General features: G+C 61.7%; 51 protein-coding genes and 1 tRNA gene (1 of these 52 running past the window's edge). 33 read left to right on the top strand and 19 right to left on the bottom strand.

What is annotated here, in order from left to right; translation table 11 throughout:
* From GH659_RS12470 to GH659_RS12455, 4 genes are all read right to left on the bottom strand, one after another.
* Positions 1-50, bottom strand: the 5' portion of a protein-coding gene (locus tag GH659_RS12470) for a hypothetical protein (protein WP_153111761.1). Its footprint begins 262 nt before the window's first position; the window shows 50 of its 312 coding nt (coding positions 1-50); it begins with the start codon at positions 48-50; its stop codon lies beyond the left edge, outside the window.
* A complete protein-coding gene (locus GH659_RS12465) occupies positions 47-2788 on the bottom strand; it encodes a cation-transporting P-type ATPase (RefSeq protein ID WP_153111760.1) in 2742 nt (913 codons plus the stop codon). Before GH659_RS12465 ends, GH659_RS12470 begins: the two co-directional genes overlap by 4 nt.
* Positions 2789-2806: 18 nt before the next feature.
* On the bottom strand, positions 2807-3706 hold the full coding sequence (locus GH659_RS12460; protein WP_153111759.1) for a universal stress protein: 900 nt from the start codon (positions 3704-3706) through the stop codon (positions 2807-2809).
* Between the two features lie 135 nt (positions 3707-3841).
* Positions 3842-7705, bottom strand: coding sequence for a DUF3683 domain-containing protein (locus GH659_RS12455; protein WP_153111758.1), 3864 nt, complete (start codon positions 7703-7705; stop codon positions 3842-3844).
* Between the two features lie 207 nt (positions 7706-7912).
* Between GH659_RS12455 and ilvA the strand changes: the two genes are divergently transcribed.
* The 3 genes from ilvA (at position 7913) to GH659_RS12440 (ending at position 14256) form a co-directional block, all read left to right on the top strand.
* The gene (gene ilvA, locus GH659_RS12450) at positions 7913-9424 is read left to right on the top strand and encodes a threonine ammonia-lyase, biosynthetic (protein WP_153111757.1); all 1512 of its coding nucleotides are present in this window, start codon (positions 7913-7915) and stop codon (positions 9422-9424) included.
* Between the two features lie 124 nt (positions 9425-9548).
* Positions 9549-10487 carry a cysteine synthase A gene (cysK, locus tag GH659_RS12445; protein WP_281349755.1) on the top strand — a complete coding sequence of 313 codons (939 nt, stop codon included), beginning with the start codon at positions 9549-9551 and terminating at the stop codon, positions 10485-10487.
* Between the two features lie 196 nt (positions 10488-10683).
* Positions 10684-14256 (top strand): EAL domain-containing protein, encoded by a 3573-nt coding sequence (locus tag GH659_RS12440; protein ID WP_170285886.1) that lies wholly within the window; start codon positions 10684-10686, stop codon positions 14254-14256.
* A gap of 37 nt (positions 14257-14293) precedes the next feature.
* Here GH659_RS12440 and coaE read toward each other — a convergent pair whose 3' ends face one another.
* The 8 genes from coaE to glnA form a co-directional block, all read right to left on the bottom strand.
* Entirely contained in the window at positions 14294-14935 is a 642-nt protein-coding gene (gene coaE / locus GH659_RS12435; RefSeq protein ID WP_153111755.1) for a dephospho-CoA kinase, read from the bottom strand.
* Between the two features lie 14 nt (positions 14936-14949).
* A complete protein-coding gene (locus GH659_RS12430) occupies positions 14950-15717 on the bottom strand; it encodes an SPOR domain-containing protein (RefSeq protein ID WP_153111754.1) in 768 nt (255 codons plus the stop codon).
* A gap of 105 nt (positions 15718-15822) precedes the next feature.
* Positions 15823-16536, bottom strand: a complete 714-nt coding sequence (locus GH659_RS12425; RefSeq protein ID WP_153111753.1) for a type III pantothenate kinase — start codon at positions 16534-16536, stop codon at positions 15823-15825.
* On the bottom strand, positions 16530-17336 hold the full coding sequence (locus GH659_RS12420) for a biotin--[acetyl-CoA-carboxylase] ligase (RefSeq protein WP_153111752.1): 807 nt from the start codon (positions 17334-17336) through the stop codon (positions 16530-16532). The genes GH659_RS12425 and GH659_RS12420 overlap by 7 nt, the downstream gene beginning before the upstream one ends.
* A gap of 38 nt (positions 17337-17374) precedes the next feature.
* Entirely contained in the window at positions 17375-18799 is a 1425-nt protein-coding gene (gene ntrC / locus GH659_RS12415; protein ID WP_153111751.1) for a nitrogen regulation protein NR(I), read from the bottom strand.
* Positions 18800-19036: 237 nt separating this feature from the next.
* Positions 19037-20146 carry a nitrogen regulation protein NR(II) gene (gene glnL, locus GH659_RS12410; RefSeq protein ID WP_153111750.1) on the bottom strand — a complete coding sequence of 370 codons (1110 nt, stop codon included), beginning with the start codon at positions 20144-20146 and terminating at the stop codon, positions 19037-19039.
* Between the two features lie 48 nt (positions 20147-20194).
* Positions 20195-20668 (bottom strand): DUF4124 domain-containing protein, encoded by a 474-nt coding sequence (locus GH659_RS12405; protein WP_246167838.1) that lies wholly within the window; start codon positions 20666-20668, stop codon positions 20195-20197.
* A 158-nt stretch (positions 20669-20826) separates the two neighbouring features.
* Positions 20827-22242: a type I glutamate--ammonia ligase gene (glnA, locus tag GH659_RS12400; RefSeq protein ID WP_153111748.1), complete on the bottom strand. Its 1416-nt coding sequence runs from the start codon at positions 22240-22242 to the stop codon at positions 20827-20829.
* Between the two features lie 367 nt (positions 22243-22609).
* On the opposite strand from glnA, the gene GH659_RS12395 reads away from it, so the two are divergent.
* The 3 genes from GH659_RS12395 to GH659_RS12385 are packed head-to-tail and all read left to right on the top strand — an operon-like array spanning position 22610 to position 24990.
* Positions 22610-23059, top strand: coding sequence for a rhodanese-like domain-containing protein (locus GH659_RS12395; protein WP_153111747.1), 450 nt, complete (start codon positions 22610-22612; stop codon positions 23057-23059).
* Between the two features lie 55 nt (positions 23060-23114).
* Positions 23115-24212 carry a quinolinate synthase NadA gene (nadA, locus tag GH659_RS12390; RefSeq protein ID WP_153111746.1) on the top strand — a complete coding sequence of 366 codons (1098 nt, stop codon included), beginning with the start codon at positions 23115-23117 and terminating at the stop codon, positions 24210-24212.
* Positions 24213-24225: 13 nt separating this feature from the next.
* Positions 24226-24990, top strand: a complete 765-nt coding sequence (locus GH659_RS12385) for an endonuclease/exonuclease/phosphatase family protein (protein ID WP_153111745.1) — start codon at positions 24226-24228, stop codon at positions 24988-24990.
* Positions 24991-25000: 10 nt separating this feature from the next.
* Here the strand turns inward: GH659_RS12385 and GH659_RS12380 are convergent, their stop codons facing one another.
* The 4 genes from GH659_RS12380 to ftsY are packed head-to-tail and all read right to left on the bottom strand — an operon-like array spanning position 25001 to position 29090.
* Positions 25001-26488, bottom strand: coding sequence for a glycosyltransferase family 39 protein (locus tag GH659_RS12380; protein ID WP_153111744.1), 1488 nt, complete (start codon positions 26486-26488; stop codon positions 25001-25003).
* A gap of 40 nt (positions 26489-26528) precedes the next feature.
* Positions 26529-27428 (bottom strand): permease-like cell division protein FtsX, encoded by a 900-nt coding sequence (gene ftsX / locus GH659_RS12375; RefSeq protein ID WP_153111743.1) that lies wholly within the window; start codon positions 27426-27428, stop codon positions 26529-26531.
* Positions 27425-28087 (bottom strand): cell division ATP-binding protein FtsE, encoded by a 663-nt coding sequence (locus tag GH659_RS12370; RefSeq protein WP_153111742.1) that lies wholly within the window; start codon positions 28085-28087, stop codon positions 27425-27427. Before GH659_RS12370 ends, ftsX begins: the two co-directional genes overlap by 4 nt.
* Before the next feature lie 7 nt (positions 28088-28094).
* Positions 28095-29090 (bottom strand): signal recognition particle-docking protein FtsY, encoded by a 996-nt coding sequence (ftsY, locus tag GH659_RS12365; RefSeq protein ID WP_153111741.1) that lies wholly within the window; start codon positions 29088-29090, stop codon positions 28095-28097.
* Between the two features lie 135 nt (positions 29091-29225).
* Here ftsY and GH659_RS12360 point away from each other — a divergent pair, with 135 nt between their 5' ends.
* Genes GH659_RS12360 through GH659_RS12340 form a run of 5 tightly spaced genes read left to right on the top strand, consistent with a single transcriptional unit; the run spans position 29226 to position 33335 of the window.
* Entirely contained in the window at positions 29226-30611 is a 1386-nt protein-coding gene (locus tag GH659_RS12360; protein ID WP_246167836.1) for a M16 family metallopeptidase, read from the top strand.
* Positions 30612-30634: 23 nt separating this feature from the next.
* Complete coding sequence (locus tag GH659_RS12355) at positions 30635-31978, top strand: M16 family metallopeptidase (protein WP_153111740.1); 1344 nt, start codon at positions 30635-30637, stop codon at positions 31976-31978.
* Positions 31975-32550: a 16S rRNA (guanine(966)-N(2))-methyltransferase RsmD gene (gene rsmD / locus GH659_RS12350; RefSeq protein ID WP_153111739.1), complete on the top strand. Its 576-nt coding sequence runs from the start codon at positions 31975-31977 to the stop codon at positions 32548-32550. Before GH659_RS12355 ends, rsmD begins: the two co-directional genes overlap by 4 nt.
* Complete coding sequence (gene coaD, locus GH659_RS12345) at positions 32543-33046, top strand: pantetheine-phosphate adenylyltransferase (RefSeq protein WP_211364238.1); 504 nt, start codon at positions 32543-32545, stop codon at positions 33044-33046. The genes rsmD and coaD overlap by 8 nt, the downstream gene beginning before the upstream one ends.
* A 16-nt stretch (positions 33047-33062) precedes the next feature.
* Positions 33063-33335: a YfhL family 4Fe-4S dicluster ferredoxin gene (locus tag GH659_RS12340; protein WP_153111737.1), complete on the top strand. Its 273-nt coding sequence runs from the start codon at positions 33063-33065 to the stop codon at positions 33333-33335.
* 103 nt (positions 33336-33438) lie between these two features.
* Here GH659_RS12340 and GH659_RS12335 read toward each other — a convergent pair whose 3' ends face one another.
* A complete protein-coding gene (locus GH659_RS12335; protein WP_153111736.1) occupies positions 33439-35391 on the bottom strand; it encodes a dynamin family protein in 1953 nt (650 codons plus the stop codon).
* A gap of 84 nt (positions 35392-35475) precedes the next feature.
* Entirely contained in the window at positions 35476-36303 is an 828-nt protein-coding gene (gene mutM, locus GH659_RS12330; protein WP_153111735.1) for a bifunctional DNA-formamidopyrimidine glycosylase/DNA-(apurinic or apyrimidinic site) lyase, read from the bottom strand.
* A 98-nt stretch (positions 36304-36401) separates the two neighbouring features.
* Between mutM and GH659_RS12325 the strand changes: the two genes are divergently transcribed.
* From GH659_RS12325 to GH659_RS12265, 13 genes are all read left to right on the top strand, one after another.
* Positions 36402-38162, top strand: coding sequence for a tetratricopeptide repeat protein (locus GH659_RS12325; protein WP_153111734.1), 1761 nt, complete (start codon positions 36402-36404; stop codon positions 38160-38162).
* A 1-nt stretch (position 38163) separates the two neighbouring features.
* Positions 38164-38769, top strand: coding sequence for a lipoprotein insertase outer membrane protein LolB (gene lolB / locus GH659_RS12320; protein ID WP_153111733.1), 606 nt, complete (start codon positions 38164-38166; stop codon positions 38767-38769).
* A 28-nt stretch (positions 38770-38797) separates the two neighbouring features.
* Positions 38798-39664, top strand: coding sequence for a 4-(cytidine 5'-diphospho)-2-C-methyl-D-erythritol kinase (gene ispE, locus GH659_RS12315; RefSeq protein ID WP_153111732.1), 867 nt, complete (start codon positions 38798-38800; stop codon positions 39662-39664).
* 100 nt (positions 39665-39764) lie between these two features.
* A tRNA-Gln gene (locus tag GH659_RS12310) sits at positions 39765-39841 on the top strand.
* A gap of 94 nt (positions 39842-39935) precedes the next feature.
* Positions 39936-40886 (top strand): ribose-phosphate pyrophosphokinase, encoded by a 951-nt coding sequence (locus GH659_RS12305; protein ID WP_153111731.1) that lies wholly within the window; start codon positions 39936-39938, stop codon positions 40884-40886.
* 52 nt (positions 40887-40938) lie between these two features.
* Positions 40939-41538 (top strand): 50S ribosomal protein L25/general stress protein Ctc, encoded by a 600-nt coding sequence (locus tag GH659_RS12300; protein ID WP_153111730.1) that lies wholly within the window; start codon positions 40939-40941, stop codon positions 41536-41538.
* A 92-nt stretch (positions 41539-41630) separates the two neighbouring features.
* Positions 41631-42200: an aminoacyl-tRNA hydrolase gene (gene pth / locus GH659_RS12295; RefSeq protein ID WP_153111729.1), complete on the top strand. Its 570-nt coding sequence runs from the start codon at positions 41631-41633 to the stop codon at positions 42198-42200.
* A 24-nt stretch (positions 42201-42224) separates the two neighbouring features.
* On the top strand, positions 42225-43316 hold the full coding sequence (gene ychF / locus GH659_RS12290) for a redox-regulated ATPase YchF (RefSeq protein WP_153111728.1): 1092 nt from the start codon (positions 42225-42227) through the stop codon (positions 43314-43316).
* Positions 43317-43533: 217 nt separating this feature from the next.
* Positions 43534-44706, top strand: coding sequence for a tyrosine-type recombinase/integrase (locus GH659_RS12285; RefSeq protein WP_153111727.1), 1173 nt, complete (start codon positions 43534-43536; stop codon positions 44704-44706).
* Entirely contained in the window at positions 44703-45545 is an 843-nt protein-coding gene (locus GH659_RS12280; protein WP_153111726.1) for a hypothetical protein, read from the top strand. Before GH659_RS12285 ends, GH659_RS12280 begins: the two co-directional genes overlap by 4 nt.
* Before the next feature lie 115 nt (positions 45546-45660).
* Positions 45661-45957, top strand: a complete 297-nt coding sequence (locus tag GH659_RS12275) for a helix-turn-helix transcriptional regulator (RefSeq protein WP_153111725.1) — start codon at positions 45661-45663, stop codon at positions 45955-45957.
* Complete coding sequence (locus GH659_RS12270) at positions 45954-46988, top strand: hypothetical protein (RefSeq protein WP_211364235.1); 1035 nt, start codon at positions 45954-45956, stop codon at positions 46986-46988. Before GH659_RS12275 ends, GH659_RS12270 begins: the two co-directional genes overlap by 4 nt.
* Complete coding sequence (locus GH659_RS12265) at positions 46985-48049, top strand: site-specific integrase (RefSeq protein ID WP_153111724.1); 1065 nt, start codon at positions 46985-46987, stop codon at positions 48047-48049. Before GH659_RS12270 ends, GH659_RS12265 begins: the two co-directional genes overlap by 4 nt.
* A gap of 190 nt (positions 48050-48239) precedes the next feature.
* Here GH659_RS12265 and GH659_RS12260 read toward each other — a convergent pair whose 3' ends face one another.
* Positions 48240-48554, bottom strand: a complete 315-nt coding sequence (locus tag GH659_RS12260) for a hypothetical protein (protein ID WP_153111723.1) — start codon at positions 48552-48554, stop codon at positions 48240-48242.
* Between the two features lie 165 nt (positions 48555-48719).
* Here GH659_RS12260 and GH659_RS12255 point away from each other — a divergent pair, with 165 nt between their 5' ends.
* The 9 genes from GH659_RS12255 to GH659_RS12215 all read left to right on the top strand — a co-directional run bounded on the left by GH659_RS12255 (position 48720) and on the right by GH659_RS12215 (position 57553).
* A complete protein-coding gene (locus GH659_RS12255; RefSeq protein ID WP_281349754.1) occupies positions 48720-49637 on the top strand; it encodes a helix-turn-helix transcriptional regulator in 918 nt (305 codons plus the stop codon).
* A 4-nt stretch (positions 49638-49641) separates the two neighbouring features.
* Complete coding sequence (gene brxF, locus GH659_RS12250) at positions 49642-50103, top strand: BREX-3 system P-loop-containing protein BrxF (RefSeq protein WP_153111722.1); 462 nt, start codon at positions 49642-49644, stop codon at positions 50101-50103.
* Positions 50104-50137: 34 nt separating this feature from the next.
* On the top strand, positions 50138-51814 hold the full coding sequence (locus GH659_RS12245; protein WP_211364234.1) for a DUF6079 family protein: 1677 nt from the start codon (positions 50138-50140) through the stop codon (positions 51812-51814).
* A 200-nt stretch (positions 51815-52014) separates the two neighbouring features.
* Positions 52015-53244 carry an AAA family ATPase gene (locus GH659_RS12240; protein ID WP_153111721.1) on the top strand — a complete coding sequence of 410 codons (1230 nt, stop codon included), beginning with the start codon at positions 52015-52017 and terminating at the stop codon, positions 53242-53244.
* A gap of 3 nt (positions 53245-53247) precedes the next feature.
* Positions 53248-53901, top strand: coding sequence for a DUF4276 family protein (locus tag GH659_RS12235; RefSeq protein ID WP_153111720.1), 654 nt, complete (start codon positions 53248-53250; stop codon positions 53899-53901).
* 33 nt (positions 53902-53934) lie between these two features.
* Entirely contained in the window at positions 53935-54348 is a 414-nt protein-coding gene (locus tag GH659_RS14920; RefSeq protein ID WP_211364233.1) for a Fic family protein, read from the top strand.
* Complete coding sequence (locus tag GH659_RS12225; protein ID WP_211364232.1) at positions 54345-54788, top strand: DEAD/DEAH box helicase family protein; 444 nt, start codon at positions 54345-54347, stop codon at positions 54786-54788. The genes GH659_RS14920 and GH659_RS12225 overlap by 4 nt, the downstream gene beginning before the upstream one ends.
* Positions 54789-54966: 178 nt before the next feature.
* Positions 54967-56301, top strand: coding sequence for an AAA family ATPase (locus tag GH659_RS12220; RefSeq protein ID WP_211364231.1), 1335 nt, complete (start codon positions 54967-54969; stop codon positions 56299-56301).
* Between the two features lie 733 nt (positions 56302-57034).
* Positions 57035-57553: a hypothetical protein gene (locus GH659_RS12215; protein ID WP_153111718.1), complete on the top strand. Its 519-nt coding sequence runs from the start codon at positions 57035-57037 to the stop codon at positions 57551-57553.
* Positions 57554-57671 lie beyond the last annotated feature (118 nt).

Genomic DNA, 57671 nt, shown 5'->3' with positions numbered 1-57671 from the left:
AGCAGCAGCGTGCGCTGGCCGATGTCGAAACGGCGCTCGCGGTCGCTCATCGGGCAACATCCGTTCCGGCGCGTGCCGGGCGGGCGTGTTTCTCGAATGCCCGCCAGACGATCTTTTCCGCCTCCACGCAGAGCAGGACGAACAGCCCGCCGAGCACGATGCGGCCCCAGGTGTCCGCGTCGAGCGGCGCGGTGCCGAACAGCGGGTGCAGCAGCGGCACGTAGGTCAGCGCCAGTTGCAGCACGAGCAGGATGGCAATGGCCTGCAGCACGCGCGGATTGCCGGTGAGGCCGTCGCGCGAAAGGACGCTGCCGGTCAGGCGTCGGCAATTGAAGAGGTAGAAAATCTGCCCCATGGCCAGCATGTTGACGGCTGCCGTGCGGGCCTCGTCGAGTGGCTGGCCGGCGTCAAGCTCATGCAGGAAGAGGCCGAACGAGGTGACGACGAGCAGCGTCATCACGAAGAAAATGCGCCACAGCATGAAGCCGTTGATCAGCGAGTCGGCCGGATTGCGCGGCGGGCGCGTCATGAGCCCGGGTTCGGGATGCTCGAAGGCCAGCGCCAGCGACAGCGTCGTTGCCGTCACCATGTTGATCCACAGGATCTGCACCGGCGTGATCGGCAGCGTCATGCCGGCGATGACGGCGACGAGCACCATCGCCGCCTGCCCGAAGCTGGTCGGCAGGACATAGACGATGGCCTTGCGCAGATTGTCATAGATGGTGCGCCCTTCCTCGACGGCGGCGGCGATTGAGGCGAAGTTGTCGTCGGCGAGCACCATCGCGGCGGCTTCCTTGGCCGCTTCGGTGCCCTTGTGGCCCATGGCGACGCCGACGTCGGCCCGTTTCAGCGCCGGCGCGTCATTGACGCCGTCGCCGGTCATGGCCGCGATCTCGCCATTGGCCTGCAGCGCTTCGACGAGCCGCAGCTTGTGTTCCGGGCTGGCGCGGGCGAAGACGTCGATTTCGGCGACGGCGCGGCGCAGGGCGGTGGCGTCCATGGCCTCGATCTCGGCGCCGGTCAGCGTGCGGCCGTCCGGATTGAGTCCCATCGAACGGGCAATCGCGCTGGCGGTCACGCCATGGTCGCCGGTGATCATCTTGATGCGGATGCCGGCGGCGTGGCAGCTGGCGACGGCGCGGATCGCCTCCGGGCGCGGCGGGTCCATGATGCCGACGAGGGCGAGCAGCGTCAGGTCGTTGTCGACATCGCCGAATTTCAGCTCGTGCTTGTCGCGTGGCAAGACGGCGAAGGCGAGCGCCAGCACGCGGAAGCCTTCGCGTGCCAGTGCGTCGATGCCCTGATGCCAGTAGGTCGTTTCGAGCGGACGGTCCTCGCCGTCCTCGCGTTGCCGGGCGCACATCGACAGCAATCGTTCCGGCGCCCCCTTGACGAAGGCGAAGGCGTGGCCCTCGTGGTCGTGATGCAGGGTGGCCATGAAGCGATGCTCGGATTCGAACGGAATGACGTCGGTGCGCGGCAGGGCACCCGTCTCGAAACGCGCGTCGAGGCCGCACTTGAGCGCCAGTGTCAGCAGTGCGCCTTCGGTCGGATCGCCTTCAAGATGCCAGTGGCCACCTTCGGTCGACTCCGCCGGGCCGTGCTCGATGAGGCGGGCGTCGTTGCACAGCAGGGCGGCCCGGGCGATGTCGACGAGTTCCGGCAAATCGGTCGCCTCGACCTCGCGCTCGTCAAGCGAGAAGCTCCCCTGCGGCGCATAGCCGACACCGCTGACACTGATCGTGCGGCGCGCGGTGACGATGCGTTGTACGGTCATCTCGTTCTTGGTCAGCGTGCCCGTCTTGTCGGAGCAGATGGTGGTCACCGAGCCGAGCGTCTCGACGGCCGGCATGCGCCGGATGATGGCGTTGCGTTCGGCCATGCGGCGCACGCCGATGGCCAGCGTGATCGTCATGATGGCCGGCAAACCTTCCGGAATTGCCGCGACGGCGAGGCCGACGGCGGGCAGGAACATCTCGGCCGCCGTCTGCCCGTGCATCCCCATGCCGTAGGCGATGGTGAGGGCGGCGAGCGCCAGGATGCCGACCGTCAGCCAGCGGCCGAAGACCGCCATCTGGCGGAGCAGCGGCGTTTCGACGGCTTCGACGGTGGCCAGCAGGCGGCCGATGCGGCCGATTTCGGTGCTGTCGCCGGTGGCGACGACGACGCCACGCGCTTGCCCGAAGACGACGAGCGTACCGGAGAACGCCATGCTCGTGCGGTCGCCGGTGGGCGCGTCGACGGCGACCGGAGCGGTCGATTTCTCGACCGGCTCCGATTCGCCGGTCAGCGCGGCTTCCTCAATGCGCAGGTTGCGCTGCTCGATCAGGCGCAGGTCGGCCGGCACCTTGTCGCCGGAGGCGAGCAGCACGACGTCGCCGGGTACCAGCTGGTCGGCGTCGATTTCCTGCCGGTGGCCGTCGCGCAGGACGACGGCGTGCAGCGACAGCAGGTTGCGCAAGGCGTCGAGCGATTTTTCCGCCTTGCCTTCCTGGATAAAGCCGATCAGGGCGTTGATGACGGTGACGCCGACGATCACCGCCGTGTCGACGGCGTGGCCGAGCAGCGCCGTGACGGCGGCCGAGCCGAGCAGGACGTAGATGAGGACGTTGTGAAACTGGAGCAGAAAGCGGACAAGCGCGCTGCGTTTCTTCGGCGGCGTCAGCCGGTTCGGGCCGACTTTGGCAAGCCGCCGCCGGGCCTCGTCTTCGCTCAGCCCGGTCGGGCGGCTGGACTGAGCGTCGAGGGCGGCGGGGACGGTGAGGTTGTGCCAGGGTCGGGGGGGCATGGCATCGCCTCGTGATCGTCAGGGAACGAGCAGGACGTCGCAGCTGGCGTGGTAGAGGATGTTTTGCGTGATGCTGCCGAGCAGCCGTTCCTCGACCGCGCTGCCGCCGTGCTTGCCCATGACGATGAGATCGGTGCCTGTTTTTTCCGACAGCTCGAAGATCGCCGTGGCCGGGAAGGCGTGGTAGAGCCGGCTCGGCGGGCGCTCATCGTCGGTGATGCCGAGTCTGCTTCTGAATTCCCGCATGCCTTTTTCGGCAAACTTGCGCTCGTCTTCGCGGTAGCGTTCGATGTCCGCATCGGTCGCCCCGGCCAGCCGCATGCGGCCTTCGAACTGGACGAGATAGGCGTTCAGGAAAGTGTGTTGCGCGTCTGGAAACAAATCCAGGGCGAGCCGCGCGGCGCGCAGGGCGTTGTCCGAATAGTCGGTGGCGATCAGCACATTCGTGTACCCGGCACCGGATGGACGGCGGGCAAGCAGGACCGGGAGGGCGGCCTGTTCGAGCACCTTGAGCGCCGTACCGCCGACGACGGTGTCGCCGATCCAGTTTTCCCCGTGCTCGCCGACGACGAGCAGTTGCGCGTCCTGTTGTTTGACGAATTCGGCAATCTGGGCTGTCGCCCGTCCACTGCGGAATTCGTGGCGGACCGCGATGTCGAAGCGCCGGGCGATGTCGTCGCTGAGCTGGGCGAGCCGCTGCTGGGCGGTCGTGCGCGCCGCTTCGCCGCCCCATTCGCCGGTGTCGTAGATGCTTTGCAGGCTGGCCCACAGGCTGTCGTTGAAGACGTGCAGCAGGCAAAGGTCGGCGTGCCACTGTCGGGCGAGTTGGGCGGCGCTTTCAACGGCCATGTTGGCGCCAGTGGAAAGGTCGGTCGCCGCGACGATGGAGGTGATTTTTTCGTGTGCCGAGTCTGCCATGACGCTCTCCTTGGGGGCTATCCATTTGGATACTAGCAAAGCAGAGAGGTTCTTGCCCGGCGTATCCGGCGCCGTAAAAGGCAACGCCCGCCGGTTGCGGCCGGCGGGCGTTGATGAGAGCGGGGTGCGGGACGGTCAGAGAATGACGCGCTCGATACCGCCGTTGTTGGCCTTCTGCACGTAGTCGGCCATCCAGTTCTCGCCGAGCAGGCGCTGGGCCATTTCGACGACGATGTAGTCGGCGTTGGTGTTGGCGTCGCCGTTGTAGCGCAACAGGCCTTGCAGGCAGGACGGGCAGGAAGTGAGGATCTTCACGTCGCCGTTGAATCCGTCGGCGCGCAGCTTGGCCGCGCCCTTCTCGATTTCCTCCTGCTTGCGGAAGCGCACCTGCGTTGCTACGTCCGGACGGCCCATGGCCAGCGTGCCGGCTTCGCCGCAGCAGCGATCCGACAAATCGACCTGTTGCCCCATCAGCGCGTTGGCGACCTTGATGCCCTGCATCGTCTTCATCGGCGTGTGGCACGGGTCGTGGTACATGTAGCGGGCCCCCTCGACGCCGTCGAGCTTGACGCCCTTCTCGAGCAGGTACTCGTGGATGTCGAGCAGGCGGCAGCCGGGGAAGATCTTCTCGAACTGGTACTTCAAGAGCTGATCCATGCAGGTGCCGCAGGAGACGATCACCGTGTTGATGTCGAGATAGTTCAGCGTGTTGGCGACGCGGTGGAAGAGCACGCGGTTGTCGGTGGTGATCTTCTGGCCGAGGTCGGATTCGCCGGCGGCGATCTGCGGGTAGCCGCAGCACAGGTAGCCCGGCGGCAATACCGTCTGCACGCCGATCTCGTAGAGCATCGCCTGCGTCGCCAGGCCGACCTGCGAGAACAGGCGCTCCGAGCCGCAGCCCGGGAAGTAGAAGACGGCGTCGCCGTTGTAGTCCGGCGCGTTGACCTTCTGCGGGTCGCGGATCACCGGCACGATCTTGTCGTCCTCGATGTCGAGCAGCGCGCGCGAGGTGCGCTTCGGCAGGTTGCCCGGCATCGGCTTGTTGACGAAGTGGATGATCTGCGTGCGCACCGTCGGCTGGCCGAGCGTCGTCGGCGGCTGCTTGGTCTGGCGCTGGATCAGGCCGAGCGCCTTGGCGACCTTGTGCGCGAAGCGCTGGCCCGGATAGGCCACCGTGGCCATCAGCTTGCGGATCAGGCGGATGGTGCCGGCGTCCTTCATGGTCAGGAAAGCCATGGCGAAGGCCTTGCCCGGCACGAACTTCTTCTTGCCCTGTTCGCGCAGGAAGTTGCGCATGGCGATCGACACGTCGCCGAAGTCGATATCGACCGGACACGGCTTGAAGCACTTGTGGCAGACCGTGCAGTGGTCGGCGACGTCGTTGAATTCGTCGAAGTGCTTGAGCGAGATGCCGCGCCGCGTTTGCTCTTCATAGAGGAAGGCTTCGATCAGCAACGAGGTGGCGAGGATCTTATTGCGCGGCGAGTAGAGCAGGTTGGCGCGCGGCACGTGCGTCGAGCACACCGGCTTGCACTTGCCGCAGCGCAGGCAGTCCTTGATCGACGTGGAAATGCGGCCGATCTCGGATTGCTCCATGATCAGCGACTCGGTGCCGAGCAGCGAGAACGACGGCGTATACGCCTTCTCCAGATCGCCGCCGGGCATCAGCTTGCCCTTGTTGAAGTGACCGTTCGGATCGACCTTGGTCTTGTACTCGCGGAACGGGCGGATTTCCTCTTCGCTCAGGAATTCGAGCTTGGTGATGCCGATGCCGTGTTCGCCGGAGATGACGCCATCGAGCGCGCGCGCCAGATGCATGATGCGTTCGACCGCCTTGTTGCCGGTCTGCAGCATCGCGTAGTTGTCCGAGTTAATCGGGATGTTGGTGTGCACGTTGCCGTCGCCGGCGTGCATGTGCAGCGCGACGAAGACGCGGCCGCGCAGCGTTTCCTTGTGGATCGTCTCGATGCGCTCGATGATCTGGCGGTACACCGTGCCGTCGAAGATCGTTTCGAGCTGCGGCTTGAGCTCGGCCTTCCACGACACGCGCACGGAGTAATCCTGCAGGCGGTGGAAGAGGACAGGGGCTTTCGCCTTGTTCGACAGCGGCGCAGCTTCGACGCCGTAGGCCGCGAACTGCAGTTCGGCTTCGACGAGCGGCAGGTCGAGATGGTCGAGCAGCCACTGCCAGCGGGCGCGCACGGCATCGATGGCGTCGAGCGCCGCCTGGCGGCGGTCGCCGATCAGCACGTCCTTGTCGATGTTGCCGTCCTCGGTGCGCAGCGGCAGATCGCCCTTGACGAAGTCGGCGAGGTTGTCGCACAGCGCCAGCTTGTTCTGGATCGACAGTTCGATGTTGATGCGCTCGATGCCGTCGCAGTAGTCGCCCATGCGCGGCAGCGGGATGACCACGTCTTCGTTGAGCTTGAAGGCGTTGGTGTGGCGCGAGATGGCGGCGGTGCGCGAACGGTCGAGCCAGAATTTCTTGCGCGTGTCACCATCGACGGCGATGAAGCCTTCGGCCGAGCGCAGGTTGCACATGCGCACGACTTCGGCGGCGGCGTTCATCACCGCCTTGTCGTCGTGGCCGACGATGTCGCCGATCAGCACCATCTTCGGGCGGCCATGGCGCTTGGCCTTGGTCGCGTAGCCGACGGCTTTCACATAGCGTTCGTCGAGGTGTTCGAGGCCGGCGAGTTGGACGCCGGCGGCATGGCCGGCGCCGCCCGGCTTGAAGTAGTCGGTGATTTCGACGATGGCCGGCACGGCTTCGCGCACCTGGCCGAAGAATTCGAGACAGACGGTGCGTGTGTGCGGCGGCATTTTGTGCAGCACCCAGCGCGCGGCGACGATGATGCCGTCCGTGCCTTCCTTCTGCACGCCGGGCAGGCCGGCGAGGAACTTGTCGGTGACGTCCTTGCCGAGCCCGGCCTTGCGGAAGGTGGCGCCGGGGATGTCGAGCACTTCCGGCGCGCCTTTCGGCGTCTTGCCGTCTTTTTCAAAGCGCTGGATCTCGAAGCGGGCAACGGGCTGTTCGTGAATCTTGCCGAAGTTGTGGTTGACCCGGGTGATCTCCATGAGATGCCCGTCCGGATCGACCATCTTCCACCACGCCAGATTGTCGAGCGCCGTGCCCCACAGCACGGCCTTCTTGCCGCCGGCGTTCATGGCGATGTTGCCGCCGACGCAGGAGGCGGAAGCCGAGGTCGGATCGACGGCGAAGACACGGCCGGCGGCACTGGCCGCATCCGAGACGCGGTCGGTGACGACGCCGACGCCGGTGCGGATCGTCGCGTAGGGCCGGTCGCAGCCCGGCAACATCCGTTCCTCGACCGGGCCGATGTCGATCAGTTTCTCGGTGTTGATGACCACCGACTTCGGCGTCAGCGGCACGGCGCTGCCGGTGTAACCGGTGCCGCCGCCGCGCGGGATGATGGTCAGGCCGAGTTCGATGCAACCGCGCACGAGGGAAGCGATTTCTTCCTCGGTGTCCGGATAAAGGACGACGAACGGATACTCGACGCGCCAGTCGGTGGCGTCGGTGACGTGCGAGACGCGGGCGAGGCCGTCGAACGCGATGTTGTCCTTGCGCGTGTGGCGCGAGAGAGTCTTCAGAACGCGCTGGCGCAATGCCGCCGTGTCGTCGAAGTGACGCGCGAAGGCATCGACGGCGCGTTGTGCGGCCAGGCACAGGTTGTGCACCTTTTCGTTGCCCTGACGGCGCGTGTCGACTTCGTTGAGGCGATGGCGCAATGCCGCGATCAGCGCCGACCGCCGCTGGCGGTTCGACAGCATGTCGTCTTCGAGATACGGATTGCGCTGGACGACCCACATGTCGCCCAGCACCTCGTAAAGCATCCGCGCCGAGCGCCCGGTGACGCGCTGGCTGCGCAGTTCATCAAGGATGGCCCAGTTATCGGCGCCGAGCAGGCGGATGACGATCTCGCGGTCGGAGAACGAGGTGTAGTTGTACGGGATTTCGCGCAGGCGTGCGTTCATGGGAGACCTGAAGGTGCTTTGGCAAAGAGAGGAATTCTAGCTTATTAGGCCAATCTTCCGTACTGGAACGACTTGTCGAGACTATCGGACCCTGCCGTAAAGCGAAAGTTTCCCATTCTGTATCTCTGCTTCTGGAGTTCTTTTCGCGCTACCGCGGGCTATCCATACTGCTAGAATCAATCTTTTGAATGCAAGAATCGAAACTCCATGCACCCGGATTACCTCGAAAAAATTCTCAATGCACAGGTTTACGACGTTGCCGTGGAAACGCCGCTTGATGCGGCGCCGAACTTGTCGGCGCGCATTGGCAATACGGTTTTCCTCAAGCGCGAAGACATGCAGCCGGTGTTCTCGTTCAAGTTGCGCGGCGCCTACAACAAGATCGCCAAGCTTTCCCCCGAGCGCCTCAAGCGCGGCGTGATCTGCGCTTCGGCCGGCAATCACGCGCAGGGCGTGGCCCTGTCGGCGGCGAAGATCGGTTGCCGGGCGGTGATCGTGATGCCGACGACGACGCCGGACATCAAGGTGCAGGCGGTGAAGAACCGTGGCGGTGAGGTGGTGCTGGCCGGCGACTCGTTCGATGAAGCTTATGCGCACGCGCTGGAGCTGGAGAAAAGCGAAAAACTGACCTTTGTTCATCCGTTCGATGACCCCGATGTGATTGCCGGTCAGGGCACCATCGGCATGGAAATCCTGCGTCAGCATCCGAAGCCGATCCATGCCGTGTTCTGTTCCATCGGCGGTGGTGGGCTGGCGGCTGGCGTGGCGGCCTATATCAAGCGCTTGCGTCCGGAAACCAAGATCATCGGCGTCGAGACTTTTGACGCCGACGCGATGGCGCAGTCGCTGGCGGCAGGCAAACGCGTGCGCTTGAAGCAGGTCGGGCTCTTCTCGGACGGGACGGCGGTGAAATACGTCGGCGAGGAAACGTTCCGGCTGTGCCAGCAGTACATCGATGAAATCGTGCTGGTCGATACCGACGCCATCTGCGCGGCGATCAAGGACGTGTTCGAGGACACGCGCGCCGTGCTCGAACCGGCCGGCGCGCTGGCCATCGCCGGCGCCAAGGCGTATGCCAAGCAGCACAAGCTCAAGGACAAGACGCTGGTCGCCGTGGCTTCCGGCGCCAACATGAATTTCGACCGTCTGCGCTTCGTCGCCGAGCGTGCCGAGGTTGGCGAGCAGCGCGAGGCCGTGCTCGCCGTCACGCTGCCGGAGAAGCCCGGCGCGTACAAGAAGTTCGTCGATCTGATCGGCTCGCGCAATATCACCGAGTTCAATTACCGCTACAACGATCCGAAGGAGGCGCAGGTCTTCGTCGGCATCCAGGTTGCCTCGCGCGCCGAGTCGCTCAAGTTTGTCGAACAACTGCACAAGCATGGCTACGACGCACTCGATCTGACCGACGACGAAATGACCAAGCTGCACATCCGGCATCTGGTCGGCGGCCATGCACCTCAGGTCGATAACGAAATTGTCTATCGCTTCGAATTCCCGGAGCGCCCCGGCGCGCTGATGAACTTCCTCAACCAGATGAGCGCCGGCTGGAACATCAGTCTCTTCCACTACCGCAACCACGGCGCCGACTACGGCCGCGTCCTTGTCGGCATGCAGGTGCCGCAGGCGGAAATGAAGCAGTTCAACGAGTTCCTCAAGAACCTCGGTTATGCGCACTGGAACGAAACCGACAATCCGGCCTACAAGCGTTTCCTTGGCTGACAAGGCGGCTGGTTATATGTTCGTAACAAATGATTCTTTGAAGGAATAAGGCAGTCCGGATACATTCTGGTCATTGGCTGTCTATTGAAGCGAGAACATTTCCGGGTGCCTGAGGAGGAAAAGAATGCCACTGAAAATCGCCAACAACGTTACCGAACTGATCGGCAATACGCCGCTCGTCAAACTGAACCGCCTCTCGGTCGGGATCAACGGCACGGTGGTCGTCAAACTCGAATTCTTCAACCCGGCGCATAGCGTCAAGGACCGCATCGCCGCCGCGATGATCGATGCCGCGACAGCGGCCGGCAAGATCAAGGCGGATTCGATCGTGCTCGAACCGACCTCCGGCAACACCGGCATCGGTCTGGCCATGGTCTGCGCGGCGCGCGGCATCAAGTGCTGCTTCGTGATGCCGGAAACGATGAGCCGCGAGCGCCGCCTGCTGCTCAAGGCCTACGGTGCCGAGCTGGTGCTGACGCCGGGCGCCGAAGGCATGGGCGGCGCCATCAAGCGCGCCGAGGAGATGGCGGCGGCTGATGCGCGCTACTTCATCCCGCAGCAGTTCGAGAATCCGGCCAACCCGGAAATTCACCGCGAGACGACGGCCGAGGAGGTCTGGCGCGATACCGACGGCCAGGTCGACATCTTCGTCGCCGGCATCGGCACCGGCGGCACGATCACCGGCGTTGGCGAGGTGCTCAAGGCGAAGAAGCCGGGCGTCCAGGTCATCGCCGTCGAACCCGATGCGTCGCCGGTGCTCTCCGGCGGCGAAAAGGGGCCGCACCCGATCCAGGGCATCGGCGCCGGCTTCGTGCCGAAGGTGCTCAACGTCAAGGTGTACGACGAGGTCGTGCGTGTGACCGCCGACGATGCCTTTACCACGGCGCGGCGCATGGCGACCGAAGAAGGCTTGCTGGTCGGCATCTCTTCCGGCGCGGCCGTCTGGGCGGCGCTGCAGGTGGCGGCGCGGCCGGAAAACGCCGGCAAGCTGACCGTGGTGATCATCCCCTCGTTCGGCGAGCGCTACCTTTCGACCCAGCTTTACGCGCATCTCGACGTCTAAGCCAGAATCTTCCCGAGCCACGCACGGCGGATTCCCTGACAGGAGGTCCGCCGTGTCTGTTTTGTGGTGCCGGAAACGACGGTGGCAGGTGTGAATCGCCGCTGTGGCGCGGATTGGGGCAAGAGCCTGTGACTCGCCGCAGGGGATGCGGTATCGTCCACCCCGCCCAACATTTTACATTTGCGCCGAGAGCCGGATGGCCTTCTCCCGACAATCCTTTTTCCGCCGTCATTTCCGCACCCTCCTGCTGGTCGGGGTTGGTGTATTGGGAGTCTCGTCCACGGCGTGGGTGTGGCGCGAAATGGCGGGCCGCGAACGCGACCGGCTTGAGCAGCTGTTCCGGCGCGAGGCGCAGGAGCGGGGCGAACTGATCGTGCGCGCCTATGAGGCGCCGCAGGAACAGCTGTTGTCCCTGCAGCGCCTTTATCACAGCGTTGGCGACGTCGACTGGCGGGTGTTCACGAAATTCGCCGAGACGATTCCGGAACAGGTCGGGGTCGCCGGGGTGAGTTGGGCGCCGCGCGTCGAGGCGGACGAGCGCGCCGCCTTTGAACGATCCTCCCAGATGCTTTGGGGCCGCGACTACGTGATCCGCGAGCTTGACGAGGAAGGGCGGCTGGTGGCCTCGCGGCCGCAGGCGGTTTACTTCCCGTTGTTTTATCAGCTGCCCGAGGAGCATCGCGCCTTGGCCGGCGGCTTCGATTTGCATGCCTTTGCCAACCGCCAGGCACTGATCGAACGGGCGATCGACAGCGGCCAGGTCGTCTCAAACCCGGTCGGCCCGTCGATCATCAGTCTCTGGCGCAACGGCAAGCTCGTCGTGATGATGGCGCCGGTTTATCGTAGCGGCGCCATACCGTTGCTGCGTGAGGAGCGGCGGATTGCGGCGCACGGCGTGCTGGCGCTGGCGATCGATATCGGGGAGCTGTTCGATCACGCGAATGCCATGTCGCTGCCGAGTGGCCTTGTTGCGCGCCTCTATGACCAGGCGGACCCGGAGCAGGTCGTGCATTCGGCGGGAGCGTCCGGCGATGCGGATCGTGAGCCCCTTGTCGAGAGCGATCTTTCCTATCAGCGGCCGTTCGACCTGGCTGGGCGCCAATGGATCGTACGCATTGATGCCGGCCCGGCGTGGCGGACGGCGAACGGAGCGGGCTCGCTGCTCTACGTGCCGGTCATCGGCGGGCTGCTGACGCTGTGGCTGCTGCTGTACCTGCGCCGACTGGTCGGGCGCAGCGAGCTTGTTGATACGTTGAGTGCGTCGAATGCACAGGCGCGCGACGAGCAACGACGCGCCGAGTTGTGGGCGAAAAAACTGTCGCTGCTGGTCGAGCAGAATCCGGCGACGATCCTGATTACCGATCTCGATGGGCGTGTCGAATACGTCAACGACAAGTTCGTCGAAACGACCGGCTACACGCGCGAGGAAGCGATCGGCCAAGACTCGCGCGTGCTCAATCCGGGCTCCGGCGACGAAAGTGAAAAGCCGGTCTATCGCGCGCTGTGGGCGGCTCTTGAGGCCGGAAAAAGCTGGGAAGGCGAATTGCAAAACCGGCGCCGCGACGGCAGCCTCTACTGGGAGCGCGTTTTCGTTTCGGCGATCAAGGAGCACGACGGAACACCGATCTGCTTCGTTGCAATCAAGGAAGACATCACCGAACTGCGCGCCGTGATGCAACTGCTGCGCGAGAGCGAGGGACGTTTCCGGGCGGCGATGTCGGTGATGATCGAGGGCTTCGCGATCCTGTCGCCGGAGGGGCGCTTCATTTTCGCCAACCGGGCGGCCGAGGAAATTCTCGGGCGTGCTGGACTGGGGCTGCAGGGGCTGTCGCCGGCCGAGATCGAACTGGAGAGGGTGAATCCGGATGGCACCCTGTGTCCGGCCGGGAATTCGCCGGCGATACGTGCGCTGCGCGAGCAGCGCGAGGTGCGCGATGCCTTGCTCGGCTATCGTTCAGAGGCCGGCGGGAGCGTGCGCTGGGTGCAGGTGAATGCCGCACCGCTGCGCGTCGGCGACGGGGCGCGGCAGGGCGTGGTGATGACGCTCGTCGATATCACCGAGCGGCGGCGCGACGAGGAGCAGCTCAAACTCGCCTTCGAGGCGATCCGCCACAGCGGCGAGGGGATCCTGATGACCGACGCCGAACAGCGCATCATCTCGGTCAATCCGGCGTTCGAGATCCTCACCGGCTATGCGGCGGCGGAGATCATCGGTCAGACGCCGCCGATGATCACCTCGCAGCAGCACGACGAATCGTTCTTTGTGGCGATGCAGGACGTGCTGCGCCGGACCGGGCACTGGCAGGGCGAAATCAGCAGCCGCCGCAAGGGCGGTGAAGTCTTCCCGGTCTGGCTCGGCGTGTCGGTCGTGCGCGAGGCCGATGGCCGGCCGAAGTATCAGGTCTATATTTTTTCGGACATGACCGAGCGGCAGGCGGCACAGCAGCGGATTGAATTCCTGGCTCACCACGATCCGCTGACTGAATTGCCGAACCGCCTCCTGTTGCGCGACCGGGCCGAGCTCGGCATGGCGCATGCGCACCGCATGAGCGGCCGCATGGCCTTGCTCTTCCTCGATCTCGACCGCTTCAAGACGATCAACGATTCGCTCGGGCATCCGGTCGGCGACGCATTGCTGAAGGCCGTCGTCGAGCGCCTGAAAAGCTGCGTGCGCGAGACCGATACGATCAGCCGGCAGGGCGGCGATGAGTTCATCATCGTGCTCAACGACGTGCGCGACGGCGATGCGGTTTCGCGCGTCGCCGACAAGATCCATCAATACATGGCCGAGCCGTTCCTGATCGGCGAACATTCGCTGATGACCTCGTTCTCGATCGGCATCGCGCTTTACCCCGACGATGGCGACGATTTCGACGGCCTGCTGCAGAAGGCCGACACGGCGATGTATCACGCCAAGGAGGCCGGCCGGAACAGCCACCGCTTCTTCACCGAGGAGATGAACCTCAAGGTGGTCGAGCACCTGACGCTGGAGAACCAGCTGCGCCGGGCGCTCGATAATGGCGAGTTCGTCCTGCATTACCAGCCGCAGTTCGATCTGGCGGAAGAACGGATCGTCGGCGTCGAGGCGCTGATTCGCTGGAACTGCCCGGAAAAAGGCCTGGTGCCGCCCGGCCGCTTCATCCCGGTGGCCGAGGATTCCGGGCTGATCGTGCCGATCGGCGCCTGGGTGCTCGGTGAGGCGTGCCGGCAGGCGCGGGCCTGGCAGGACGCTGGGTTGCCGCCGTTTACGGTCGCCGTCAATCTGTCGGCGATCCAGTTCCGGCGGCCCGACCTCATCAACAACGTGATCAATGCGCTGGTACTTTCCGACCTTGACGCGCAATGGCTTGAACTCGAACTGACCGAGTCGATCCTGATCCAGGATGCCGAAACCACCCTTGATACGGTGCGCCGGCTGAAGGCGCTGGGCATCAAACTGTCGGTCGACGACTTCGGCACCGGCTATTCGAGCCTGACCTATCTCAAGCGTTTCGCCGTCGACAAGCTGAAGATCGACCAGTCGTTCGTGCGCGAACTGGTCAGCGATCCCGACGATGCCGCCATCGTCCGCGCCATCATCCAGATGGCGCACAGCCTGAAGTTGAAGACGATTGCCGAGGGCGTCGAGAGCCGCGAACTGGCCGATTTGCTGCGCCTGTTTCACTGCGACGAGGCGCAAGGCTATTTGTTTGCCCGCCCGATGCCGGCCGACGAACTGGAAGCGTTCGTGCGGGCCCGCCTGGAACCGCCGCGTCACCCGCTCGCCTGAGCGCGATTGCCGGCGTTTTTTCTCCGTTCGGGAAGATTCAGGCGGGCGAGCGCCCCGCCGCGAGCGCCAGATAACGCTGGTGCAGGCGCTCCACCTGTGCCTGAAGCGCCGCCTTGCCGTCGTTGTTGGTCAGCACGTCATCGGCGGCGGCGAGCCGGTCGGCGCGTGTGGCCTGCGTCGCCATGATGGCCCGCACTTCGTCTGCCGACAGTCCGCTGCGCGCCATGACGCGTTCAATCTGCACCGATTCCTCGCAATCGACGACGACGGTCCGGTCGGTCTGCGCGCGGTAGGCGCCCGATTCGACGAGCAGCGGCACCACCAGCAGCACGTAAGGCGCGTTGTCCGCCGCCTGGCAGCGCGCCGCACTCTCGCGCCGGATCATCGGGTGCAGGATGGCTTCGAGCTGGCGCTTGGCGCCGGGATCGGAAAAACACAGGCGGCGCATGGCGGCGCGGTCGAGGCTGCCGTCGGCCTGCGCGATGCCGGCGCCGAAGGTGCGGATGATCTCCGGCATGGCGGCGCCACCCGCCGCGGTCAGTTCATGGGCAATGCCGTCGGTGTCGACGACCTTGGCGCCAAGCATGGCAAACAGGTCGGCGGCGGTGCTCTTGCCGCTGCCGATGCCGCCGGTCAGTCCGATAATCAATCTCGCGTGAGTGGGGGCGCGGTGACTCATCGTCCGGGGAGTGTTCAGCGATTCTTGCAGGGTGTCAGTTTGGCCGCCGGAACGACGCTGGCGGCCTTGGTCACCGCCTCGCGCTGGGTGTCGACGGTGCGAATCTTGACGATGGCGGTGCCCGGCTTGTCGACGCGCTCGGCGATCCTGGCCGAGCGGACGCCCTTGGCGCGCAGCGATTCAAGCAGGGCGGTCGCGCCATCCTTGTTGGCGAAAAGCCCGAGCGAAATCGCCCGGTTGTTCGGGCCGTTGTCCTGCATGATGAAAAATTCGGTCACGCCGAGCGACCTGAGTTCCTCGGACTTGCTTTCGGCGTCCTTCTTCGTCGCCAGCGGCGGAATATGCACCCAGTAGCTGGAACGCCCGGGCGTCGTCACGGTGCGCTCTATCCTGACGCCGGTGAGGCGGGCCGACAGCCGTTTTTCAAGGCGTTCGGCCTCGGGCTGGCTGATTTCGCCGGTGGTCAGGCAGATGTCGACCGGTTTTTTCTCGGTGGCGGCGGGCGTTGCGGGCTGTTCGCTGGCGGCCGGTTTTTCGGCCACGGCAGCGGAGTCGGGCGTTTCGCTGGTTTCAGGTGCCTTTTTCTCGTCGTCGAGGGGTGTTTCTTTTGTTTGTCTACTGTTTTCGGGTGGCGTGTCGCGCGAAACGATGCGAATCTGGTCGGCCGCGATTTGCTGGTGGAGGCGGGAAGCCTCCTGGTTGGCCGTGCCGCCGAGCAAGCCCTGAGCCCAGGCGAGAAACAGCAGGTTTGCGAGTACAAGTACAAAAACGAGAACGCGCATCGAAAATCCTTGGCAGATGAACAATGGAGCGCGGCGGGCGCTCAATCCCGCCAGTATACGTTGCCGGGAAAAGTCCTGTCTCGCATCAGGCGTTTGCGGCGCGGCTCAGCGACTCAGTGCGAAGCGTCGCAGTCCTTCGAGGATCAGCGTGTCTTTGATCTGGTGCGGGATGGTCAAGGCGTCGGAAATGCGTGCCGCCGCGCCGCCGGTGAGCAGGCACAGGGCGCTGGCCGGCAGTGGTCGGAACATGCGCTCGATGGCGCCGGCCTGGGCATTGAGGCAGCCGCTGACGATGGCGTCCATGGTGTTGCGCGGCGCGGTGCGCAAGGAACCCTCGGCGAGCGGCAACTGCGCTGTGTTGCGGGCCAGCGAGGCGAGCATGAGGTCGATGCCGGGCAGGATCAGTCCGCCCTGAAAGGTCCCCGCCGCATCCAGCCAGTCGACGGTGGTCGCCGTGCCGGCGCAGACGACGAGACAGTCGCCGGACGTCAGGCTGCGTGCGCCGATCAGCGCCGCCCAGCGGTCGGCGCCGAGGCGCTCCGGTTGCTCGTAGGAGTTCCGTACGCCGCAGGCGGTCGCCGACGGGCGGAGCCAGCGTGGCGTCAGGCCGTGGGTGGACAGACTCCGCTTGATGATTGCTTCGATGGTGGTTCCGGCCACATTGCAGGCGACGCAATCCGCCCCGCGCGGCCAGCCGCGCGCGGTTTCGCCGAGGCGGGCGGCATCGCTGGTCGGGAGGGCGCCGTGTTCGATCCACTGCGCGCCGTCGTGGAGCCCCCACTTGAGGCGCGAGTTGCCGGCGTCGAGGGCGATCAGCATGGCGGGCGCAGCGAGAGATCGCCGGACAGGCAGCGTTCGAGGCCGCTGGCGGTTTCGACGAGCAGCGCGCCGTCTTCGTCGGCGCCCCGGCAGACGCCTTCCATTTCGACGCGGCCGTCGCGCAGCAGGCGGACGCGACTGTCCTGCCAGGCGTTGCGCGCCTGCCACTCATGGCGCAGGCCGGCAAAACCGGCGCGATCGAAATCGTCGAAGACGGCGGCCAGTTGAGCGAGCAGGCGGGCGAACAGCGCGTGGCGTTCCGGCGGGGCCTCAAGAATTACTTCGAGTGCCGTGGGCGGCAGCGAGGCGGCGTGCTGCGGGATGGCCTCCGGGCGCTTCAGGTTGAGACCGATGCCGATGACGGCCAGCGCCCCGTCTTCGTCGGCGTGCAGTTCGATCAGGATGCCGCCGAGTTTGGCGCCCTCGTGGAGAATGTCGTTCGGCCATTTGAGGGCGACCCCGGCCGCGCCGAATGTTTCCAGTGCCTGCACGACGGCGACGCCGACGGCCAGCGACAGGCCGGACAGTTTTTCCAGTCCGCCATTAAAGCGCCACAGCACGGAGAAGGTCAGACTCGCTTCCGGTGTGGCGACCCACTGGCGGCCGCGGCTGCCGCGTCCGGCCGTCTGCCGGTCGGTGATGACGACGCGGCCGGAAGGTGCGCCTTCGGCCGCGTGTTGCAGCAACAGGGTATTGGTCGATTCGCACTCGGCGAGCGCGTCGACATCGAACCGACCGCGCGTCGCGCCCAGCAGCGATTGCAGGCGGGCCGGATCAATCAACGAGGAGGGATGGGTCATAAGAGCGGCCGTGTTTCAAAGGCCGCCATTATCGCCGATTATGCGTGGGGCTGATCCGGCTCGTCCGCGCGCGCACCATCGAGGCCGAGCTCCTGAATCTTGCGCGTGATGGTGTTGCGGCCGATGCCCAAGGCCAGGGCGGCTTCGATGCGCCGCCCGCCAGTATGGGCCAGGGCGCGCTGGATCAGGATGCGCTCGAAAACCTGGGTCAGGCTTTCGTGCACGTTGCCTTCGCTGTTGGCCAGCAGGCGGTCGACTTCCATGGCCAGCCCGCTCTCCCAGTTCGACGCCGCCGCGCTCGGCGTGGCTTCGCGCAGCTCGGACGGCAAGTCGGCGACGTCGACCTGCTGCCCCGGCGCCATGACCGTCAGCCAGTGGCAGACGTTTTCCAGCTGGCGAACGTTGCCCGGGAAATCGAGCAGCGCGAGGTACTTGAGCGCGGCTTCCGAGAATCGTTTCGGTTCGACGCCCAGTTCCAGCGCGCTTTTTTGCAGGAAATGCTTGGCGAGGATCGGGATGTCCTCGCGCCGCTCGCGCAGGCTCGGCAGGCGAACGCGGATCACGTTCAGGCGGTGGAACAGGTCCTCGCGGAACAGTCCTTCCTTGACCCGCGCTTCCAGGTTCTGGTGCGTGGCGGCGATGATGCGGACGTTGGCCTTGATCGGCGAGTGGCCTCCGACGCGGTAGTAGTTGCCATCCGAGAGCACGCGCAGCAGGCGGGTCTGCAGTTCGGCCGGCATGTCGCCGATCTCGTCAAGAAACAGCGTGCCGCCTTCGGCCTGCTCGAAGCGGCCGCGCCGCTGGGCGGCGGCGCCGGTGAAGGCGCCCCGTTCATGCCCGAACAGCTCGGATTCGAGCAGGTCTTTCGGGATGGCGGCGGTGTTGATGGCGATGAACGGTTTGTCGGCGCGCGGGCTGTGGCGGTGCACGGCGTGTGCGACGAGTTCCTTGCCGCTTCCCGATTCGCCGGTGATGAGCACCGTCGCCGCCGATTGGCTGAGGCGGCCGATGGCGCGGAAAACTTCCTGCATGGCCGGCGCCTGGCCGAGAATTTCCGGAATGGTGCCGATTTCGCCCGATCCCTCGCCCTGGTGCAGGCTCTCGTCGATGGCGCGACGAATGAGTTCGATGGCCTGATCAACGTCGAACGGTTTGGGCATGTACTCAAACGCGCCACCCTGGAAGGCCGCGACGGCGCTATCGAGATCGGAATAAGCGGTCATGATGATGACCGGCAGCGAGGGAAAGCGGGATTTGACCCGTTTGAGCAGCTCCAGCCCCGAGTCGCCCGGCATGCGGATGTCGGAGACCAGAACTTGCGGCGGTTCGGCGCCGGCATCGAGTTGCGCCAGCGCTTCGGTCGCCGAGGTAAAGCTCTTGAACGGCACCTGCTCGCGCGACAGCGTCCGTTCCAGTACCCAACGGATAGATTTGTCGTCGTCGACGATCCACACGGGTTTCATTTTGTTTTCAGCAATCATGTTTATTCGACGGCCTTTTTAAGCAAATAGCTTGCCATGGTTGCGGAAGTGGCTTTTTCGCGTAGGGCAGAGGGGTTTGATCGGGGCTGCTGGCTAAATAAAAAGCGAACCACCAAGGCACAAAGCACACCAAGAGAGCACCAAGGAAGGATCCTGTTTTTCTTGGTGAAACTTTGTGGCCTTGGTGTCTTGGTGGTGAAATGGCATTGCTGGTGGCGGCTATTGAGAGGCGGTTTTCCCCGTATCGAGCGGCATGCGGATGGTGAAGCAGGTGTAGCCGGGGCGGCTCTCGCATTCGATGGTGCCTTGATGCTGCAGGATGAAGCTCTGCGCCAGCGTCAGGCCGAGGCCGCTGCCGCCGTCGCGCCCGGAGACGAGCGGAAAAAACATGCGGTCGCGGATCGTTGGCGGAATGCCCGGGCCGTTGTCGATGACCTGGAGTTCGAGCGCCAGCGGAAAGCGTTTTTTGGCCAGTGTTACCTGTCGGGTGATGCGCGTGCGCAGGGTGATGGTTCCCTTGTCCTGCCCTTCCACTGCCTGGCCTTCAATGGCCTGGGCGGCGTTGCGCGCGATATTGAGAATGGCCTGGATCAGCTGCTCACGGTCGCCAACCAGGTCCGGCAGGCTGGTGTCGTAATCGCGGCGCACGGTCAGCGTATGCGGGAATTCCGCCGTCAGCAGACTGCGCACGCGCTCGAGGATTTCGTGGATGTTGACCGGCCCCGGCTGCATCGGCCGATGCGGTGAGAGCAGGCGCTTCATCAGGTCCTGCAGGCGGTCGGCCTCCTTGATGATGACTTGGGTGTATTCGCGCAGGCCGGCGTTGTTCAGTTCGTGCTCGAGCAACTGGGCGGCGCCGCGGATGCCGCCGAGCGGGTTCTTGATTTCGTGGGCCAGGTTGCGGATCAGCTCGCGGCTGGCCAGCTGCTGTTCGAGAAGGCGCTCTTCGCGCGTCGCCTTCAGTTGCTGGTCAATCGGCCACAGTTCGATCAGCAGCCGCGCCTCGGAAGCGCCCGGTGCTTCCTGCGGGTGCACCGGATTGACCGTGCAGTTGAGGTGCAGCAACGAGCCGTCGCCGCGGCGCAATTCGATGTTCTGGCCGGTATAGCTCCAGCCGAGTTCGAGGACGTTGCCGAGCACTTTGCGCAGCGATTCCGGGCACTCGATGACGCTGTCGAAGCGCCGTCCGGCAATGGCCTTGCCGCTGATGGCGAGGAGGTTTTCAGCCGCTGAATTGATGAAACGGACGGACTGCGTGCTGTCGAGCAGGACGATCGACGAAGAGAGCAGGTCCAGTCCGCCGAACGGATTGGTAGGGGGGGGCGTCATGTGGGTGGGGTACCTGTTGGCTGGGAGGCAAGCCAAGGCGATGGATGCTTAGCGCAGTTTGCCCAGCTCCTTCTGGATGGCTTCGATATTCCGCTCGTGCAGTGCGATCTTGTCCTTGTAAGGTTGCAGCCGGTCGAGCACTTTCTGGTAATTGCGTTCGTTGCCGCTACGCAGCGATTCCTGCTCGGCCAGTTCCTTCCTGGCTTGTTCGAGGTTTTTCTGCTCGGTCGCCAGCTCGCTTTCGAGGATGTGCCGACGGTCGTTGTCGCGCGCCTTTTGCGTTGTATCGTCAACTTTCGGGAAATTGGCGGGCGTCGGCGTTTTGGGCGCTGCGCCGGATTTCGGGGCCGGTGTCGTAGTGCCCGGATCGCCCAGATTCATGGCCGTGCATTTGACGTTCTTCCCGGCGGGTTTGACGTTCGAAAACGATTTGTGGCCACTCTCGTCGATACACTGGTACATCACATCCGCGTTGGCTGACGTGGCGGCCGCTAGAAGCGCCGCCGGCAGCAAGTGAATCATTCGCAACCTCATCGCGCAATATCCTTTTGTAATAAATCAGGGGCGGGTTGATCGGACTTCAGTGTATTGGATGGCCGTGCGGAGAGCAAACGCCGGGGGGCTTGAGAAACAAAAAAGGACGGGGAATTCCCGTCCTTTTTCAAGCAGTGCCGGGTTGATCAGCAGCTGTAGTAGAGGTCGAATTCGACCGGGTGGGTCGTCATGCGAACCTTGTTGACTTCGTCCATCTTCAGTGCGAGGTAGGCATCGATCCATTCGTTGGAGAAGACGCCGCCACGGGTCAGGAACTCGCGGTCCTTGGCGAGTGCGTCGAGCGCTTCTTCGAGGCTGGCGCAAACGGTCGGGATCTTTGCATCTTCTTCCGGCGGCAGATCGTAGAGGTTCTTGTCAGCGGCATCGCCAGGATGGATCTTGTTCTGGATGCCGTCGAGACCGGCCATCAGCAGGGCGGCGAAGCAGAGGTACGGGTTGGCGATCGGATCCGGGAAGCGGGTTTCGATACGGCGAGCCTTGTCGGACGCAACGTGCGGGATGCGGATCGAAGCGGAACGGTTCTTGGCCGAGTAAGCCAGCTTGACCGGAGCTTCGAAGTGCGGAACCAGACGCTTGTACGAGTTGGTGCCCGGGTTGGTGATGGCGTTCAGTGCCTTGGCGTGCTTGATGATGCCGCCGATGTAGAAGAGGGCGGTTTCGGACAGGCCGGCGTAGCCGTTGCCAGCAAACAGGTTCTTGCCGTCTTTCCAGATCGACTGGTGAACGTGCATGCCGGAACCGTTGTCGCCAACGATGGGCTTCGGCATGAAGGTGGCGGTCTTGCCGTACTGGTGCGCCGTGTTATGCACGACGTACTTGAGTGTTTGCGTCCAGTCAGCGCGGCGAACCAGCGTGCTGAACACAGTGCCGATTTCGCATTGGCCGGCGTTGGCCACTTCGTGGTGATGCACTTCGACCGGGATGCCCAGAGATTCGAGCGTCAGCACCATGGCCGAACGGATGTCGTGCAGGCTGTCGACTGGCGGAACTGGGAAGTAGCCGCCCTTGACGCCCGGCCGGTGACCCGTGCCACCAGCGCCTTCGGTTTGCTCGCCCGACTTCCAGGCGGCTTCGCTCGAGTAGATCTTGAGCGAGCAGCCAGACATGTCGGCGCTCCACTCGACGGAGTCAAAGATGAAAAATTCGGGTTCCGGGCCGAAGTAGGCGGTGTCGCCAATGCCCGAGGACTTCAGGTAGGCTTCAGCGCGCTTGGCGATGGAGCGCGGATCGCGGTCGTAGCCGCGGCCGTCAGCCGGGTCGACGACGTCGCAGGCCAGTACCAGCGTCACTTCGTCGTAGAAGGGGTCGATGTAAGCCGTGGTAGGGTCCGGCATCAGCAGCATGTCGGAGGCTTGAATGCCTTTCCAGCCGGCGATCGAGGAGCCATCGAATGCGTGGCCGCTCTCGAACTTGTCTTCGTCGAACGCGCTGACCGGAACCGTAACGTGCTGTTCTTTGCCGCGGGTGTCGGTGAAGCGGAAGTCAACGAACTTGACATCGTTTTCCTGGATCATCTTGATTACTTCTTGCGGGCTTGCCATGTGCAAAGTCTCCTCAGCGGATGCCGGTCATCCCGGCGACAATTAAAAAAACGTGCTTCGATGGTTAGCAGAAAACATGCCAACTTCCCTGCCTCGAATTTGCCATTGTGCCATAAGGCAAAATCTGGTGGAGGCCTTTGGTTGATGGCACAAGTTTGGTGCGTGCGGAGCATCGATGCACCAATAACGGGATTGTTGACGCCGCTCTGGTGCGGATTGACCGAGCGTAAGGTGAGCACTCATTTTCGTGGTAGTTGTCGGCGCTGTTCACGCGTTAACTCGGTTTATACTCTCGCCGCTTTCAATGCCTGAAACTTTCCCCGGCGGTCGTCAGTCGGAACCAGTTTAGACCAACACAGTTATCGTCATGGGAAAACTCACCGACATCCTCCTGCTCGCCCGCGAACGTGCCGACAAGCTCGATCTTCCGTATTCCGGTGCACTGACTCCGGAAGAGACATTTGCCGTCTGGCAGGAGTTGCCGGGCGCAAAACTGGTGGATATTCGCACCCGTGCCGAACTCGACTGGGTCGGGCGAATTCCGGGGGCGGTGGAAATCGAGTGGCAGTCTTATCCCGATGGCCAGCTGAACCCCGATTTTCTCGCCCAGCTCGGCCGTCAGGTGGATAAAGAGGCGACGGTTCTGTTCGTCTGTCGCAGTGGCATTCGCTCGCACAACGCGGCGGTTCTCGCCAGCGAAGCCGGCTTTACGGCGTGCTATAACGTGCTGGAAGGCTTTGAGGGGACCGTCGATGCCAACGGGCAGCGCGGAAAGTTGGGCGGCTGGCGGCTTGCCGGCCTGCCTTGGCATAGTTGAACTCAACGAATCATCGATTCCCGGAAAACATCCGGTCAGCACCCAGGAACATGCAATGAATACGCGAAGCATCAGTTTTGACTCTTTCAGCCAAATGTCCGACGCGGAGTGCCATGAGCGCATTCGCGCGGCGCGTGCCAAGGTGGGGCAGAAGGCGGTCATCCTCTGCCACCACTATCAACGCGCCGACGTGTATCAATACGCGGATTTGACGGGAGATTCGCTGAAACTGTCGCGCCTGGCTTCGCAAACGGATGCTGAATACATCGTCTTCTGCGGCGTGCATTTCATGGCCGAAGTGGCCGACATCATGTCGAAGCCGCACCAGATTTCGATCCTGCCTGACCTCGCGGCCGGCTGCTCGATGGCCGACATGGCCAATCTGGCCAAGGTCGAGCGCTGCTGGCGCGAATTGAATTCGATCCTGAACGCCGAGGAGGTGTTCACGCCGGTGACCTATATCAACTCGGCGGCCGACCTGAAGGCTTTCTGTGGCAACCACGGCGGCATCGTGTGTACGTCGTCGAACGCGCGCACGATCGCCGAGTGGGCATTCAAGCAGCGCGAGAAGATCCTGTTCTTCCCCGACCAGCACCTCGGTCGGTGGACCGGTCATGCGATGGGCATTCCACTCGACGAAATGCTGGTCTGGGATCCCGATCTCGAAATGGGCGGTTTGACGCCCGAACAGATCAAGAAAGCCAGGATCCTGCTCTGGAAGGGGCACTGTTCGGTACACCAGATGTTCCAGCCGGCGCATATCGAGAAGTTCCGCCAGAAATACCCGGAGGGTCATGTCATTTCCCATCCGGAGTGCTGTTTCGATGTCTGCCGGTTGTCCGATCATGTCGGCTCGACCGAACAGATCGTCAAGGTCATCAAGGAGGCGGCGCCGAACACGCGCTGGCTGGTCGGCACGGAATTGAACCTCGTCAACCGGTTGGCCGAGGAGGTCCGGCCCGAAGGCAAGATCGTCCAGTTCATGGCGCCGACCGTTTGCATGTGCTCGACGATGCAGCGCATCGACCCGCAGCATCTGGCGTGGACGCTGGAGAATCTGGCCGAAGGCCACGTCGTGAACCGGATCACGGTGCCGGCGCACGAAGCCGGTCCGGCCAAGCTGGCGCTGGAGAGGATGCTCGCGGTATCGTGATATCGTGAGCACCATGAAATCCCAGAAGCTGCACGTCGTCACCTACAACATCCACAAAGGCTTCTCGCAGTTCAATCGGCACATGCGGGTGCACGAACTGCGTGACGAGTTGCGCGCGCTCGGTCCCGATATCGTTTTCCTGCAGGAAGTGCTCGGGCAGCATAGTCGGCATGCGGCGAGAATCGAGAACTGGCCGGAAAAGGCGCAGCACGACTTTCTCGCGCAGGACGTGTGGGAATCGAGTGCTTACGGCCGCAACGTGGCCTATGACCACGGGCACCACGGGAATGCCATTCTGGCCCGTTTCCCGATCGTTCATGCGCACAATCAGGACGTCACGCACCTGCGCTTCGAGCGGCGCGGTTTGCTGCACTGCACGATCAATGTGCCGAATGTCGACCAGCCGCTGCATTGTGTCTGCGTGCATCTGTCGCTCTTTGCCCGGTCGCGCCGGAAACAGATGGATGCGCTGGCCGCTTACCTCGAGCAGGCGGCCGGCAACGACTCGCCGCTCATCATCGCCGGCGATTTCAACGACTGGCGCAATGAGGCCGACGCCTTGCTGGCTCAGCGCCTTGGGCTGACGGAAGTTTTTGGCGGCTCCGGCGGTTCAGAGTCGCCCGGACGGAGCTTCCCGGCCAGGCGGCCGATGCTGCGCCTTGACCGCATCTACGTGCGCGGTTTTGCCATCGCCGATGCCAAGGTGCATTCGGGCCGGCCGTGGTCGCAGATATCCGACCACGCCCCGCTTTCGGCCGGGCTGATCCTGAACGGCTGATGCGCTTCCGCTAGTTTGCCGGCGGGGTGGCCTTGCCGGGCGCGTGCCTGCCATCGGCCGTCTCGCCTGGAATGGCAACGATCACGGCATCTTTCCTGGTGTGTTCGAAACGTTGCAGCACACGGACGCCTGACCTTTCGAGCCACGCGTCGATGGGGGCGTCCTTGCGTGAAACCTCGAATACCAGCAGCTCATAGTCGCCCTGCCGGATACGTTGAATCAGCTCGTCGCTGCGGTCTTTTTGCGTCGGTTTCAGGCTCCAGCCGGCGTAATAGGCGGCGCGGCCGCTCTCGAGATAGACGCGCGACGATTCGGTAGCGTTTTCGGCCAGCCATTTCCCGGCCGTCACGAAATGCGTCTTGCCCGGGCTCAGCGAAATGATGTTTGCCAGCATGATGAGTAGGGCTGCGCCGACCAGCGCGAGCCGCCAGCGTGGATAGCGCACGGCGAGTTCGCGCAGTCCGATGCCGACGAACGGCGCCATGAACAGTAGTATCGGACCAACGTAACGCCCGGCCAGGAACTGCTGGTCGATAACAAAAACGGAGACGACCATTAACTGGAAAGCGGTGCACCAAGCAAAAAGCGGATGCCGGTAAAATGCGAGGCGCAGGTGGCTGGTGCCAAGGAAAACGAGCGGCAGAACAAAGATGCCAAGCCTGGCGACGATCTTGATCGGAACGATGGCCAGCGAACCGAAGAAGAGAATGGTGCCGGCGTCCCCTTTCGCATAATCGATCAGAGCGGCCGCCAGCGCCTGGGCCTTGGCATCGAAGCCCTGTGCCTTGAAGCGCTGGATTTCGCCGGCCAGGCGGTGGCCTCCATCGAGATGCCCGCTGAAATAGAGGGCGAGCACGGCGACTGCGCCGGCCAGCGGCAGCGCACCGAGCTGCAAGAGGCGGCGCAGTCGCTCGTGGCGCGGCGCCTCAAACAGCTGCCACAGCAGCAGGGCCGGAAAGAGCGCCGCTGCTTCGGGCCGGAACAGCATGGCCATTGCCAGTACAACCTGGATCAGCAAGGCACCTACCCAGGTCGGCCGTCCGTTCCAGCGCAGCGCTTGCCACAGCGCCAGCATGATGAAGAACCAACAGCCAAACTCGCGGATCAGTTCATGGCGGTATTCGTTCAAGCCAGGAATCGCCAGCACGGCGAGCGCCGCCCACCACGCTGTTTCGGGCTGGAGGCGCTCGACGTTCTTGACCAGCAGGGTGCAGGCGCCGGCCATGAACAATGTATTGAGCAGATGTCCGGCGTTTTCCAGTCCCAGCCCTGTCGCTTGCGAGACGAGCGCCATCAGGATCGACAGGAACGGCCAGCTGAACATCGCCTTTGCGGCAACAAAGCCGCCGTCGAGAAAGGCACGTGCCGTCGTGACATAGAGCATGCCGTCCCGGTTCAGCATGCCGCCGAGGTGGGCGATCAGGGACAGCATCAGGCTGGCGGCAAACGTGACGCGGGCGGGCGTCAGATGGCGGTAGTGGCGCGAAAGATCGGGCAAAAGTTACCTCGGGAATGGGTTGGGCTGCGATGCAGTCGGCTCAGGCGATGCGCCGCAAATAAATGGTCACCGACAATTGTGCGCCGAGCCAGCCAAGCCCGCCGCCAATCGCGGCGATCACCGCGATGTTCGCTGCGGACAGGCTCTGCAGCGCAAAACCGCCGCCATACAGCTCGATCAGCTCACCGACCGGGGGCGCCAGCACATAACCGGCCGCCATCAGGAGCACGGTGGCAAACAGGCCGCCCAGCACGCCTTGCACGGCGCCGAAGTAGAGGAACGGGCGGCTGACGTAGGCATCCGTCGCGCCGATCAGCTTGGCGACCTCGATTTCATCGGCCTGGGCCAGGATCTGCAGGCGGATGGTGTTGAAAGTCACCGCCACCAGCGCGCCGGCAAACAGGCTGGCGAGCAGCGTCACGGTCAGCTTGCCGATGCGCAGGAAAAGATCGAGGCGCTTGATCCACGCGGAATCAAGCTGCACGTGCGCCACCTTCGGCCAGCCGGCCGCGGTTTTTGCCAGTTCCTCGAGCGATTCTGGACGTGTGTCCGCCGGTTCGACGACAAAGGCATCGGGCAGCGGATTGCGCGGCAAACTGGCGACGATTTCGTTCATGCCCTCGGTCGCCTGCAGGTTCTTGAGGGCCTCCTCCTTTGGCACGAAGCGCCATTTGCCAACCTTGGCTTCTTTGAGCCGCGCTTCAATTTCGGCGGTGTCCTTCCTGCCGGCATCGACGGCCATGAAAAGGCTGATCTGCTGGGTGCCCGAGATGTTGCCGGCAATGTCCTGCACGTTGTCGAGAACGATCCAGCCGGCGCTTGGCAGGGCCAGGGCGGCGCCGATCACCATCAGCGACAAGACGGTGTTGAGCGGCGAGGCGACAAGGCGGCGCAACGCACTCCTGAGTGCCAACCCATGCTGGGCGAGAAAGGTCATCATGCGGCACCTCCAAGCAGTCGGCCGCGTTCAAGGCGAATGATGCGCGGCGAGAATTGCGCCATCCACTGCGGGTCGTGCGTGGCGACGACAACCGTGACGCCGACCTGGTGGAAGGCACGGAAGAGCGCGTGGATGGTCGACGCCGAGTCGCTGTCGAGGTTGGCCGTCGGCTCGTCGGCGAGCATGATCGACGGCCGGTTGACGATGGCGCGGGCGATCGCCAGCCGTTGCTGTTCGCCGCCGGAAAGCGCGATCGGATTGACGTTTTCGCGGTCGAGCAGGCCGACCTTGTCGAGCGCGGCGCGCGCCCGGCGCACGGCTTCCTTGTGCGGCAGGCCAACGATGGCGAGTGGCAGCAGCACGTTGTCGAGCGCGGTGCGGTCGAAAAGCAGCTTCTGGTCCTGGAAGATGAGGCCGATGTTGCGGCGCAGGTAGGGAATGGCGCTCTGGCGCAGCGCCGTGATGTTCTGTCCGTTGATCACGATGCTGCCGGAGGTCGGCCGCTCGATGGCCGCGAGCAGTTTGAACAGGGTCGATTTTCCGGCGCCGGAATGGCCGCTGATGAACACCATCTCGCCGGCGGAGATGTCGAAGGTGACATCCTTGATCGCTTCCAGTCCTTCCGGATAGCGCTTGGTCAATGCACTGACGGAAATCATGTCCGGCTCACTCGAAAATGGCGTCCACGAAATCGCGGGCGTTGAACGGGCGCAGATCGTCGATGCCTTCGCCGATGCCGATGAAGCGGATCGGTTTCGGGCACTGGCGGGCGATGGCGGCAATCACGCCGCCCTTGGCCGTGCCGTCGAGCTTGGTGACGACGAGGCCGGTCACGTTGATCGACTTGTCGAAGGCCTTGACCTGCGCCAGCGCGTTCTGCCCGAAGTTGGCGTCGAGCACGAGCAGCGTTTCGTGCGGGCCGGTCGGGTCGGCCTTCTGGATGACGCGGCGTACCTTGGCGATTTCCTCCATCAGGTGCAGCTGGGTCGGCAGCCGGCCGGCGGTGTCGGCGAGCACGATGTCGATGCCGCGCGCCTTGGCCGCGGAAATGGCGTCGAAGACGACGGCGGCCGGATCGCCCGATTCCTGCGAAATGACCGTCACGTTGTTGCGCTCGCCCCAGGCCTGCAACTGCTCGCGCGCCGCAGCGCGGAAGGTGTCGCCGGCGGCGAGCAGGACGGACAGCCCTTGCGACTGGAAATGCTTGGCCAGCTTGCCGATCGAGGTCGTTTTGCCGGCGCCATTGACGCCGGCGATCATGATGATGAATGGGCGCTTTGCTGACGTGTCGAGCGGTTCTTCGAGCGGCAGCAGCAGTGTGTGCAGGGCGTCGGAAAGCGCTTTCTGGATGCCTTCCGGCGTTTCGATCTTGTCGCGCTTGGCACGCGACTTGAGTTCGTCGAGCAGGTGTTGCGTTGCCTCCATGCCGACGTCGCTGGTCAGAAGCAGCGTTTCCAGTTCTTCGAGCAGTTCGTCGTCGACCTTGCCGCGCGCGAAGATCGATTTGAGTTTGCCGCCGAGCTGCGCGCGGGTGCGCGCCAGGCCGGCTTTCAGCCGTTCGCGCCAGGAGAGCGCGGTGGTGGTCGCGGGGGGGGGCGTCAGCTCGTCTGGCTGCGGACTGTCGCTTTTCTTGTCGGTGGATTTCTTGAAGAAACCAAACATGGGCTTTTGTGTCTCTGTGGTGTTGCGGGAGCCGGAAGGCGAAGCGGTCCGGGTTTTGGGCGCTACGGCGATGGGAGTAAGATGCCGCCGCTGACAAGTCGTCAACGAGTCTCCGAATTTTATCAGAAGCCACTCATGCCCATGCGTTATACGAAGTTCTCGAAGCGTGCCGTTCTTGGCGCGGCCTTCCTGCTCGCGGCGACGGTTTCCTTCGCCGTGCGGGCGAACCCGTTTGAACAACAGCTGGCCAACGGCTTGCGCGTCATCGTCAAGGAAGACCGGCGGGCGCCGACCGTCGTGCATATGGTCTGGTATCGCGCCGGCAGCATGGACGAAACCAACGGCACGACTGGTGTGGCGCACCTGCTCGAACACATGATGTTCAAGGGCACGCCGACGATCGGGGCCGGCGAGTTCAGCCGCCGCGTGGCGGCCGCCGGGGGGCGCGACAACGCCTTTACCAGCCGCGACTACACGGCCTATTTCCAGCAGGTGCCGAAAGAGAAACTACCCGAGATGATGCAGCTCGAAGCCGACCGCATGCGCCATCTGACGCTCGATCCGAAGGAGTTCGAGCAGGAGATCAAGGTGGTCATGGAGGAGCGCCGCCTGCGCACCGAAGATCAGCCGCAGTCGCTGTTGTTCGAGCAGCTGGCGGCGGTGGCCTTGCAGGCGCATCCCTACCGGGTGCCGGTGATCGGCTGGATGAACGATCTGGAAAGCATGACCGTGCAGGATGCACGCGACTGGTACGACCGTTGGTATGTGCCGAACAATGCTTACGTCGTCGTGGTCGGCGATGTCGACCATCAGGAGGTGTTCCGGTTCGCCGAGCAGAGCTACGGGCAGCTGGCGCTGCGCGCCTTGCCGGCGCGCAAGCCGCAGGTGGAGCCCGCGCAGTCGGGTACGCGCCGCCTGACGGTCAAGGCGCCGGCCGATCTCCCGTCGGTGCTGATGGCCTACAAGGTGCCGCTGATCCGTGACGTGGAAAACGATACCGAGCCGTTTGCCCTTGAGATGCTGGCGGCCATTCTGGATGGGCATGAGGCGGCGCGTTTCTCGAAGCGGCTCGTCAAGGAGCAAAGACTGGCCGTGGCGGCCGGGGCGGGCTATGACTCGACGGCGCGCGGACCGGGGATGTTTTATCTGCACGGATCGCCCACTTCGGGGCGTAGCCGGGCCGAGCTGGAGGCCGGTTTCCGGGCCGAACTGGCGCGGGTCGCCAAGGACGGCGTGACGGCGGAAGAACTGGAGCGGGCGAGAGCGCAACTGGTGGCGAGCCAGATCTACAAGCTCGATTCGATGTTTGCGCAGGCCATGGAAATCGGCCAGTTCGAAGCGGCCGGCATTCCTTATCGCGCTGACAAGCGGATGATCGAGAAGCTGCAGTCGGTGACGGCCGCCGAGATCAAGGCGGTGGCGGCCAGGTATTTCGGCGATGATCAGCTGACGGTGGCCGAACTCGACCCGCAGCCCTTGCCCGGGACGCCGCGCGCGCCAGCCGCGGCTCAACGTCATTGAGAATCTCCGAGGTTTTTTGAACGATGAAGCCGATCAAACAGTTTGCCGCCGTTTTTCTCATCTTTTTTGCCCAGCTCGGGCTGATTGCACCGGTTGGCGCGGCCGCGCCGAAGATTGAGCACTGGATGGCGCTGTCTGGCGCCCGCGTGTTCTTCGTCGAAAACCATGACCTGCCGATTCTCGATGTTCAGGTCGATTTTGCCGCCGGTTCTGCATACGATCCGGGCAGCAAGGCCGGTCTGGCGGCGCTGACGCTCACCCTGCTCGATCTCGGTGTCGAAGCGATGGATGAAAACAGGATCGCCAACGGGTTGGCCGATCTGGGCGCGCAGCTCTCCGGCAGCGCCGGCATGGATCGCGCCTCGGTCAGTCTGCGCACGCTGTCGGCCGCAGAAAAACGCGGACCGGCGCTTGATATCTTGCGCGCCGTGCTGACCCGGCCGCAGTTTCCGGCCGCTGTTTTCGAGCGCGAACAGGCGCGTGCCATGGCGGGTCTGAAGGACGCGCTGACCCGTCCGGAAACGATCGCCAACCGTGCTTTCTGGGCGGCGATGTATCCCGATCATGCCTACGGTCGGCAGGCCTCGCCGGAGTCGGTCGGTGCGCTGCGGCGCGACGATCTCGCGGCGTTCTACCGTCAGCACTACACCGCGCAGCGGGCGGCGGTGACGATTGTGGGCGATGTCTCGCGTGCGGACGCCGAGGCGTTGGCGCAGTCGCTGACCTCGGAATTGCCGAAAGGGATCGGTGCGGGTGTGCCGGAAATTCCGCTGCGAGCCGCAGGCGGCGAACAGCGTCTCGCCCATCCGGCTGCGCAGGCGCATCTGCTGATCGGCTTGCCGGCGCTCAAGCGCGGCGATCCGGATTTCTTTCCGCTGGTGGTCGGTAACTACACGCTGGGCGGCGGCGGTTTTGTCTCGCGCTTGATGAAGGAAGTGCGGGAAAAACGCGGTTTTGCCTACAGCGTGCATAGCTATTTTCAGCCGCTGGAGCAGCCGGGGCCGTTCGAGATCGGCCTGCAAACCCGCAAGGAGCAGGCCGACGACGCGCTGCGTGTGACGCGCGACGTGCTGGCCGCCTTCCTCGCCGAAGGCCCGTCCGCGGACGAACTGCAGGCTGCCAAGCAGAATCTGATTGGCAGCTTCCCGCTGCGCCTCGACAGCAACCGCAAGTTGCTCGACAACGTGGCGACGGTCGGCTTTTACGGCCTGCCGCTCGATTATCTCGAACGCTATGCCGAGAACGTCGAGAAAGTCTCTGCCGCCGATATCCGCGCCGCTTTTGCCCGGCGTGTGCGGCCGGAGAGCATGGTGACGGTGATCGTCGGCCCGGACGGGGCGGTGGACTCCGCGAAAGGAAGCAAATGAATTCAGTGCGCATCATCGGTGGTGAGTGGAAGCGCCGTCTTCTGCATTTCCCCGATTCGGAAGGGCTGCGCCCGACGCCCGACCGTGTCCGCGAGACGTTGTTTAACTGGCTCGGACAGGATCTGGCGGGACTCACCTGTCTCGATCTCTTTGCCGGCAGCGGGGCGCTCGGTTTCGAGGCCGCTTCGCGCGGTGCGGCTCGGGTGGTCATGGTCGAGAAATCGGCGAAAGTGCGCGCCGCGCTGGAGGAAAATGCGCGTCTGCTTGGCGCCCCAAGCGCGAAAAACGGGCGTTTGGAGATTCTCGGCGCGGATGCGGTAAAATTCGCGTCCGCTTTTGGACCGGAAAGTCCGCGTTTCGATGTGCTTTTTCTCGATCCGCCTTACAAGCAAGGCTGGATCGGGCGCCTTGAACCGCTGTTGCCGCAGCTTTTATCCAGAGACGGCGTGCTTTACGTCGAGGCGGAGATGGAGCTGGAGTCTTGCGGAGACTGGCGTACCGTCCGCAGCGGCCGGGCCGGACAGGTTTTTTATCATTTGATGAGGAGTGGCGACCACGATGGCGCTGAATAACCGGTTGGCGATCTATGCCGGCACCTTTGACCCGATCACCATGGGGCACGAAGATCTGGTCCGGCGAGCAGCGGGGCTGTTCGACCATGTCATCCTGGCGATCGCGGCCAGTCACGCCAAAAAGCCTTTCTTCTCGCTCGAAGAGCGCGTCGGGATGGCAGAAGAAATTCTGCTGCCGCGATACCCGAATGTCGAAGTGTGCAGCTTCAGCGGTCTGCTGATGAATTTCCTGCACGAGCGAGGCGCCAAGGTTATCCTGCGCGGTTTGCGGGCGGCGTCCGATTTTGAATACGAATTCCAGATGGCGGGGATGAACCGGAATCTTTACCCCGAAGTCGAAACGATGTTCCTGACACCGAGTGAGCAGTACACGTTCATTTCGGCCACGATGGTTCGCGAAATCGCTCTTTTCGGTGGCGATGTCAGCAACTTTGCGCGCCCGTCCGTATGCGAGCGGCTGGCAAAGAAAATAGCCGAAAGAAACAGCAACTGTTGATCAGAAGGAAAAATACATGTCTTTGATTATTACCGATGAGTGCATCAACTGCGACGTTTGCGAGCCGGAGTGCCCGAACGAAGCCATTTCCCAGGGCGACGAGACGTATGTCATCGACTTTAACAAGTGCACCGAGTGCGTCGGTCACTACGACACGCCGCAATGCGTGGAGGTCTGCCCGGTCGATTGCATCAAGAAGGATCCGGAGCACGATGAGACGGTGAATCAGCTCTGGATCAAGTACGAGAAGCTGACCGGCATCAAGTGCGTCGGCTGTTCCGGGGAATAACGCTGGAACATTCTTCCGTCGGTCGAAAAAAACGCCGTGACTCTTTGCAGGGCACGGCGTTTTTTCTGGTGGCGTTCCGGAATGGGGCTGCGATGGCTGACGGTCAGGCGGCGCGCAGACCGGTTTCGTCGGCCACCGTGCTCAGCGTGTTCTGAATCTCCAGGCCCAGCGCTTCAATCGACCGGATCTGGCCGAGCAGCGTCTGCTCGACATGCTCGAGCTCGTTGATCCGGTCTTCCAGCGTGTCGGTCGCCTGGTGAATGCGCTTGATGCTTTCGAGCCGGCGCTTGAGCTGGATCTGGTGTTCCCGCACCTGCGTTTCCATCGGCGCCATGACCGCCTTGAGCCAGGCCTCGGCGTCGCGGTTGGCGCGCTCGAAGGCCTTTCGAACCTGCACCGCGACTTCCTCGAAGAATTTTTGCGTCACCTTGCTCTTCTCGTTGGTGGCGAGCTGGAAAACGGTGTTGAGATGCGTGTCGCACCAGTGTTCGAGGCGGTCAATTTCCTTCTTGTAGCGGATCAGTGAAAAACCGGTCGGCGAGTCCAGCTTGAGGCCGTGTTCGACGACGAACTTTTTGTAGATGGCCTCCATCATCGCCAGTATTTCCGTGACTTCGCCGTCCGATTTGATGAGGTTGGCGCGTGCGACGGCGAAGAAATTCCGCATGGCTTCGGAAAGCTCCTTCGAGAAGGTGGCGCCGGTCATCGTTGATCGCGTCTGTGCGGTCAGGCTGCGCAGGGCGTCGATGCCGAGGTGGCTGAAAAGCTTGTTGGTCAGTTGCGAAAAAATACTGCGCACGGCATAGAAGCGCTGCAGGCCGGATTCGAATTCCTCTTTCTCGACGCGCACCTTGCGCATCATGTATTCGACGACGCCCTTGTTCTTGCCGCGCAGTTCGGTCAGTTCGTCAAGCTGCTCGCGCAAGCCGGCCAGCCGGGAGTCGAGCAGTCCGCGCATGCGGGCGTGGATGTCCGAGAATTCGGTGCCGGTGAGTTCCTGCACGATTTCCCGCTTGGCCGGGATGAGTTCCTGCGAGAGCGCGGCTTCGAGTGCCGGCAGGCGGCTGCGGTTGAGCAATGAAGCGTCATCGTTGACCTTGGCGACCAGAGCCTTTTGGGCCGAGATCGGGAAAATCTGGCTGGATGGCAGATCGAGCGTCCGGGCGCAGTCATTGACCTGCTTGACGATTTCGGCCTCGATTTCATCGGCGCTTTTGAGTTCGTCCCACAGGCCGTCAATTTTGTTGAGGGCGACAATGCGCCCTTTCTTGTGCTGGTTCGGAGCGGCGACGTGTTCGCTCCAGATGGCGAGGTCGGATTGCGTCACGCCCGTATCGGCGCCGAGGATGAAAAGCACCGCATGGGCGTTGGGCAGCAGCGACAGCGTCAGCTCGGGTTCGGTGCCGATGGCGTTGAGTCCCGGCGTGTCGAGAATGACCAGCCCCTGTTGCAACAGGGGATGCGGGAAATTGATCACGGCGTGGCGCCAGCGCGGGATCTCGACGGTGCCGTCCTCGCCGGTGCGCCCGACGGTTGCGTTGCCGTTGCCGGTTGGGAAACCGTATTTTTCGGCGAGTTCCGGTGTGACGTGGCGAACATCACTCACCGAGCGCAGCGCGTCTTGCATGGCCTCGGTCGAGCCGGTGTCGAGCGGGATGACTTTCCACTCCTCGGGGTAGCGTTTGTACTCGCTGATGCCGGCGTTCGATTCGCGGGTTTCGATGGGCAGCAGTTCGATCGACGGAGGCTTCGACGGGTCGTACATCAGCTCGGTCGGACACATCGTGGTGCGCCCGGCCGTCGATGGCAGCATCCGGCTACCGTAGTCGGCGAAGAAAATGGCGTTGATGAGCTCCGATTTGCCGCGCGAGAATTCGGCGACGAAGGCGATATTCAAGCGATCCTCGCGCAGCTTTTCGAGGAGGCGGGCGATGCGCAGGTCGGTCTGGGCATCGCTCAGGTCGTTTTCCGACAACCATTTTCGGAAGGCCTCCAGGCCTCCCGCCAGATTGGTGCGCCATTGCGTATAAGCGGCAACGTGTTGAGCAAGCATCATGGTTTACCCCTCGATCAGAGGAGGCTCACTCTATCACAAGCGCACAGGCGAAAACCGATTGGAATAATCGGCGCGGGGGCTCGTTTAACGCTGGCAGGACGGGCAATAGAAGGTCGATCGCCCCGCCTGGCGGATCATCCGGACCGGGGCGCCGCAGCGCGGACAAGGCTGGCCCTGCCGGCCATAAACGGCGCAGGATGTCTGGAACGAGCCGGCGCCGCCATCGCTGTGCACGTAATCGCGGACGCTGCTGCCGCCGGCGGCGATCGCTTCGGTGAGAGTGGCGCGGATGGCTTCGGCGAGTGCGCGGCAACGCTTTCGGCTGATACGGTGCGCCGGGCGGAGCGGTGAAATGCCGGCCCGGAACAGGCTTTCGGCGGCGTAGATGTTGCCGATGCCGACGATCAGATGGCTGTCCATCAATACCGTCTTGATTGGCCCGCGGCGCGGGCGCGTGGCGTCGTAGAGCCAGTCGCCGCCGAATCCGTCGCTCAACGGTTCGGTCCCGAGCACGGCTACGAGCGGATGGCTTTCCACCCGGCTGCCTTCGTGCCAGACGAGAGTGCCGAAGCGGCGCGGATCGCGCAGGCGCAGGACCGTCGATGCGAATATGAGATCGACATGGTCGTGCTTTTGCGGTGGCGTGCCGGGAGCGACCAGTCGAAGGCTGCCGGACATGCCGAGGTGCAGGATCAGCCAGCCACCTCCGTGGGCGCTTTCGCAGTCGAAAAGCAGATATTTGCCGCGGCGGCGGATGGCGTCGATATGCAATCCGGCGAGGCGGGTTGCCAGTTCGGGCGGGATCGGGTGGCGCAGGCGCGGCGTGCGGAAAATGGCGTTGAGCAGACGCTGGCCCGGCAAATGGGGCAGTAATCCGAGGCGGCTGACTTCGACTTCGGGGAGTTCCGGCATTGCTGGTCTCGACAAAAGCCCATAACATGAGCGAACCAGTAAGACGCACAAGACTCCAACCGGTTCCCGGACAGGAGCTGCTCAGGGTACCAAGACTCATGAAACACATTCGATATGCCATCTGTCTGACCGCTTTGGTGGCCGGATTCGTCGCGCCGGCAGGCGCTGTCGATGGCGCGCTGGCGGCCAAGAAAGCACCCGTCGCACGTGACGCCGGACGCCGCGCTGCGGTTGCGGCACCGGAACCATCCGTCGATGACGGAGAGGTATTGACCGCGCAGGTGGTCTATCAGGTGTTGCTCGCTGAGGTCGCCATGCAGCGCGGCGATCTTGATCTGGCGAGCCAGGCCTACGCCACGCTGGCCTTGCGCACGCGCGATCCGCAGGTGCTGGAACGGATGATCGAAGTGGCAGGGTATGCACGCCGCTTTGATCTGGCCATCGAGGCGGCGCGTCTCTGGCTTGAGCGCGAACCGGATTCCAAGCGCGCGCAGCAATTGCTGATCAGCATGATGATTCTCTCTAACCGGTTGGACGATCTTGCGCCGCCGCTGATTCGTCTGCTCGAAGCCGATACGCCGGGGCTGGCGGCCAATCTGACCGGTCTCAACCGGATGTTTGCCCGCAGCCCCGACCGGCTGGCCGTTTTTCGCCTGATCGAGGCAGTCTGCCGGCCGTTTATCGGCATGGCCGAGGCGCATTATGCCGTTGCGGTGGCGGCCGGGTCGGCCGGCCTCAACGAACGGGCCATGTCGGAGGTGCGACGCTCCCTCGAGTTGCGCCCTGGCTGGGAGTTGCCGGCTTACCTCGGCGGACAACTGCTGGCCCGCGAATCGCCGGGTGATGCGATCGAGTTCATGCAGGAATTCGTCGAGCGCTATCCGCAGGCGCGCGAGGTTCATTTGCTGCTGGCGCGTACGCTGGTGGCGGAAAAGCGTTATTACGAAGCCAAGCGCCATTTCGACCAACTCCTGCAAGCCAATTCGGAGAGTCCGGAAATAACCTATGCCGTCGCCGTCCTGGCCCTGCAGCAGAACGATCGTGGTCTGGCGGAGGCGCAGTTCAAGCGTTTCCTGTCGTTCGAAGGGGCGAACAAGAGCGTCGCCTACTACTACCTCGGGCAGATTGCCGAGGATGACAAACGTTTCGACGAGGCGCTGGCCCACTATGCCGAGGTTGAGTCCGGAGAGCATTATCTTCCGGCCCGGATGCGCAGTGCTTACCTGCTTGGACGGTTGGGGCGGATCGACGAGGCGCGAACGCTGCTTGACCAAGCAACCACAAAAACACAGGAAGAACGGATCCAGTTGCTTGTCGCCGAGGCGGCGTTGTTGCGTGATGCCAAGCAGTTGCAGGCGGCCTTTGCCTTGCTCGACTGGGAACTGGAGAAGAGTCCCGAGCAAGCCGATTTGCTTTACGAAACGGGATTGCTGGCCGAGCGGCTCGGCCGTTTCGAGCTGATGGAAGCGCGTTTGCGGAAGCTGATCGGCCTGCGTCCGGATAACGTGCGTAGCGCCCAGGCCTACAACGCGCTCGGTTACTCCTATGCCGAACGCAATATCCGGCTCGGCGAAGCGCGGGAGTTGATCGAGAAGGCGCTCCTGCTGTCGCCGGAAGACGGTTTTATCCTCGACAGCATGGGTTGGGTGCTCTTCCGGCAGGGGGATCTGAACGGCGCGCTTGGTTATCTTGAAAAAGCCTATGCGCAGCGCGAGGATCCTGAAATTGCCGCCCATATCGGCGAAGTGCTGTGGGCTCTTGGTCGCCAGGAGGACGCACGGCGCGTGCTGCTTGACGCCGGGCGCAAGCATCCGGACAGCGATGTGCTGAACGAGGCGGTCAGGAAATTTGCGCCCTGAAATGCTGGTTACTTTCGTGTCTGCGTTACGCGCCGGGCGGGTTGCTTTCGCGCTAGTCGTCGCCGGGTGGCTGGTTGGCGGCTGTGCCAGCTTGTCCGAACCGGCGGTGGACGGCCCGGTGGTTGCGCTGACCGGGCGCGAGCCGCTGGAGGACTTCGCCCTGAACGGCCGTTTTTCGCTGCGCTATGAAGATAAAAACTTCTCCGGTCGCTTGAGTTGGCAGCACCGGGGGCGGAGCGATGCTTTGTTGCTGGCCAGCCCGTTCGGGCAAGGCATGGCCGAAATTGCCGCCAGCGATAGCGAAGCGCGCCTGCTCACCAGCGATGGCCGAAGCTACGTTGCCGCCGATGTCGAAACCTTGACGCGGGATGTGCTGGGGTACCCCCTGCCGCTTTCGCAATTGACGGACTGGGTGCGCGGCAAGGTGATCGAGGGGCGCCTTGAGCGTGATTCGCGCGGACGCCCGTCGCGGCTTCGCCATGAAGACTGGCGCATTGATTATGAATATGCCGGCGAAGATCCGCAGGCGTTGCCCTCGCTGATTATTGCCGAGCGCCTCGGCGCTTTCGAATTGAGGTTGCGCATCGACGAATGGACGCCGTTCTGAGCGCTGTTTCTGGTACTGAAAACGAGCTGTGACTGATCTTCCGACTTCTTCTGAATGGACCTGGCAAAGCGCTTATCCGGCGCCGGCCAAACTCAACCTTTTCCTGCATGTCGTTGGTCGCCGGGATGATGGGTATCACCTGCTGCAGACGGTGTTCCGCCTGGTCGATCATGGCGATACGTTGCATTTCTCGCCGCGCAGCGACGGCCGTGTCGTGCTGCTTAACCCGTTGCCCGGGGTGCCGGCAGAGAGCGATTTGACCGTCCGGGCGGCTCGCCTGCTGCAGGCGGAAACGGGGTGCCGGGGCGGCGTGGATATCCGTATCGAGAAGCGCCTGCCGATGGGCGGCGGTCTGGGCGGTGGCAGCTCCGATGCAGCTAGCGTCCTGCTGGCGCTCAACCATCTCTGGCAATTGGGATTGACACGTCAGCGCCTGCAGGAAATCGGCCTTGGCCTTGGCGCCGACGTGCCGGTTTTTGTGTTTGGCCGCAATGCGTTCGCCGAAGGGGTGGGCGAAGCCTTGCTGCCGGTCGAAGTTCCCCCGGCCTGGTATCTTGTTCTGGAACCGCCCGTGCAGGTGCCAACGGTCGCCATCTTTGGCGCTCCCGAACTCAGGCGGGATACGGCCCCGATTGCTGCCGCGGACTGGAGGCCGGGCTTTGGCGCGAACGATTTGCAGGAAGTGGCGGTGTCCCGTTTTGTCGAGGTCGGGCGTCATTTGCACTGGCTGAATGCTCGTGTGCCGGCACGCATGACGGGATCGGGGGCCTGTGTTTTCGCCGAGTTGCCGACGCGGGAAGCCGCGGCAGAAATCCTTGCTGGTTTGCCGCCACAGATGCGCGGCTGGTTGGCGCCGGGGCTCGAAAAACATCCGTTGCATGGCCTCGCATCTTGAATCTGACCGATTTTGTTAAAAAAATCCGCCAGGTACTTCCATTTTTGCAAAACCCTTTGTACAATGCGCGCCTCGCTTGCATTGATCTGTGAGCAGCTGCTGGGGAGTCGCCAAGTTGGTCAAGGCACCGGATTTTGATTCCGGCATTCGAAGGTTCGAATCCTTCTTCCCCAGCCATTCAAGTTTCCAAAACGCGGGCAGGTTGATACCTGCCCGCGTTGTTTTCCAAAGCAGTTCTTCAAGGCGCCTCCCGGCGCGACGGGTGTTCGACATGGCCTACGATAGCCTGATGGTTTTTTCCGGCAATGCCAATTCCAAACTGGCGGCCGAAGTCGTCAAACGCTTGGATATCTCGATGGGGCGGGCTCAGGTGGGCCGTTTCTCGGATGGCGAGATTTCCGTTGAAATCGAGGAGCATGTGCGCGGCAACGACGTTTTCGTCATCCAGCCGACCTGTGCGCCATCGAACGAAAACCTGATGGAGCTGCTGATCATGGTCGATGCGCTCAAGCGCGCCTCGGCCGGCCGGATCACCGCCGTCATTCCCTACTTTGGCTATTCCCGTCAGGATCGCCGCGTGCGTTCGGCCCGTGTGCCCATCGCCGCCAAACTGGTCGCCGATCTCTTGACCGCGGCTGGCGTCCATCGCGTGCTGACCATGGACCTGCATGCCGAGCAGATCCAGGGTTTCTTCAATATCCCGGTCGACAACATCTATTCGCTGCCGATCATGCTGAACGATGTCGAGCAGCAGAAGTTCGAGAATCTGATGGTCGTGTCGCCTGATGTGGGCGGCGTGGTGCGGGCCCGGGCGCTGGCCAAGCGCCTTGAGTGCGATCTGGCCATCATCGACAAGCGCCGCCCGAAGGCGAATGTTTCGGAAGTCATGAACATCATCGGTGACGTCAGGGATCGTACCTGTGTGCTGATGGACGACATCGTCGATACGGCCGGAACGCTGTGCAAGGCCGCTACGGCACTCAAGGCGCATGGCGCGAAAGGTGTCGTTGCTTATTGCACACACCCCGTGCTTTCCGGGGCCGCCGTCAGCCGCATCAAGGATTCTGACATTGATCAGCTGATCGTCACCGACACCATCCCGCTGTCGGACGATGCGCAAAAGTGTTCGCGCATCCGCCAGCTTACCGTGGCGGAACTGTTGGCTGAAACGATCCGTCGCATCAGCAATGAGGATTCGGTTTCGTCGCTGTTCCTCGATTAAGTTTTTTTCACCACCCGTCTGGTCGCGGACGGGTTAATTACCTGGAGTTACTATGAAATTCGAATTGAATGCACAAAAGCGCGAAGTGCAGGGGTCCGGAGCGAGCCGCCGCCTGCGTCACGCTGGCAAGGTTCCGGGCATCATTTACGGTGGTTCGACCGCGCCGGAAGTGGTCGAGCTTGACCACAATGAACTGCTCCTGTCGCTGCGCAAAGAGGCGTTTCACTCAAGCCTGATTACGCTCAAGCTCGACGGTGCCGAGCAGAACGTTCTGTTGCGTGATGCCCAGATGCATCCGTACAAGCCGCTCGTCTTGCACGTTGATTTCCAGCGCGTCGACGTTACCCGCCCGATTCACCAGAAGGTTCCGCTCCACTTCATCAACGCTGACATCGCCCCGGGCGTCAAGATCGGTGGCGGCAAGGTCGCCCAGATCATGAACGAGATCGACGTTGCCTGTCTGCCGCAGGATCTTCCAGCCTTCATCGAAGTCGACCTGAAGGACATGAAGGCCGGTCAGTCGCTCCATATCTCGCAGCTCACCTTCCCGCAAGGCGTGAAGCCGGTGGTGCATGGCGACGATCTCGTTGTCGTTTCGGTCATCGGCAAGAAGAAGGGCAGCGAGGAGGCTGAAGGCGAGGCTGCTGCCTGATTCAGCTTCATCGCGTCTGACTGAACGTCCGACCAACAGGCCGCCGTACGGGTTTTACCTGCGGCGGCCTTTGTTTTAATCGAGTGAGCACAATGACTGCACCTCGCCTGATTGTTGGCCTCGGTAATCCCGGAGGCGATTATGAGGCCACCCGGCACAATCTCGGATTCTGGTTTATCGACCGCTTGGCGGCCGGTCTCAAGGTGACGTTGGCGCCGCAGGGCAAGTTTTTTGGCCACGCCGGACGCCGCGATGAACTCTGGCTGCTCAAGCCGACGACCTTCATGAATCGCTCCGGGCAGTCGGTGGCGGCGCTGGCCCGGTTTTACAAGATCGCGCCCGAAGAGGTCCTCGTCGTGCATGACGAGCTCGACTTGCCGCCGGGTGGCATTCGGATCAAGCAAGGTGGCGGCAATGGCGGCCACAATGGTTTGAAAGATATTCAGGCCCAGCTTGGCTCCCCGAATTTTTGGCGCTTGCGGCTCGGTATCGGGCATCCCGGCAACCGAAACGAGGTGATCAACTTCGTCCTCAAGCCACCGCGTCGCGAAGAGCTGGACGAGATCGACCGGGCGCTCGACCGTTGCCTGATTGCATGGCCGAAGCTCGCCGTCGGCGATTACGCCACAGCGCAACAGGCGCTGCACACCAAAGCTGTTTAACGAATACAGGACAGGAGTTACACCATGAGCCTCAAATGCGGAATCGTCGGTCTGCCGAACGTAGGCAAGTCCACCCTTTTCAACGCACTGACAAAAGCCGGTGTCGCGGCCGAGAACTACCCGTTCTGCACGATCGAGCCGTCGGTCGGCGTGGTCGAAGTGCCGGACAAGCGTCTCGACGAACTGGCGAAGATCGTGAAGCCGCAGCGGACCGTTCCGGCGGTGACTGAATTCGTCGATATCGCCGGCCTGGTGGCTGGCGCGTCCAAGGGTGAGGGGCTTGGCAACCAGTTTCTCGCCAACATCCGCGAGACGGACGCCATCGTCCATGTCGTGCGCTGCTTCGCCAACGACAACGTGATACACGTCTCCGGCAGCGTCGATCCGATCCGCGACATCGAGGTTATCGATACCGAACTGGCCTTGGCTGACCTGGCGACCGTCGAAAAGGCGCTCAACCGCTACCGCAAGCCGGCCAGCGCCGGCGACAAGGAAGCCAAGCTGCTCGTCGCCGTGCTCGACAAATGCTTTGCCCAGCTCGACGCCGGCAAGCCGGTGCGCGCGCTCGACCTCACCAAGGAAGAATGGGCGAGCATCAAGACCTTCTGCCTGATTACCGCCAAGCCGGTGCTCTATGCGGCCAACGTCGCTGAAACCGGCTTCGAGAACAATCCCCACCTCGACGCCGTGCGCGCGCACGCCAAGGGCGAAAAGGCCGAAGTGGTGGCCATCTGCGCCGCGATCGAGGCGGAAATTGTCGAACTCGACGACGAGGAGAAGCAGCTTTTCCTCGCCGATCTCGGTCTTGAAGAGCCGGGCCTGGATCGCCTGATTCGTGCCACCTATCAGCTGCTCGGCCTGCAGACCTACTTCACGGCCGGCGTCAAGGAAGTGCGCGCGTGGACGATCCACAAGGGCGACACGGCGCCGCAGGCCGCCGGCGTGATCCATACCGACTTCGAACGCGGCTTCATCCGCGCGCAGACGATCGGCTTCGACGACTTCATCGCCTGTGGCGGCGAACAGGGCGCGAAGGAGGCCGGCAAAATGCGCGCGGAAGGCAAGGACTACGTCGTCAAGGACGGCGATATTCTGAATTTCCTGTTCAACGTCTGAGTCAACTCATTGCTTTCTGGGTGTTTCATGAAACCCAGAGAAAGCAAAGAAACAACAACAAAATCGCGCAGTTAGGCGGTTTTATTGTTTCAGGAAGTGCCCGCTGATTTCCCGGGTTGCCAATGGTTTAATGAGTACAATGGTGAGTACGGTATTTTGCGCGCCAGCCAGAAAGTGAGTACAGTCATGCTGTCACCGCTACGAGGAGGCCGTCACCGTGCTTACCGACGCACATTGTCGCAACGCCAAGCCCAAGGAAAAACTCTACCGCCTGAATGATCAGCGCGGGCTCTATCTGGAGGTCAAACCGAATGGCGTGAAAGCCTGGCGCTTTCGCTTCACGCTGGACGGCAAGCCAAGCATGTTTGCCCTTGGCGAGTACCCTTCACTGACGCTATCCGAAGCAAGGGAGCGTAGTGAAGCCGCGCGCAAACTGGTCAAGCTGGGCATCAACCCAGCGCAACAGCGGCAGCTAGACCGCATCAGACAGGCCGGAGAAGCCCAGAACACCTTTGAGGTTGTCGCCAAGGAGTGGCTGCAGACAAAAGACTGGGAAGATGTCACCAAAAACCGGCGACTGGACATGTTGCAGCGTGTGGTTTTTCCCAGCATAGGGAAAATGCCGGTGCGCGAAGTGACTCCGGCCCACGTGCTCGATATCCTTCAAAAAACCGCGAAGCGTGGAGCTCCCACGGTCGCGGCGGAGGCGCGGCGCACGATGTCTGCGGTGTTCGAATTCGCCGTTGCTACCCTGCGCGCCGACAGCGACCCGGTCTGGCCGGTACGCAAGGCCCTTCCTGCTAACAAAACTCAGCACAAGCCAGCGCTTAGCAAGGAACAAATCGGCAAGCTGCTGTACGACTTCGAAAACCACCGCTGCAGTTTTCAGGTAAGTCACTGTATGCAACTGATGTGGTGGACGCTTGCTCGTCCGACTGAAGTGGCCGAGGCAGCATGGGATGAATTCGACCTTGAGAAGGCAACGTGGACCATCGCCGCTGAGAGGATGAAGGCACGTAAAGAACACATTGTGCCCTTGCCACGCCAAGCCGTTGAAATGCTCAAAGGCCTGCAATCTATCACTGGCAACCGCAAGCATCTATTCCCCGGCCGGGATGATCGCAACGCTCCGATGTCCGCCGCATCGATCCGACAGGCACTCAAGGTGCTGGGCTGGAGCGGTACTTACAGCCCCCATGCTACCCGGACTACCGGCAGTACCCGTCTCAACGAGATGGGATATCGCCCTGATGCCATTGAGGCGCAGCTTGCCCATGCTGACCAGAACAACGTGCGCCGCACGTACAACCACGCTACCTATTTCGACGAACGCCGCGCCATGATGCAGGACTGGGCTGATCATCTCGATACATGGAGGAAGCAGTCATGAACGCAACACAACGCAATTCGGCTCGCGCTGAGCCTGAGTTTCTCCATCTCGGAGAAATTGAACACGAAATCTTTATGCGCCGTACTCGCCAAGGCAAACCCGTGTTCAGTGACCCTGACGCTTTTTCTGAGCAACTGCATGCCTTGGCACAAAGATATGTTGATCGGCGCGCAATCATGCTGGACAAGAACAGCCGAAATCGCTTCCTCGCAGTCGCGAAGGCCGCCGGTCAACTGCAAGACGCCTTGCGCGATCTGCGCGCGGATGAACTTGAGAGACTGGGCAGCGAACAGGACGTCTGTATCAAAGAGTATTACCGGGCGTTAGCGTTCAACGATGACTTGGACGATAGCCTGGTGCCGGATGCTTACGACGACACACTGTATCCGCGCCACGCCAATCGCCTGCTATGGAGCAATAATCTAATTTGGCTCCGGGCCGGTGCAGAGCAACTATCTGGTGCCAAGAGAAAAGGGCGACCTAGTAATTCCCTGGAGTTTCAGATTGCACGCGAGTTTGTAGCGCTGTGTATTCAAGAAGATTGGCCACTGACCGTCTCCAGCACAGTCTCCGACCGGAAAGATCCGAAAAACACATCTCGTTCTGCTGAATCCGACTCCATTCGTTGTTTGGCTGCCGTATTTGCTAAAGCGGGAATATCTCCGGTAGTGGGCCTGCAGTACGCAAAAACTGCTCTGAGAAAATTTCACCAGCCGCAAATTTACGCGCAGTGGTGTGATGGCGAGTTCACCGTCACATTGACCCTCAAACAGACGCGTAGTCATCTTGATTGCGGAACCGCCGACGACATGCCGAACTTTATTCCCCAAACGCGCTGACCCATGACACGGGCAATAAATCGTAGATTTCTCGCTGCTTTTTTGCCCGTGACTCGCACTGCCGCTCCTCGCAATATTGCTCGTGTTTTCACGACGTTTCGAGGAGTACCACAGCATGCGCAGCATTCGTATCCAAGAAGTTTGCAATAAGCTTTCTGTTAGCCGCACGTCGCTCTGGCGCTTGTCCAGACAACCTGGCTTTCCAAAACCGATCAACCTCGGCGGCAGCCGCATGGTGATGTTTCTGGAAGAAGAAATCGATGCCTGGCTGGAAGAACAGGCGATTAACCACCGGGTTGACCTGCAAAACCTGTTTGATGACGGCGGTTGCAAAGCGGCGCCTGGCCTTGCGCTTGCAAACCCACAACTTCGCGCGAGGGTGACAAATGGTGCCCGGGGAATAGGCAAGTGAGCCGTCAGCGCACGATCAATGACCAGGGTTTCTGGCGTTCTCCACGTCTGCAAATCTGCACCACAGAAGACAAAATCGCCTTGGTCCACCTACTCACGTGTCCTGATTCCAACGTCGTCGGTGCCTACCCTCTTGTCCCCAAGATTGCCTGTGCAGAAGTGGGTTGGTCGGCTGATCAATGGTTGCAGGTGATTGATCGGCTACGGGCAAATGACCTCACCTGGTACGACGCCGAACGGATGTTTGTCTGGGTGCGCATCTGGTGGGAGCACCACCATGCCGGGCAGAGCATGGGGCCAAAGCTGCGCAACCGCACACTGGGAGACATCCGGCACATTCCGCCTGCCTGGCTGCAGCCGTTTTTGGACGATTTCCGCCCGCACCTTTCCCCGGAGTACCAACGTATTCTGGACCGAGAACTCGGTCTTCTGGGGGCGGCGGATACGCTATCGATATCCTGTCGATATGGTATCGATAAGGTATCCAACCTTTCCCTCAGTAACCCTAACCCCAACCCTAACTCTAAAGTAACCCTAACCCCAGAGCCGCCGGCTAACCAGCCTGTGGATATCTCAGCCATTCCGGCTTCGCACCGGGCGGACGTTGGGTTGGTGCTTCGGGAGGCACAGCAAGCCGGAAGAAACGCGGCCGACTTACAGGCGGTGATAAACAATCTCGCACGACAGTTCCAGTCACCAACCAAACCTCCGCGAAATCCTGTTGCGCTGACCCGGCATCTGCTTGGCAAGCAAGAAAACAACACGCCGCAACGTACGTCGGCCATCCCCTCACCTGAGCGGCTGGCGGTTTATCAAGGGCGCTGCTTCGCATGGCCAATTGAGCGAGCCAACAGCTATGTGCGTATTACCGAACACCAACAGGTTGAATACTTTTGCATCGAGCACGGACGGTTTGTTCGTCGTGTTGGCAGGCTGGATAGCGATGAACTGCTGTGCGCGATCGAAGGCGGCAGCGCACGGGAGGTGTCAGGACGCGTTATCGAAATGCTTGTTCAGGAAATCGAATCATGACAAACCTGTACCATCAGTTACTTCAGCTTCTAGCTCGGTGTCGGGACGCAGTGGCAGCCATACAACCGCGCGGAGGTGCATTTGACCACCCGTCACAGAAGACCCGCGCTGACTACCTGAGATTGGGGGAAACGCTACTACATCGTGCGCGCTATGCAGAACATGGCCTGCGGGATGTTCTGACCAATACGACCAGCCCACGCACCTTCCACAAGCGCATGGCGGCATTACGCTACTTTTTGCACGTGCGGCAGCGCGAACTGATGGCGTCAGTGCATCAGGCCAGTGACGAACAGTTGCAAAGCCTCCAGCCCGAACTGGAACAGCACCTGCAGACCCTTGAAGCTCTCGTTGCTACTCAGTCGGCTGGGTTTCAGGGGATGCGCAAAAAACGTCAAAGCAAGCGTAAGGCCCTCGCCGGACTGCCCTGGGGCTGGCGTGAGAAGCTGTGCCAACGTAGCCAGGCGGGATCATATGGCAAGGCGATTCTCGCTGCCGCTGTGAGCGGTTGCCGGCCAATTGAGCTGCAAATGGGTATCGTGATCTGGCGCGACTACGATGAAACGCTACAGACCGACATGATCAACATCTTCGTCAATGGTGCCAAGGTCAAAGGTCAGCACCAAGGTCAGCCCTGGCGGATCATTCACTATGTCGCGACGGACGATCACCCCCTGATCGTTGCAACAAATAAGTTGCTTGATCAGCAAGAAGAGCCAATCCTGCATGTGCAGATTCCCAACCCGGGCAACTTTACTGTCGAGGTTCGCCGCCTTGGCAAATGCCTGTGGCCGGCGCATCGACATAGCATCACCGCGTATTGCCTGCGCCACCAGTGGGCAGCCGATATCAAATCCACGCGGTCTGCCGATTCAGTCAGCCGTGGGCTCGGTCATGTGTCCGCCAAGACCCGGCGCAACTATGGCCAGGCGCAACAGGCAAGCAAGGCGGGGGCGCTTCGTCCGCTCGAAGTAACGGTCGAACGCAGTATCAAGCCGCCCTCCACAAAATCGCATCTATCGAAAGCACGGCCCAGTGTGCCGAAGCCTGAAATTCCTTGACTCTGCCGGAGCTGGTATTTCAGGTGGTGCATTGGAATTTTGCGGAAGAGGATGGGGCGATGCTTGTACAGATTGCCCATGACGGCCATCCAGATCGCTTGCTGATGATCGTTAGGGCGACTCGAGAAAAGTCCCGCCAGTTGGGCGGAGTTAGTGTTTCATCGTGCTTTTTAGCCGACCTGTCTGGTATCTAAACGGATTGCCTCTTTATGCTCTCGGCCTCATTCGGGTTGTCGCCTTCGGCACTCAACTGCCGATCCATCGCGTCCCCTACCCAGCGGACAAACTCCTCCCACCCCTCCCGAGTGATGACGTCACGGCCATCGGGCGTCGTGAAAAAGTACTGGTCTCTACTGCGGGTTGGCCACGTCCAGCGGAGTAGTCGGATGCGCAGTTCAAATGGCACCCGGTCGACGTAAACACCGTCCTCTTCTCCGAACTCCTCAAAGTAAGGGCGCCGCAAAAAGCATAGAAATTGCAGGCTGTTGAGCTTGTCGATTGCCATATCAAACCTCTTTTTCGGTCGGCGATCCGCGTCCAAGTGCATCAATGCTAATCATAATATAGCCAATCAACAGTTCATTGCGATTCGATGGACATGCCTAATGGCAAATCATATACTTAACTCTAATACACCCATTTCCCTTCTTTCTCTGCGAAACGGCTAGCCATGGTGTCGAACGATAGGCTTGAACAACTGACTCAGCCCCAGCGCGACCGGCTCGCGTTCATAGAGCTGCGTGTGCGCTTTGTGGGAGAGATTCGTCGGCAAGACTTGGTGGCACGGTTTGGCATCCAGTCAGCAGCGGCAACCCGGGATTTGGCGCTCTATAAGGAGTTGTCTCCGGGAAACATCGACTACGACCCCAAAGGCAAGGCCTACATCCTTGGGCCAGATTTCCGGACCATCTTCAATTTCCCCCCAGAGCGAGTGCTGTCGTGGCTGACCCAGGGATTTGGCGATGGTGAGCCGATGCGGCTCAAAGCGTGGGTGGCCAGCGAGAGCCCATCACGGCTTACACACCCGGATCTGGATGTGTTGGCAAGCGTCACTCGGGCGATCCATCAGGAATGCGTAATGGCGGTCGACTATTACTCAATCTCAAGCGGCAAGTCCGAGCGGGAAATTGTCCCCTTCGCGCTGATCGACAACGGCCTCCGCTGGCACGTCCGCGCCTTCGACCGGAAGTCGCAGGAGTTCCGGGATTTCGTCATCACCCGAATAAAGAACCCCGTTGTACTCAAGGGCCAGCCAGTGGAGCCCCACGAGACGAGCGACCAAGATATTCAGTGGACCCGGATCGTCGAACTGGAGTTGGTGCCACACCCGGATCAACCCCGTCCAGAGATCACCGAAATGGACTACAGCATGCGCGACGGCGTGCTGCGGATAAAGCTGCGCGCCGCCACGGCCGGGTACATTTTGCGCAAGTGGAGCGTGGACTGCTCGCCGGATCACTCCCTGCGCGGACCTGAGTACCGGCTTTGGTTGAAAGACCACCTTGCCATCTACGGCGTGCGCAATGCCGTGTTGGCGCCGGGCTACCGCTCCCCTGAGCAACAACGGCTCGAAGCCGAGACGGACTGAGTGTATGAGCGTGCTCGAAAAACTCGAACGACTCATCGGCGAAATCGGCGACCTCAACAGCAAGCTGATTCTGCTGGTCGGTCCCAGCTGCAGCGGCAAGACCCGACTGCTCTGGCAACTGGGCGCCAAGCTCAATATCGAGCCGCTCAACGTTGGCCTGGAGCTGGGGTGCCGTTTGGCCGCCACGCCGAACAACAAACGCGGCTTCTCGGCAGGCGAACTGCTGCGGGAGATCGCTGACAAGGAACGAACTGAAGACCCGCTGCTGCTCGACAACCTGGAGTTGTTGTTCGAACCCAGCCTGCAGATCAACCCGCTTGACCTCGTCAAGCGGCTGGCTCATTCCAAGCGCGTTGTGGCTGTCTGGCCGGGCGAGCTGCGCGGCGACCACTTGGTGTACGCCGACATGAGCCATCCAGAACATCGTGACTACAGCCGAGACGGCGTGGTCGCATTCGAAATTTGACCGAATCAGGAAACTGCGGGGAAGAGAAAAGCATATGGCCAAGAACATGAAATACGGAGATTTGATCCAGTTTGAGCAGATCGAGTCAGTCATTCAGCTGCTCGATGCCGGGCGCCCGGACGAAGCCAAGAAGCTCGTCGCGACCTACGTCATCTCCGACGACATGGCCGAGCGGATCTCCAAGCTCATGGTTCCCCAGCTCAGTTTCGACGACTCGGTTGATCACAAGGGTGTGCTAATCGTCGGCAACTACGGCACCGGTAAGTCGCACTTGATGTCGGTACTGTCGTTGGTGGCTGAAGACGCCGCCTACGCACCGATGATCCGCCACCCCAAGGTCGCCGAGGCGGTTACCCCGATCGCTGGCCGCTTCAAGGTGCTGCGCATCGAGGTGGGTGGGCTGCAGATGCCGCTGCGCCAGATCATCACTTTGCAGCTTGAGCGTTTCCTCGAAAAGATCGGCGTCGACTACACCTTCCCGACCGCCGACAAGGAGCTCAACAACAAGGACTCCTTCGAAGAGATGATGGCAGCCTTTGGCGAGAAATACCCGGACCGGGGCGTGCTGCTGGTTGTCGATGAGTTCCTGGAGTACCTGCAGTCCCGCCGCGATCATGAGCTGGTACAGGATCTGGCCATCCTGCGTCAGATTGGCGAAGTCACCAAGCACCTGAAGTTCCGCTTCGTGGCCGGTGTGCAGGAAGCCATCTTCGACAGCGTGCGCTTTCAGCACGTGGCCGACAGCATGCGCCGCGTCAACGAGCGCTTCACCCAGATCCTGATTGACCGCCAGGACGTCAGCTTTGTCGTCTCCGCGCGCCTGCTCAAGAAGACGGCCGACCAGCAGAACAAAATCCGCGAATACCTCACGCCGTTCGCCAAGTTCTATGACTCCATGAACGAGCGCATGGACGAATACGTGCGGCTGTTCCCGGTTCACCCGGATTACCTGAAGACCTTCGAGCAGATTCACTTCACCGAGAAGCGTGGCGCGCTCAAGACCATCGAGGCCGCCATGCTGGCCATCCTCGACCAGGACGTGCCTGTCGACAAGCCGCTGTTCATCAGCTACGAGAGCTTTTGGAACACCATCAAGGCCAACTCGGTCTTGCGCGCCGACCCCAACATCAAGGAGGTCATGCGCGTCTCCGAGGTTCTGGAGTCGCGCGTACAGCAAGCCTTCACGCGCCCGGCCTACAAAGCCATGGCGCTGCGGGTCATCAACGCGCTGGCCGTTCACCGTCTGACTACGGGCGGCGATATCCATGTCCCCATCGGCCCCACGGCTACCGAATTGCGCGACACCTTGTGCCTGTTCCAGCCAGGTGTGGAAGACATGCCGGGCGACCCGGCCGAGAACCTGCTGTCGATGGTGCAGACGGTCATGCGGGAGGTGCTGAAGACCGTCAACGGCCAGTTCATCTCGAGGGCGCTGGACACAGAGCAGTACTACCTCGACCTCAAGAAAGACATCGACTACGACGCGCAAATCGAAAAGCGTTCCGAGGGACTATCGCCTGATGCTCTCGATCGTGCTTACTACCAAGCCTTACTGCAGATCGTTTCGGAGGATCCAAATAAGCCGAGCTACGTGTCTGGATTCAAGATCTGGGAATATGAAGTCGAATGGATGGAAAAGAAGGTTGGCCGCAATGGCTATACGAGTACGCCGAAGGACGGGCGAGGAAGCCCATTTATTACTTGGTGCTGATCGGAGCGAGCATGTTGTCTGATGCGGACTTGTTGACCCGCACTGAAGCCTTGAAGCGTCAGCTCCCGGCAGAGGGGCCCAATGACCGGCCATGGGAAAAGCCATTTGTTGCTGGTTGCGCAGTGATGAATCTCGCTGCTTGGAACAAAACATTGGCACATATGCCGGCCAGTAGGGTAGGCCGAGAAATGGAGAATTGAATGGCCATCATCGAAGGATTCCGCGTCCAGAACTTTCGTGCTTTGCGCGATGTGACCTTGGGAAAACTCTCCGGAGAGCAGGCCGGTGATCCTCTCACTCCATTCACCGTTGTTATCGGGAAGAACGGCGTGGGCAAGAGTACCTTGTTCGACGCTTTCGGTTTTGTGGCGGATTGTTTGGCTACCGATGTGGAGACGGCCTGCGACATGAAGCAGCGCGGCGGATTCGATCGCATGCGATCCAAGGAGGTGACCGATCCGATCCGTTTCGAGATCTATTACCGCGAAGCACAAAACGAACGTCCTATTACCTACGAACTGGCGATTGATCTGGATGCCAACGGTCGGCCTTTTGTGCTCTCCGAAGTATTGCGCCAGCGCCGCAAGAACCAGAAATACGGGCGGCCTTATCCATTTTTGCGCCTGGAGCATGGCAAAGGTTCTGTGTGGGCCGGTGAAGAAGCTATTGGCGATAGCGAGGAAGAGGATAGCGCGAGCAGTGCAGTGGAGCTGACTGATCCTCGCGAGCTGGGCATTTCGACCTTGGGTACGCTGAAAGAGCATCCACGCATTGGCAAATTTAGGGACTTCCTCAAAGGTTGGTATCTCTCGTATTTCTATCCTGATGCTGCACGCAGCCTGCCCACGGCCGGGCCGCAACGGCACTTGAATGTACACGGCGACAACATCGGAAATGTAGTGCAGTTTATGGAGCGCGAGCACAAGGATCGCTTCAGGAGCATTCTGGATCGCATCGCCAGCAAGATACCTGGCATAGCCAAAATTGATACCAAGGTGACGGACGACAAGCGCGTGCTGCTGCGTTTCAACGATGGTGCGTTTGGTGACCCTTTCTTTGCCCAGCAGATGTCCGATGGCACGTTGAAAATGTTTGCCTACCTCCTGCTACTGGAAGATCCCGATCCACCGCCTTTCATCTGCATCGAGGAGCCGGAGAACGGGCTGTATCACAAGCTACTGGAGGCGCTGGCGCAGGAATTCCGTGTGCACGCCACGGGCAAGAAGAATGCGCCGCAGGTTTTCGTGACCACGCACCAACCGTATTTTGTGGATGCCTTGTCGCCGGAAGAGGTGTGGATTCTGGAAAAGGGACTGGACGGTTTTTCTACCATCCGCCGGGCGTCCGAGCTTGAAGTGGTGCGGAGTCTAGTGGCTGAAGGTTTGCCGCTTGGCGGGTTGTGGTACAGCGACTATCTCGATGCGAGGTGATCAATGCATATCGAGATACTGGTGGAAGATGCTTCCGGTGAGAAGTTGCTCGAATCGTTGTTGCCCAAATTGTTCGGGACGCCGGGTGAGCCGCACACGTGGCGCTGTCACGCTTACAAAGGAATCGGACGCATCCCTAAAAATCTGAATGCGGGCGGCGATCCTGCCAAACGAATTCTGCTAGATCAATTGCCCAAGCTACTGCGCGGTTACGGCAAAACGCCGGGGATCGATGCCGTGGTAGTTGTTCTGGATTCCGACCGGCGCAATTGCGTGGATTTTCTAGCCGAACTGAAAGCACTGGTGGCGGGCTGCAATCCTGCACCGAACACCTTGTTCCGTATCGCCATCGAGGAAATGGAGGCTTGGTACTTTGGCGACCAACAGGCGCTGACGGCAGCCTACCCGAAAGCCAAAATCGAGGTGCTGCAGCGCTACCAGCAGGACAGTGTTTGCGGAACATGGGAGCTACTGGCTGATGCGGTCTACCCCGGTGGTTCAGCAGCAATCAAGAAGGCCGGTTGGCCGTTGCCAGGACAGATCAAGCATGAATGGGCGGATCGGATAGGTCCGCTGCTTGATCCTGATCGCAATATTTCACCAAGTTTCGGCAAGCTGCGCGATGGTTTGCGCCGATTGGTTTCAGAGGGGGCTTAGACATGAACCAGGATGGCTTGCTCGCACGACTCAATGGCACTGACCAACAAACCCTTGGTCACTGATGCCATGCGCCGCTTCCGCCAAACCTTGGGAACACGTCTATCGTCCGAGCAGGCGCGAGCGGCAATTAGGCAGCGGTTTGTCAGCGCACGTGCAGACTCACCGGCCAAGCGGGGACTAAGTCAGGACCAAGTCGGGACCGAGTCGGGGCTCAGTCCCGAGCAACGCATCGTGTTGGTGCAAATGTCCGATGAGCGTGAGATTGCCGCCTTGATGGAGTGGGTTGGGCGTAGCAATCGCAGCAAGTTTCGTGAGGTGGTGTTGGCTCCTCTGCTGGCATTGGATCTTGTCGAAATGGCCATCGCAGATAAGCCCAACAGCAGCAAACAGCGCTACCGCCTGACTCAACAAGGCAAAACGCTACGCGAAGAGATGAGTGAATGAGCCAATCCGGACGCAATTTCACCATCGGCGATTGGTGCTGGTTCACCCGGCGAGCGACGCCCTGCCGCGTGATCGAGCGGCAGGACGTGTGGGGCGAAGTCGCCTATCGCGTCTGGCTGCCAGCCAAGGACGCGGTGGTGCGTGCCCGGGCGCCTGATCTTGCAGTGCTGGAAAGCGTGCGCCCGAGCGTGGAGCAGATCCTGCACACCACGGCGGCCGCCAAGCTGCTGGATGCGCTAGAGGACAATCTGTTGCTGGCGCCGATTCAGTCCAGTGTGGTGCCGTTGCCGCACCAGCTCTATGCGCTGAACCGCGCGGTCAGCCGCGACCGCATCCGCTACCTGCTGGCTGATGAGGTGGGCCTTGGCAAGACCATCGAGGCCGGTTTGGTGCTGCGCGAGTTGAAGTTGCGTGGTCGCGTGAAACGCATTCTGGTATGAGACGGTGCTCGCCTCTTTGAAAGAGCGCCACCCCTGGCTGGTTAGGCAGGTGTTCGAGCCAGCCCCCGGACACTTGTCCTTGGTGGAACACTTGATAGAGCAGATGGAATGCTTGCTTTCGTCGGCGGTCCTCAAGCGAAGAGGCACACTCTGCGTGACTCAGATCCGGGATCGCTTGGTGGCACATTACCAACTGCCTAGTGATCACGCGGCGGCTCACGCCGTAATGGATTTGATCGCTGAAACGAAAAATCTCTCGCTGCACCATTGCCCTGTCTGTGGCCTCCCTGTTAGTGGCAACGGCACAAGTCCTCAGCGTTGTGAGCGGCACGAGAACCAGCTGGGTTTGTTTGCCGAGGACTTACGGCCTAGCCAACAGCCGAAAATTGACGAACAGGAATTGCGACAGGTGGTCCGCGACTTGGGCAAGCTCACGGCGGAAGAGACACGCCCCTTCGTTCAGGAGGGTGAAGGCGTCCAGCAAACAACAGAAGAAGGAAAGGCACCCAAGACAGATCCTGTTGAAACAGAGCAACGGCCAACCATCGTTTTTTTGGACGGCACAGGCCTGGAGGCTTTCGTCGATCGCCATCGCCCAAAGGGTGATGAGAAGCTACGGAGGGCTCAAGCCATTCAGGACCGCATCAAGCGTGCCGGTCATGAGCGTCGCCAACTGGGTTTGCTTCCGCTGGATTGGGCAGCGCTTATGGATGATTTTGAAGCCGCCTTCCCCAATTTTCGCGAGTTGGCCGAAGTGCTGCGCGACCATTTCGCGCTGTCCTCGTTGGGGGATAGGCGTGCGAACTGGCCCCCTGTTCTACTGGTCGGCCCGGCTGGAATCGGCAAGACCGAAGCCGCGCGATGGCTTGCGGATTGGATGTCGCTTCCGTTTCGGGTTTTCGATATGGCCAGCACGCAATCGAGCTCACCGCTGGCAGGTTCCGAAGCGTTCTGGAATAACTCGGAGCCGGGCACTCTTTTTGAGTTGCTTGCCTACCAGCCATTGGCCAACCCGGTGGTTGTGCTGGATGAACTCGATAAGGTTGGCCGGCAACAATATGACCCGCTTGCGGCGCTCTACACCTTGCTTGAGCCACGCAGCGCTCGTAACTTCATTGATCTCTCCATTCGCGATTTTTCCATCGACGCCAGTCACGTCAATTGGATCGCCACCGCGAACGAGTTAACCTCCATTCCGGACCCGATCCTTTCTCGCCTGACGGTACTGCACATTCCATCGCCCACGCCGAAGCAAGTCGGCAGCATCGCTCAGTCCATCTACGCACGTTTGCGCGACGAAGCGAGCTGGGGTAACGCTTTTGTCGAAAAGCTGGATATCGAGGTGCTGGAGAAACTGCAGACCCTGGCCCCGCGAAGCCTGGGGCTGGCGCTGCGCAGGGCATTGGGCGCGGCGGCTCGCGATGGTCGTGGCATCGTTCAGGTAAATGACATCACTCTGCCACCGGATGCCAACAACCGTGGCATGGGCTTTATTCGTGATGGTTTGAACTGAGATCGGGGCAGCACTGCTAGCCAGGCATCCAACAGTCAAATCATCACTCCTGCGGCAGGTAGGACATGCCGCAGATCGCGCCTGAAGTTTAGAAAAGCCCGGCAATCGCCAGGAGTGCCGGGAACAGTCAGCGTTGGATAACCGTTGGGCGGTCGGAGACGGCCATGCTTCTTCCCGCGCGTAAACGACCAGCCCTGGCGGATGAGCTGCTTGACCAGAGCGTCAATTTCTTTGGACGAACAGTATTTCAAGGCTTCAGCTCCTTATAGCCAGTCGCCACGTCAGCTGGCGAATTTCCTTTTGTTGGCATGACGCTGATTCCAAAAATGAGCTTTGGAAGAAACGGGCCCTCATGCAGAAGGCCCGTTGCCACGGCTTACTTACTTACCACGCGGCGGGTTGTTGCCACGGCCACCGCCAGACGGGTTGCCAGTCTTGCTGGGAGCATTTTCGAGATAGATGTGCATGGTGTTTCTCCTGATCAAATCCTCGGGCAAGTCTGCACACGCGCCCGAGGAAGCTACGTGTGAGATCGGACGCAGATTGGCGTTTCGACCCGAGCAATATGGATTTTTGTCAGTGAAGCAACAATGTAAAAAAGGCGTCCACACCCCGTGATCCGGCAACTCGAAAAATCAACGGCCTCGCAAGGGGTGTGTACAGACTTTTTTCATGGCAATGCCCTCTGCCATCGGACAGAATTCATCCCATATCCAATTCGTTCGAAACAGTCATGGCCCGCATTCCGTCTTTTGAGGATTTTCTGTTGGAGGTTCAGCAGAGCCTTGGTGTAGAAAACCCAACGCTATCTACGACGCCAGAGAAAAGGCGTTTTTCCGATCTTCGTCTGCCGTTGGACAAGCACATCGAGACTTGTCAGGAGCTGCTGGATGGCATCTACGAGGCGCTGGGTATCGATGAATTGGCAAGGCGCGATTTGAGCAGCAACCTCGCAAATGTTCAGGGGTTCAACAAGGCGCTAGAACTGCGGACTTGGACTGGTCGTGCCAACCAGCAGCAGGTGCTTTGGCACCTACTTGCCTATTGCTACATTCCGGGTTTTGCCCGCGTGGTAGCCAACTGGAGCTTGCCTGCGGACAACCGGCTGCAGCCATTGGATGCAGGCATGCCAGGGGGGCGGTTCTGGTTTTTGCCACACTGGAACCAGGATGCGAACGCTCTTGAGTTGCCAGTTCCCCAGGTGATTGACTGGCTGCTCGATCTATTGGTGTCAACGGCGATTCAAAACTGATACAGATTTTTGTTGGGCAGCGATTCAAAACTGACACACCCCGGACACTTCATTTGCGCTGATCGCGTTGCCGAGAGGGAGGGGCGAAGGCCCGACCGGAAGGCGGCGCGATCAGCGC

The sequence above is a fragment of the Propionivibrio limicola genome (genome assembly GCF_009469695.1).
Lineage (GTDB): Bacteria > Pseudomonadota > Gammaproteobacteria > Burkholderiales > Rhodocyclaceae > Propionivibrio > Propionivibrio limicola.
Note: the sequence above shows the minus strand (reverse complement) of the source record. Positions and strands in the feature narration are given on the sequence as shown.

What these genes read in the sequence shown, in the direction of transcription:
- GH659_RS12465 (WP_153111760.1), bottom strand. Translation starts at nt 2,788, where the DNA reads ATGCCCCCCCGACCCTGGCACAACCTCACCGTCCCCGCCGCCCTCGAC.
- GH659_RS12460 (WP_153111759.1), bottom strand. Translation starts at nt 3,706, where the DNA reads ATGGCAGACTCGGCACACGAAAAAATCACCTCCATCGTCGCGGCGACC.
- GH659_RS12455 (WP_153111758.1), bottom strand. Translation starts at nt 7,705, where the DNA reads ATGAACGCACGCCTGCGCGAAATCCCGTACAACTACACCTCGTTCTCC.
- ilvA (WP_153111757.1), top strand. Translation starts at nt 7,913, where the DNA reads ATGCACCCGGATTACCTCGAAAAAATTCTCAATGCACAGGTTTACGAC.
- cysK (WP_281349755.1), top strand. Translation starts at nt 9,549, where the DNA reads ATGCCACTGAAAATCGCCAACAACGTTACCGAACTGATCGGCAATACG.
- GH659_RS12440 (WP_170285886.1), top strand. Translation starts at nt 10,684, where the DNA reads ATGGCCTTCTCCCGACAATCCTTTTTCCGCCGTCATTTCCGCACCCTC.
- coaE (WP_153111755.1), bottom strand. Translation starts at nt 14,935, where the DNA reads ATGAGTCACCGCGCCCCCACTCACGCGAGATTGATTATCGGACTGACC.
- GH659_RS12430 (WP_153111754.1), bottom strand. Translation starts at nt 15,717, where the DNA reads ATGCGCGTTCTCGTTTTTGTACTTGTACTCGCAAACCTGCTGTTTCTC.
- GH659_RS12425 (WP_153111753.1), bottom strand. Translation starts at nt 16,536, where the DNA reads ATGCTGATCGCCCTCGACGCCGGCAACTCGCGCCTCAAGTGGGGGCTC.
- GH659_RS12420 (WP_153111752.1), bottom strand. Translation starts at nt 17,336, where the DNA reads ATGACCCATCCCTCCTCGTTGATTGATCCGGCCCGCCTGCAATCGCTG.
- ntrC (WP_153111751.1), bottom strand. Translation starts at nt 18,799, where the DNA reads ATGAAACCCGTGTGGATCGTCGACGACGACAAATCTATCCGTTGGGTA.
- glnL (WP_153111750.1), bottom strand. Translation starts at nt 20,146, where the DNA reads ATGACGCCCCCCCCTACCAATCCGTTCGGCGGACTGGACCTGCTCTCT.
- GH659_RS12405 (WP_246167838.1), bottom strand. Translation starts at nt 20,668, where the DNA reads ATGATTCACTTGCTGCCGGCGGCGCTTCTAGCGGCCGCCACGTCAGCC.
- glnA (WP_153111748.1), bottom strand. Translation starts at nt 22,242, where the DNA reads ATGGCAAGCCCGCAAGAAGTAATCAAGATGATCCAGGAAAACGATGTC.
- GH659_RS12395 (WP_153111747.1), top strand. Translation starts at nt 22,610, where the DNA reads ATGGGAAAACTCACCGACATCCTCCTGCTCGCCCGCGAACGTGCCGAC.
- nadA (WP_153111746.1), top strand. Translation starts at nt 23,115, where the DNA reads ATGAATACGCGAAGCATCAGTTTTGACTCTTTCAGCCAAATGTCCGAC.
- GH659_RS12385 (WP_153111745.1), top strand. Translation starts at nt 24,226, where the DNA reads ATGAAATCCCAGAAGCTGCACGTCGTCACCTACAACATCCACAAAGGC.
- ftsX (WP_153111743.1), bottom strand. Translation starts at nt 27,428, where the DNA reads ATGATGACCTTTCTCGCCCAGCATGGGTTGGCACTCAGGAGTGCGTTG.
- GH659_RS12370 (WP_153111742.1), bottom strand. Translation starts at nt 28,087, where the DNA reads ATGATTTCCGTCAGTGCATTGACCAAGCGCTATCCGGAAGGACTGGAA.
- ftsY (WP_153111741.1), bottom strand. Translation starts at nt 29,090, where the DNA reads ATGTTTGGTTTCTTCAAGAAATCCACCGACAAGAAAAGCGACAGTCCG.
- GH659_RS12360 (WP_246167836.1), top strand. Translation starts at nt 29,226, where the DNA reads ATGCCCATGCGTTATACGAAGTTCTCGAAGCGTGCCGTTCTTGGCGCG.
- GH659_RS12355 (WP_153111740.1), top strand. Translation starts at nt 30,635, where the DNA reads ATGAAGCCGATCAAACAGTTTGCCGCCGTTTTTCTCATCTTTTTTGCC.
- rsmD (WP_153111739.1), top strand. Translation starts at nt 31,975, where the DNA reads ATGAATTCAGTGCGCATCATCGGTGGTGAGTGGAAGCGCCGTCTTCTG.
- GH659_RS12340 (WP_153111737.1), top strand. Translation starts at nt 33,063, where the DNA reads ATGTCTTTGATTATTACCGATGAGTGCATCAACTGCGACGTTTGCGAG.
- GH659_RS12335 (WP_153111736.1), bottom strand. Translation starts at nt 35,391, where the DNA reads ATGATGCTTGCTCAACACGTTGCCGCTTATACGCAATGGCGCACCAAT.
- mutM (WP_153111735.1), bottom strand. Translation starts at nt 36,303, where the DNA reads ATGCCGGAACTCCCCGAAGTCGAAGTCAGCCGCCTCGGATTACTGCCC.
- GH659_RS12325 (WP_153111734.1), top strand. Translation starts at nt 36,402, where the DNA reads ATGAAACACATTCGATATGCCATCTGTCTGACCGCTTTGGTGGCCGGA.
- lolB (WP_153111733.1), top strand. Translation starts at nt 38,164, where the DNA reads ATGCTGGTTACTTTCGTGTCTGCGTTACGCGCCGGGCGGGTTGCTTTC.
- GH659_RS12305 (WP_153111731.1), top strand. Translation starts at nt 39,936, where the DNA reads ATGGCCTACGATAGCCTGATGGTTTTTTCCGGCAATGCCAATTCCAAA.
- GH659_RS12300 (WP_153111730.1), top strand. Translation starts at nt 40,939, where the DNA reads ATGAAATTCGAATTGAATGCACAAAAGCGCGAAGTGCAGGGGTCCGGA.
- pth (WP_153111729.1), top strand. Translation starts at nt 41,631, where the DNA reads ATGACTGCACCTCGCCTGATTGTTGGCCTCGGTAATCCCGGAGGCGAT.
- ychF (WP_153111728.1), top strand. Translation starts at nt 42,225, where the DNA reads ATGAGCCTCAAATGCGGAATCGTCGGTCTGCCGAACGTAGGCAAGTCC.
- GH659_RS12280 (WP_153111726.1), top strand. Translation starts at nt 44,703, where the DNA reads ATGAACGCAACACAACGCAATTCGGCTCGCGCTGAGCCTGAGTTTCTC.
- GH659_RS12275 (WP_153111725.1), top strand. Translation starts at nt 45,661, where the DNA reads ATGCGCAGCATTCGTATCCAAGAAGTTTGCAATAAGCTTTCTGTTAGC.
- GH659_RS12265 (WP_153111724.1), top strand. Translation starts at nt 46,985, where the DNA reads ATGACAAACCTGTACCATCAGTTACTTCAGCTTCTAGCTCGGTGTCGG.
- GH659_RS12260 (WP_153111723.1), bottom strand. Translation starts at nt 48,554, where the DNA reads ATGGCAATCGACAAGCTCAACAGCCTGCAATTTCTATGCTTTTTGCGG.
- GH659_RS12255 (WP_281349754.1), top strand. Translation starts at nt 48,720, where the DNA reads ATGGTGTCGAACGATAGGCTTGAACAACTGACTCAGCCCCAGCGCGAC.
- brxF (WP_153111722.1), top strand. Translation starts at nt 49,642, where the DNA reads ATGAGCGTGCTCGAAAAACTCGAACGACTCATCGGCGAAATCGGCGAC.
- GH659_RS12245 (WP_211364234.1), top strand. Translation starts at nt 50,138, where the DNA reads ATGGCCAAGAACATGAAATACGGAGATTTGATCCAGTTTGAGCAGATC.
- GH659_RS12240 (WP_153111721.1), top strand. Translation starts at nt 52,015, where the DNA reads ATGGCCATCATCGAAGGATTCCGCGTCCAGAACTTTCGTGCTTTGCGC.
- GH659_RS12235 (WP_153111720.1), top strand. Translation starts at nt 53,248, where the DNA reads ATGCATATCGAGATACTGGTGGAAGATGCTTCCGGTGAGAAGTTGCTC.
- GH659_RS14920 (WP_211364233.1), top strand. Translation starts at nt 53,935, where the DNA reads ATGGCACTGACCAACAAACCCTTGGTCACTGATGCCATGCGCCGCTTC.
- GH659_RS12225 (WP_211364232.1), top strand. Translation starts at nt 54,345, where the DNA reads ATGAGCCAATCCGGACGCAATTTCACCATCGGCGATTGGTGCTGGTTC.
- GH659_RS12215 (WP_153111718.1), top strand. Translation starts at nt 57,035, where the DNA reads ATGGCCCGCATTCCGTCTTTTGAGGATTTTCTGTTGGAGGTTCAGCAG.